Source organism: Planctomycetota bacterium, from assembly GCA_039182125.1.
GTDB lineage: Bacteria > Planctomycetota > Phycisphaerae > Tepidisphaerales > Tepidisphaeraceae > JBCDCH01.
In genome coordinates this window covers 1-57,671 of sequence record JBCDCH010000006.1, presented here as the reverse complement: position 1 = coordinate 57,671, position 57,671 = coordinate 1, and the positions used below count along the sequence as shown (strand labels likewise).

The following is a 57,671-nucleotide window of genomic DNA, read 5'->3' as shown; positions in this document are numbered from 1 at the left end:
ATCGACGAACTAAGCCCGACCTTCGACGCCGATGCCGAGGAGGATCAGCCCTACAACCTCGCCACCCGCGTCATCAAGGACGACCGCCCGTTCCACCCGCAACGGCTCTGGGACACGTGCCAACAACAGCTCGGCCAGCACATCTACCGCAGCAAGGGTTTCTTCTACCTGCCGACGCGTGACAACGTCTCGCTGCTCTGGAACCAGGCCGCCGGCGGGATCGACCTCGAACTGGTCGGCTACTGGCGGGCCGGCATCGTCGACAACCCCAAGAGCAACCTCGACGAAGCCGAACGCACCGCCCTCCGCGAACGCCTAGCGGCAGAGGAAGGCCGTTTCGGCGACCGCCGCTGCCACCTCACCATCATCGGCGACGCCGCCCAAGTCGACCGCTTCGCCGAAACACTGGCGGGGTGCTTCCTCACGGATGACGAGATCAAGCAATGGCAGGCCGGCGACGACTTCCCTGACCCGTGGCCAGCGAACTGCGTCGCAACTCCCGGCTGACTCTGTCACGGAACGGTCATGCCGTTCACGTCCCTGGACCACACCAAGTACGTTTTCTCCCTTCCTAGCGTCCTCGATCGATGAGGCTAAAGTCTCGCGAGGTCAACTAGCCCACCAGCCGAACTCAACGCGGTCAACGTCAATGCCTCACGCACTGGAAGAGAAATATGATCTCACCGCTCAGGAACTACTTGACGCGATCGATCGCAGGCTTCGCTTGAAGGTTGCACTCGAAGGCGCGGTTGCGGAAGTCCATTTTGAGCGAAAGCTTAAGGTGGCCAGCTCCGAGGGGTGGCTTTGTTCGTACGAGTCACATGACCAGGATGGAATGCACGATTTCACTTTTACCACGCTGGCCGAGACTGAACTCCGCGTTGAAGTGAAGACGATCCGAAACTCTGCATCGCCGCAGGTGGAGACCCAGAAAACACGGGCTGCTAAAGGAGATCCAAGCAGCCGTTACTACGATCATGACCACTTTGACGCTGTGGCAGTCTGTATCGGAAGAAGAACTGATGACTGGACGCAGTTTCGTTATGCCCTTACTCGCGATCTCGAACGTCACAAAGCCTACCCGGGTAAGCTAAAGGTCATGCACCCAATACCGATCGAGTCGCCAGAAGGTGGCGTTTGGTTTGCCCGATTGCAGGATTTGATAAATCATTATGAGTCGTGACCCACTTTACAAAACGTCAATGGGAGCACTGTACTGTGAGGACAGTCTTGACTTCATGCGATCGCTGAAGAGTGATTCAGTGGACCTTGTGGTAACAAGCCCTCCTTATGCGCTTCACTTCAAAAAGGAGTACGGAAACGCTAGTCAGGAAGAGTATGTGCAATGGATACTCCCATTTGCATACGAAATTAAAAGGGTGATCAAGCCAACCGGATCATTTGTTCTCAACATTGGCGGGGCTTGGGCGCCTGGAAAGCCGATCCGTAGTCTCTATCATTATCGCGTGCTGCTGGCACTAACCGATGATGTCGGATTCGATCTCGCGCAGGAGTTTTTCTGGTTCAATCCAGCGAAAATGCCGGCACCGGCCGAGTGGGTCAATGTCCGGCGGATTAGGGTGAAAGACAGCACGGAGTATCTATTTTGGCTTGTCAAAGACCCCATGGCAAATGCTGACAATCGTCGTGTGTTGCAGCCGTATAGCGACGACATGCGGCGGCTGATCAAGCGAGGGGTAAAGGAAACAACGCGGCCAAGTGGGCATGTGGTAAAAAAGTCGTTCGCATCTGATCGTGGCGGTTCGATTCCCCCGAATCTAATAAGTTGCGGAAATAATGAATCGAACAGTGCCTATATCAAGGGCATGAAGCGTGCGAACAAGAAAGTTCACCCAGCGAGATTTCCATCGGAGCTGCCGCGATTCTTCATCGAGTTCCTGACTGAGCCTGATGCGGTGGTGTTGGATCCATTTGCGGGCAGTAACACAACTGGGTTTGTGGCTGAAAGTCTCGGCCGGAAGTGGATAAGCGTAGAGGTCAGCAGCGAGTATGCCGAGGAAAGCATGCTACGGTTTGAACCTGAGAGTTGCGGTGAGGCGAAGGAATCTTCCTTGTATCCCGATTCTTTATTCTGACGGTGAATGTCGCGGATTGTTAGCTATCCAGCTTGTTGATTGATGGTGCAAATGTCGGGTTCTTCGCTTTCACCCGCCGCACCTTCGGCGGGCGCTTCCCCGCCTTCCGCTTCTCTTCCAACGTTGCCTTCCTTCGCAGGATGTGGTGGTAGTGCTGGGCGAAGCGGTGGGCTTCGTCTCTCAGGTACTGCAGCAGTTTGAGGCCGACGTTGTTTCTAGGCAGGCGGATCGGCTCGGACTTGGCCTGGACGTAGACGAGTTCTTCCTTCTTCGCGAGGCTCACGACCATCGGGGGTTTGACGTCGACGTCTTTGAAGACGTCCATGACGGCGTGGAGTTGGCCGAGGCCGCCGTCGATCATGATGAGGTCGGGGTAGAGTTCGTTGCCCGCGGCGGCTTCGCGGTAGCGGCGGCTCACGACTTCCTGCAGGCTCAGGTAGTCGTTGTTGCCCTGGCCGTGCTTGATCTTGTAGCGGCGGTAGCCGTCTTTGAACGGGACGCCGTCGATGAAGCAGACCTTGGAGCCGACCATCTCGCCGCCCTGGAGGTGGGCGATGTCGAAGCCTTCGACGACGCGGGGCAGCTGCTCCATGCCGAGGGCTTTCTGCAGGACGGGCAGGGCGTCCTTGGGGTTGGCGACGAACGCCTCGGGCTGCCAGAACTGTTCGGTGCCTTTCTCGGCTTTCTTGTCGAGGCCCTGCAGCGCCTTGATCTCATCCCGCAGTCGACCAGCCTTCTCGAAGTCCAGCGTCGCCGAGGCGTCGAGCATCTCGGTCTGCATGTCCTTCAGTAGCTTCTCCCGGTCGCCCTCGAGGAAGCGGAGCAGGCGTTGGATGTCGCGCTTGTACGGGTCCTTCTCGATCTTGTCCGCACACGGTGCGGTGCACTGGTTGATCGAGTGCAACAGGCACGGCCGGAAGAAGCGGCGCTTCTCGTCATCGGCCCGGATGTCGAGGTCGCAGGTGCGGTACTTGAACGCCTTCTGCAGTTGTCCGATCGCTTCGCGCAGGGCGTAGACCGACGTGTACGGGCCGAAGACACGGGCCTTGGGGTAGTCGGTCGGGATGCGGGTGATGTAGACGCCGGGGAAGTCGTCGTGGGTGGTGACGACGAGGTAGGGGAAGGTCTTGTCGTCGACGAGCCGGGCGTTGTACTTGGGCTGGATGTCCTTGATGAGGCGGTTCTCGGTGAGCAGCGCCTCGGCCTCGGACGCGGTGCCGAGCGTGTCGAAGTCGACGACCTCGTCGAGCAGGCCCTGCTTCTTGAACTCGAGCTTGGTCGCGGGTTGGAAGTAAGAGGAGACGCGCTCGCGCAGGGACGCCGCCTTGCCGACGTAGATCACCCGGCCCTTGGCGTCCTTCATGAGATACACCCCCGGCTCGCGCGGGAGCCGGCGGGCCTTCTCGTTCAACCCGGCGATGCGTTCGTCTCGGTCCATGGGCGAGGGTCCTTCCGTGGCCTGATGATACGGTTGCGAGGCGGTCGGCGTTCGTTACCGTGCGGCGATGATCCACACACGCCACTTGCTCATCGCAACCGCCTCCGCCGTCAGCCTCGCCGCCGGGGCGTATCTCGCCTCGACCAGCCCGGTCGCGTTTGCCCATGACCATGTTGACGCCGAGCCGCTCGTCACGCAGGACATCAGCCTTGATCAGGCCCAGGCGATCATCGCCGCAGCGATCGCCAAGGCCGAGGAGATCGACACGAAGATGGACATCGCTGTCGTCGACGCAGGCGGGAATCTCAAGGCGTTCGTCCGCATGGACGGCGCCTGGCTCGGCTCCATCGACATCGCCATCAAGAAAGCCAAGACCGCCCGCTACTTCGACATGCCCACCGGTGCCATCGGCGAGCTCAGCCAACCCGGCGGGCCGCTCTACAACATCGAACACTCCAACGGTGGCCTGATCACCTTCCCCGGCGGCGTCCCGATCACCAACGCCGACGGCGAGGTCATCGGCGCCATCGGCGTCAGCGGCAGCACCGTCGAGAACGACCACGAAGTCGCCGTCGCCGGTGCCGAGGCGATCTAGTGCTCACTTTCTAACCTTCGTCGACGTTCGATTGTCCAGCTCGACGAACCCCTGATGTACACCATGCAGTTACTTCGACCCACCGTTGTTGCTCTGGCGTTGATCACGCCGACGTTGCTCCTTGCACAGACCACCGCGCCCGGCTCCGCCGCGACGCCTTCGACCCAGCCGGCGACGGCGCGTGTGCCGCTGACCATGGCGGAGCTCGAGGCGAAGCCGGCGCTGGTTCCGCCGACGACCACGCTCGCCAACGGCATCCGCGTTGACGGCGGGCGTGAGTTCCCGGCGGGCACGAAGGTGAAGGTGCTCGAAATCGAAAACGGCCGGGTCGTCGCGGAGTTGCCCGGCGGTGTGCTCGTCGCGCTGCGGCCGGAGCAGACGACAATCCTCGCCGACGCCGAGAAGCTGGCCGGTTCGGTATCGCCCGAGGCGGCGGCGCTGACCTACGCCGAGCTCGCCCAGCGGCGCGAGCTTTGGCCGACGCAGGTCACGCTGCAGGTGCGGATCGAGCTGAGCAACGGCGTCGCGTTCGACCCCGGCACGACGCTGGATCTGTCCGACCTGACCGCGACGCACGCGTCGGTGCTGACGCCGGACCGGCAGGGCGTGTTCACGGTGACGGTGCAGGGCACCGACGTGATGAGCCGGGCCCTGCAAGCGCTCGCCGGTGAGACGCCGGTCGCCAATGGCGCACTCGCGGCGGAGCTGAGCGGCAAGCTGATCGACGCCAACGGCAATCCCGTCGAGCTGGGCGACGAGGTGCAGTACATCGGCGTGTACTTCGCCGCCGGCTGGTGCCCGGCCTGCGCCGAGTTCACCCCGCAGCTGGTCGACTTCTACGGCAACGCCCGCCAGCGCAGCGACAACTTCGAGATGATCCTCGTGCCACTGGATCGCTCGGAGCGCGACGCGATGAACTACATGCGGAAGGCGAACATGCCCTGGCCGAGCGTGCGGTTCGGGGCGGCAAACGATCTGCCGGTGGCACGGGCGACACGTGTGGCCGAGACGCCGCAGTTGGTGATCATGGACCGCGAAGGCCGGGTGATTCAGGACAGCCACGTCGACGGTCGGTACATCGGCCCGGTCGAGGCGGCCCGCACCCTCCAACGCCTCGCGCTGAGCGGGCGGTGAGCGGCGTTTGCCGTCACGCCCCACGGCGCTTGACAGACTCGTTATGCTGGTCCGCAACCACGGAACTCACCATGAATCAAACCATCAAAGCCGCGTTTCTTCTTCCCGTTCTTGCCGGTGTGGCCCTGATCGGCTGCGAGTCCGAGACGACCGTCACCGCCGACGCCACCGTCACCGAAGACCATGGTCACGATCACGGTCATGACGGGCACGACCACGGCGACCACGACCATGCCCACGACCACGGCGAGGAAGCCGACCTCGGCACCGCCATGGTCGGGGACATGGAAGTTGCCTTCGCTCAGGGCCACGGCAACGTCGCGGCCGGCAAGATGTGCCACCTCGTCGTCAAACTTCCCTACAACGACAATGGCGCAACCGTCGTCCGCGCCTGGATCGGCAACGAAGACTCCGGTGTCTCCCCCGTGCAAAAGGCCATCTACGCCCCCAGCCACGACGACTACGACATCCACGTCATGGCCCCGGACGAACTGCCGGAGGGCGCCATGTGGTGGATCGAAGTCGTCAAGCCCGACGGCACGCGCGTGAAGGGGTCGGTGGAGCCGAAGATGTGAGTCTGGCGGCGGTTTGCTATGATGCACCACGATGGCAAAGACACGCGGCATGATGGATGAGATCGTCACGGCCCTGCACGCCGAACCGTTCGAGCGGTTCGAGGTGCATTTGGTCGACAACCGTTCGTACATCGTCGATCACCCGGACTTCCTCTCACGCTCGCCGGACAACTCGATGATCTCAATCTGGACCGACGAAAGCGTGTCGGTGCGGATTCCGATCGAGCACGTCACGAGCGTGACCTCGCCGATCATCGGCAGCGGCCGACGGAAGAAGAAGCGAGCGGGGTGAGACATAGAGGCGTGTCCCCTCACCCGCCTCGCCTGCAACAAAAACTAATCGCTGAACCGATGCGTATGATTTTGCATGTCTGCATCACCGACTGACAAAGCAGCCGCAGCGGCAACGATAGTCCCGTTGATTCGGAATTCGGGCTACAAGCTGCTCAAAACCCTCGGTCAAGGAGCGTGCGGGACTACCGTCTTACTTGAAGATCCACATCTCCCGCTCAAATTTGTAGCGAAGCGATACACCCCGTATGCCGAAAGCGAGCGACAATCGCTATTCGAAAATTTCAAGCGTGAGATTGAGCTGCTTTACAGGCTGCACCACCCAAACGTCGTCCGGGTATTCAATCACTATTTGTACCCGGTGCAGCATTCAGGCATTATCTTGATGGAGCATATTGACGGGCTCGAGATTAGCGACTATGTCAAGGCTGAGCCAGCTTCTATAGCGGATCTTTTTAGGCAAGCCGTCGATGGGTTCACTTACCTTGAGTCACGCGGGGTGCTCCACCGTGACATTCGCGAGGCAAACTTGATGGTCACAGCAGAGGGAGTGCTAAAGATAATCGACCTTGGATTTGGAAAGGCTATCGAAAGCCAAAGCGACTTCAACAAGTCAATATCCCTCAACTGGTGGTGCGAGAAGCCGTATGACTTCACCGATTCAACATACGACTTCTGCACCGAAGCATATTTTGTCGGAATGCTGTTTGAAAAGCTTCTCTCCGATGCGGGGACGGATACATTTGAGTATTCAGAGACGCTCGACTCCATGAAGCAGAGGAGTCGGCACGGCCGCATCAAGAGTTTTGCCGAAGCGAAGCAGCGAATACAAGCTGCAACAATGTCCGACAGTGCGTTTAGCGACGAAGACAAGGCTGCATACCGGGCGTTTTCATCCGCTGCACGGAAGCACATCGCTTCGATCGAGGGTGGATGCAAGTACAACATGGACACTTCGGCAGTTGTGAAAAAAATTCGGCAAGCGTATCAAGCGGTGATGCTTGAGGAAGAAATCCCAAACTGTCAAGATGTTATGACTGCTCTCCTTAACGGACAGTTCAGATTCTTCCCTCAAGGCTTTCCGGTTAGGGCGCTCAAAGACTTTGTTGAGCTTGCTGGGCGATGTGATGACCATAAACGGCGGGTCTTGCTTTCAAACCTTTACAATGCGCTCGACACGGTGCAGCGAACTGAGCCTCAGCCGCCGCCGACTGATGATTCGGATATCCCGTTCTGACGATCGTTTAATCGAAGTGGCATGCTTCCGCAGCGTTTGCGATTACACCGTCGAAGATAATTTTCCTACCGCAGTTTCACCGTCGCCACCGCCATTGCCGCCAGCATCGCGGCGATGAGCCAGAATCTCACAACGACCTGCGTTTCGGTCCAGCCGAGTTTTTGGAAGTGGTGGTGGATGGGGGCCATGCGGAAGAGGCGTTGGCCTTCGCCGGTCTTCCAGCGGGTGAGCTTGAAGTAGTTCACTTGCAGGATAACGCTCAGCGCCTCGGCGACGAAGATGCCGCCGATGAGGATGAGCATGAGTTCCTGTCGGACGACGATGGCGAGGTAGCCGATGAGGCCGCCGAGGGCGAGGCTACCGGTGTCGCCCATGAACACCTGGGCCGGGCTGCAGTTGAACCAGAGAAAGCCCAGGCACGCCCCGATCATCGCCCCGGCCAGCACGGTCATCTGGCTCGCGGCGGGGATGTGGTGGAAGAGCAACGCCCCGGCCGTCTCGGCGTCGCCGACGATGAACGCCAGCACCAAAAACGCGAACGCCACGATCCCGCACGTCCCCGCGGCAAGTCCGTCGAGCCCGTCGGTCAGGTTCACCGCGTTGCTGGTCCCCACGATCACCAGCGTCGCGATCACGACGAACACCCAAGACGCCAACGGCAACGCGAAGTCCTTGAAAAACGGCACATACAGCGTCCGCACCTCGTCGATGTTCTTGCCGTACCGCCAGGTGAAAACCGCGAGCAGCACCGCGATGCCGACCTGCAGGAGCAGCTTTTCCTTGGACCGCAGCCCGTCGCGGGTGACCTTCCCCTCGGCGGCGCGGCGTTTGGCGGTGAGCTTGAGGTAGTCGTCGACGGCCCCGATGCCGCCGAGCCAGAGCAGGGCGATCAACGCCATTTGCACGTAGAAGTTTGACAGGTCCGCGAGCAGCAGCGTGGTGAGCGCGATGACGCCGACGATGAGCAGCCCGCCCATCGTCGGCGTGTCGCGCTTGGCGGCCATGAGCGTGTTGAGCGACTCGTTGTCGAACTCCGGGTTGTCGCCGATCTTCTTGGCCCGCAGCCAGCGGATCATCAACGGGCCGATGGCGAGCGAGAGGGCAAAGCAAAGGGCCGCCGCGACGGCCGCCTGGAACGTTGGGAAGAGGAAGACGCGCAGGAATCCAAAGCCGGCGTCGGTGAGGGCGTCGAGGTTGGCTTGGATCAGGAGGTAGAGCATGGAGAAAATGACGAATGACGAGTTCCCGAATGACGAATGAATGACGAAGACCGAAACCCGAAGGTTGGGTCATTCGTCATTCTGCATTCGGATTTCATTCGTCATTCGGGAACTCGTCATTCGGATTTCACCACCCGCTCCATCGCCATCCCGCGAGAACCCTTCACCAGCAGCGTGTCGCCGGGTTGTAAGAGTGTCGGCAACTCGGCCTTCGCGGCCGCAACGTCCGGGAAGGTGTGTACCTCGCAGTCCTCAACGGTCCCGGCGGCCTCGGCGGCGTGCTGGCACATCAGATTACCGACGAGGACGAGCACGTCGGCGGTCTTGGCCGCGAGTCGGCCGATGGCATAGTGGTGGCCGGGGCCGGTCTCGCCGAGCTCGAACATGTCGCCCAGTGCGACGACGCGTCGGCCGTCGTAAGGCAGGGCGGCAAGGGTGGCCAACGCAGCGCGGACGCTCGGCGGGTTGGCGTTGTATGCGTCGTTGAGGACTTTCACCACGCCGCCGTCAACGGGCATGCTCGTCGGCTGCAGCCGCATCTCCGGCCCGGTCGCTTTCGCCAGCCCGGCGGCGATCTCCTGATCACCCAGACCCAGCCGACGCGCGACGGCGACGGCGGCCAGCGCGTTAGTCGCGACGTGGGCGCCGAGCTGCGGGACGTGCAGCTTGGTGCGCGAGCCGTTGAGATTGAACCGCGTGCCGTCCCAGCCGACCTCGACATCGGTGGCGAACAAGTCGGCCTGCTCGACGTCGTTGCCTTCGTCGTCGTCTGGGCGGTGGTTGCCGAACGTGAGCGATCGGCCCTTCCACCAGCCGTCGACGGCCCGCTCGAGGTCCGGGTCGTCGCCGTTGATGACGAGCAGTCCGCGGGCCGCGTCCATGCCGACGACGACCTGCGCGTTCTCGTGGCGGACGCCGTCGAGGCTGCCGAGGTGTTCGAGGTGCTCCTCACCGGCGTTGGTGATGATCGCGAGGTCCGGCTTGGCCGTGCGCGAGAGGTGGGCGATCTCGCCGGGGTGGTTCGTGCCCATCTCCAGCACGAGGTACTGCCAGTGGCTCTCGGCGGCGAAGATCGTCAGCGGCACGCCGATGTCGTTGTTGAACGACTTGGGCGACATGCCCCCGGGCAGGCGTGCGCCGAGCGCGGCATGCACGAGGTGCTTCGTGCCCGTCTTCCCGACGCTGCCGGCGACGGCGATGATCTTCGTCGCCCGCATGCCATCGCGGACATGGCTCGCGAGCCGGCCCAGGGCCTTGCGGACGTCGGGGACTTCGATGATAAACTTCCCCGCCGGCGGCGTGATCTCCCGATCGACGATGGCGACGACCGCGCCCTTGTCGAACGCGTCGTTGACGTAGTCGTGGCCGTCGAAGTGGTCGCCGGGGATCGCGAAGAAGACGCTGTCGGGTTTGATGTCGCGGCTATCCGTGCAGACGCAACGAATCGGCGGCGCACTCGCCGGCAGCGGGGCGTCCACCTTGCCGAACACGGCCCCACGCAAATCTCGAAGCGGTATCGGTCTCATCCGTGATGTGCATGGTGGCGGCGAGAATGCAAAGGTCAATCGTTGAGGCAAAGCCCACGGCTTCAGCCGTGGGTCGGCAAGCGGGACCGATCGCAGACCCACGGCTAAAGCCGTGGGCTTTCGAGCGCGATGTGTGCTTCCTCGCGGTCGTCGAAGTGGGTCTTCTCGGTGCCGAGGATCTGGTAGTTCTCGTGGCCCTTGCCGGCGATGAGCACGATGTCGCCATCGGACGCATCGGCGATGGCTTGGCGGATTGCGACGCGGCGGTCGGGGTCGACGAGCGTCGGCTTGCGCTCCAGCCCGGCGACGATGTCCGCGAGGATCGCGTCGGGGTCTTCGGTCCGCGGGTTGTCGGAGGTGACGTACAGCGCGTCGGCGGTCCGCTCGGCGGCGGCGGCCATGCGTGGGCGTTTGGTCTTGTCCCGATCGCCACCGCAGCCGAAAACGATGCGGAGCTTCCTCGTGCAAAGCGGCCGCAAGGCACGCAGCACGTTGTCGAGCGCGTCGTCCGTGTGGGCGTAGTCGACGAAGACGTGGAAGGGCTTGTCGGTCGGCACCCGTTCGAGCCGACCGGGGGCGCCGGTAGCGGTGGCGAGGGCGTCGGCGATGTCGCGGGGTTCGAGATTCAGTACGACCTCCGCCAAAACAGCCGCTGCGAGGGCGTTCTCGACATTGTGCCGACCGATCAGGGGCATCCGTACCGCGAAAGCTTCGTCATAGGAATGCATGCGAAACGTCGTACCGCTTGCGGTCACGCTCACGTCGGTGGCTCGCCAAGTTGCGTCATTGCCACGAGGGCTGAACTCCGCGTGAAATCCAGTGAACCCGACCAGCATGCGATCTGAAAATGGATCGTCCACGTTCACCGCGGCAGCGGCTTGCTCACCGAGCATCTCAAATAGCAATGCCTTGGCATCGGCATAGTCGTCCATCGTGCCATGGTAGTCGAGGTGGTCGCCGGTGAGGTTGAGAAACGCCGCACCAACGATGTGACAACCGGTGAGACGTTTCTGTGACAGGGCATGAGACGACGCTTCGATGACGGCAGCTTGACAGCCGTTGTCTCGCATGGCGGCGAGATGTTTTGCCAGTTCCGGTGCACCGGGCGTGGTCATGTCGGCTTCGGTGACTTGTTCACCATCGTCGATCTCGATGGTGCCAATGAGGCCGCACTTCGTATCGTCTTGTCGAAGAATGTGCCGCAGAATGTAGGTTGTGGTTGTCTTGCCATTGGTGCCGGTGATCGCGAGGACGGCCAGAGACTTGCTCGGATCATCGTGCAGCGCGTGGGCGAGTTCGCCCAGCGTCTGTGCGGCGTCATCTACCACCACACTCGGCACGCTCAGCCCGCGGATCGGCGACTCGCTCACGACGCCTACGGCACCGCGCTCGATCGCGTCGGCCACGAACTTCGTGCCGTCGGTCACCGTCCCGCCGCGGGCGACGAAGAGCGTGCCCGGCGTGACCTTGCGCGAGTCGTCGGTGACGGCGGTATGTCGGGGGAGTCTTGACACGCTAATTGATCAAGTCGCCATGAAGTGTTACTCACCAGCGTCCGCGTCGAGTTGCTCCGGCACCGCGTCAGCGCACATGTTCGAAAGCGTGGCTCGGATCAACGCCGGATCAGTTGACGTTGTTACGGACTCGTGACAACGAAGAGCCACTGCGAGAAATCCGCCGTCGATCGGACGCAATACCAAATAGACATGCTGCCACTTGCTTCGCTTGTCCGTAACGGGAAGTGGCCCGGCGGTGGCGATTCCGTTGCCGTCGTCCATGTTCAGCCCGCCAGGGATGTTCAGTTTCAGGTCTTGGGACATCTTGATCGCGTCCTCGGGTTTGAGCACGTTGACGGTAAAGCGGCCACTGGTGTTGTACCTGGCATTCAGATCGAAGAGCAGTGGTCCGTCGTCGTCATGCAACGCGTGCGGCGGCAGTGGCATCCGAACCGCACGTGCCAAATCGGACTCCTCGGCTAGCGGCATTCGCTGCGACGGCCCCAGATCCCCCAGCGCGGGCCCGGGCGGTGAGGCGTCGGTGAAGCTAATCGCCTCGACGAAGGTTTTGAACGCGACGTCGTCTTCCGGACCCGGCGTGACACCATGCTCGGCTTCGTGAACGAAGCTATAGACGCGGCCGTTGATCCAGTGGGCCTCAGATCGGACTACCCCTTGCGGCGGGTTCGTCGGGTTTGGTGCCGCAAAGGCCACGCCGTGTTCCGTGTCCAATGCGGGCTCACCCGTGACGGCGACCGTCGTGAAATTGGGCCGGTTGCCCCGGAGCCTCAGCGGCAGCCACGGTCGCCGTGCATGGTCATCGACCAAGGCCGCCGTGGTCGGTGCATACGAGGGCGGCTGATTCCTTAGGTACACGTTGACCCGAAATCGCTGTCCCTCTCTTGTCCAGCCACCGGCGTCAATCACGATCTGGCGTTGCGAGACCCCGGTTCCCGCCAATGTCTGCCAACCGATCGGCGGATCCGGTAGTACCAACCCCAGCGGAGTGGCGGTTGCAGGTTCGGTCGCACCAAGCCAGAGTACAAGCCCGAGAAGCCAAGACATGTCGTAGGGTAGTCCGTTCACGCTGCGCGGGAGTATTCGACCAGCTGTTCTGGCAGCCGTTTGATCCCGCGGCGTTCCGCTTTCGCGACGGCGTACCGCAGGCTCGCGTCGACACGCTTCAATACGCGTGGCGTCGGTGTTACGCCGAGTTGCCGCATCGCGTGCAGTGACCACTGCCACGCGGCCCATTCTTCCTCGCAGCGCACCTTATATGTGTCGAATCCGATCGCGTGGTGCCCGACCTCGTGCAGGAACACGGCCAGGCTCATCGGCGACTTTGGGTAGGGGGCCTCGACCCAATTGATCACCGAGCCATCGGCGTACCACGCGCGCCAGGCGCAGCCGGACATGCGTTTGCGCCAGCGTTTAATCCGCAGGCCGAACTGCCGCTTCATGTCGAGGACGATCTGGTCGTACAAATCCTGCCGGCTCACTCGGAACGTATCGGACAGATCAATCGTCGAGCATTGGCACGACCGTCCGAACCGCCCGGCTGGCCTTGTCGCGTTCGGCTTCGCTGGGCAGCGGGTCGCGTTTCCAGCTGCGGTAGACGATCCAGCCGCGGAAGCCGGCGGTAAGGATGTACGCCTCACCTTGCCACGCGTCGTCCTGGCCGACGAGCCAGTGCCGGCCGGCGTCGTCGGTCCAGCGGGTGAGCAGCTGCGGCTTGCCGTTCTTGGATTTGTAGCCGGTGCGTGCTAGCCAGATGATCGTGTCGGCGCTCAGCGGCAATGGCATCGCGAGCTTGACCACGCCCATCCGGACGGTCTGGTCGGGACTGCGGAACTGGATGTGGGTCGCGATCGACCGGCGCTGTGTGGGGCGTTGGGTCCAGTCCCGCGGCGGGGCGATCCGGGCAGCGACTTCCTCGAGTAGCAGCGTGTCGTCGAGGTCGCTGCGTTCGACGCGCTGGGCGGTGGCGGTGAGTTGCTCCGCGTCGATCGAGCCTTGGCAGCCGACCAGTGAAATCGTCATCACCGCGAGTACGCCTCGGAAAAAGGTGTCAGGGACCTTTTTCATCCGGCGTTTTGTCGGTTGGTAGTTGATGCAGCGTTGAAAAAGATCCCTGACACCTTTTTCCGAGCCTTTTTCCGAGGTTCGGGATACGAGCCATCGGAGCATGAGCAGGACGCGCCGCACGCCGTATGATTGGCGGTGACCGATTCCGCGGAAAAGCCCAAACCCGCGCCGCCTTGGCGGAAGATTTTCATCGGCCTGCTTGTGGCGTACGCGCTGTGGGTTGGGGCGCTCGTCGCCTTGTCGGTGCTGACGTGAGTGCCTACCGTCGCTGCCCAAGGGCGATTTGACCCGCAGATTGCGGCCCGAGTCGGGGACGACCCCGACCAAACCAGCTAAAGCGCGGCGGACACCGACCCACCCGGTCGATGGCTCGCCGACGAAACAGGGTCGGTTTTTCGAGCGATTTCCCATGTCCGTCAACCAACTCCCCGCGCTCAACAACGAGCAAGTCAATCGGTACAAACGTCACCTGATCCTGCCCGAAGTCGGCATGGACGGGCAGAAGAAGCTGCTGGCGTCGAAGGTGCTTTGCATCGGTGCCGGCGGGCTCGGGTGCCCGATCAGTCTGTACCTCGCAGCGGCGGGCGTCGGCACCATCGGGCTGGCCGATGTCGACGTCGTGAGCCCATCGAACCTGCAGCGACAAATCCTCTTCGGCACCGACCAGGTCGGCCAGGACAAGGTTGCTGCGGCGTCGGATCGACTCGGCAAGCTCAACCCCGACGTCAACGTCGTCAAGCACAAGACCCTCGTCAGTGCCGACAACGTGATGGACCTCATCGCCGGTTACGACGTCATCATCGACGGCACCGACAACTTCCCGACGCGTTACTGCGTCAACGATGCGTGTGTGCTGGCGGGCAAGCCGAACGTGTACGGGTCGATCTTCCGATTCGAGGGCATGGTCACGGTGTTCGACCCGACGCGGGAGAACCCGCTGCGTCCGGGCGAGGCGGGGCCATGCTATCGGTGCCTGTACCCCGAGCCGCCGGACCCGGGCAGCGTGCCGAGTTGTGCCGAGGGCGGCGTGCTGGGCGTGTTGCCGGGGATCATCGGCACGCTGCAGGCGTCCGAAGTCATCAAGCTCATCACCGGCATCGGCACCCCGGCGATCGGCAAACTGCTTTCGTTCAGCGCGCTCGACTTGGAGTTCCGCACGTTCAAGATCCGTCGCGACCCGGATTGTCCGGTGTGTGGCGACGAGCCGACGATTAAGGAGCCGCAGGATTACGAGCAGTTCTGCGGCGTCCCCATCCTCGACCCGCAATCCGTTGCCGAAACCAAGAACGAAGTCCGCAAAGCCACAGGAGAAGAAGTGAGCAGCGACAACGAACTCGACGAGCAAGGCCTCCCGCACGGCTACGCGTTGGACACGCAGCGCGAGATCGCCCCGCGTGATTTGAAGGCCAAGCTCGACGCGGGCACGCCCGGCGAGGACTTCCTCTTCATCGACTGCCGCCTGCCGACCGAGGTCGCCATCACCACGATCGACGGCAGCGAACTCATCCCGCTCCAACAACTCGACGCCCGTTTCGATGACGAACTCGACGGCAAGCAGGACCGCGAGACGATCGTCTATTGCCGCAGCGGCCAGCGGAGCTTGCAGTTCGTCGACTTCCTCAAACGCCAGGGCTTCAAGAACGCCCGCAGCGTCGCCGGCGGGATTCTGTTGTGGAACAAAGACGTGAACCCCGGCGGCGTGCAGTACTGATGCGTTGACGGGATTGAGCCGCGGGTTGTCAGCCCGCGGCTCATATCATCCCTTGTGGCTGATCCGCAACAACTCGCCGCGGAGGTCAAGGCGTTGGCCCGCCGGGTCGGCTTCGACAAGTGCGGCATCGCAGACGCAACGCCGTCGGCACAGTCCGACACGTTGCGGCGCTGGCTCGACGCCGGCATGCACGGGGAGATGGAGTGGATCGCCAAACGCTTCGATGAACGCGAAGACGTGCGACGGTATCTGCAGGGTGCGCGGTCGGTCATCAGCGTCGCGCTGAGCTACCACGTCGAACTGCCGCCGGTGCCGGAAGGGCACGGACGCATCGCCCGCTATGCCTTGGGCGAGGACTACCACAAGCATCTCAAAAAGCGGCTCCACGTGGTCGCTGACGGGCTGCGCGGATTGGCCGATTGCGAGACCAAGGCGTGTGTTGACACGGCCCCGGTGCTCGAGCGCGAGTGGGCCGCCCGGGCCGGGATCGGTTGGCAGGGCAAAAACACCTGCACCATCGATCCGAAGCTCGGCAGCTACCTCCTGCTCGGCGAGATCATCACCACTGCAAAGCTCACGCCGGACGCCTCGGCCGTCGACCGCTGTGGCACCTGTACGCGCTGTCTCGACGCCTGCCCGACCGATGCGATCTACGAGCCGTACAAACTCGACGCGACCCGCTGCATCAGCTACCTGTCCATCGAGCATCGCGGCGAACTGCCCGACCCCACGCTCATCGACGATTGGCTCTTCGGCTGCGACATCTGCCAGGAGGTCTGCCCGTGGAACCGCAAGGCGCTGCTCAGCGACGACCCGGCGGTGCAGCCGAAATTGCCGCCGAGCTTCGATCCGGCGGAGGTTCTTGCATGGGATGAACCGACCTACCGGGACACCCTGCGTGGCACGGCCGTCAAGCGTGTGAAGCTGCCGATGTTCCGGCGTAATGCGGCAGCCGTCCTCGTGAACACGCGGCCGTGATTTTAGAAATTTGCTTGACGCTGTGCGCGGTCGTGTCACAATGCGGGAAGCCCGTTGGTTCTTACGGGTGACAGATAGCCCGGATGTTTGCGTTGGAGGGACTGCCCGTTCGGGCGGTGCGGCGTGACGTCGGCGGCTGTCGTAATGGAGGAAACCATGACCCAACCTTCCCGATTCGGGGCGGCGCTGGCGTTTGGTATGTTTGGCGCTGCCATTTTCCCCGCGACCGAAGCAATGGCGGCCGTACTCAACTTCACGCTCGCCGACGCGTTGGCCGAGGTGGATGTCACGCTCACCGACGTGCCGACGGGTGTTCAAGTGGATCTTACGGTGGATACAAGCACCACCGGCAACTTCGCGGACATCCGGGCGTTTTTTGTCGATCTCAGTGACGACACGCTGCTGGGGGGACTTGGCTTCGTCGGGGCGGACGTCACCGACCATGACTTCAGCGGCTCGGTGAGCAATCTCGGCAATGGTGCCAACGTCAATCCCGACAGCTATGAGGGAGGCATCGAAATCGGCACACCGGGCGCATCGCCCGACATGCACACCACGACGACCTTCGTGCTCACGCACCCTGGACTTGACGTGGTCGATTTGTTCGGCGAGCGCGTCGCCGTCCGGGCGACCAGCGTTGGTACGGATCCCACCGGAGACGGCAACAACGGCAGTGTCAAACTTACCGGTACCGCCATTCCCGAGCCGACGATCCTTGGCGGCCTGGCGTTACTCCCGCTCCTGCGGCGTCGGCGTTGAACGAGATCAGGAGTTGGACGAAGATGCAAAACAGTGAGGCCTCGGATCGAAAAATCCGAGGCCTCGTTTGATTGAAAAAGCTTCTTAGCTCACCGCGATCTTCCGGGGCTTGCTTTCCTCACGCTTGGTCAACGTGATGTGCAGCACGCCATCGTTGAGCTTGGCTTCGACCTTGCTTTCGTCGATGGTCGGCGGGAGCTGGAAGCTGCGGCTGAAGTAGGTGTGACGCCGCTCGTTGAGGAGCAGGTCGCCGACCTTGTTCTCGGCCTCGGCGTCGCGCTCGGCGGTGATCTCCAAGGTGCGGTCTTCGAGGGTGATGTTCACCTCATCCTTTTGGAAACCGGGCAGTTCCGCCTCGAAGTAGAGATGGTCGGCGTCCTCGCGAACGTCGACGGGGTACGGGGCGGAGCGGCGGCCGGTCGTGGTTTGCGGGGTGGCCCCGAAGAGGCGATTGAGCATGACGTCGAAGTCACGCTGCAGTTCGCTCATGGGGTCGTTGGTCTGGGGGCGACGAACGGTGGTGGGTAGTGCCATGGTGATATCTCCTGATGCGTGGACTATGGAAGTTCTGTGAAAAATGCCTTGCGGAATCCAACAGATTGCAACGAGTGTGCCAGCGAAAAACCTTGATTTTTGGGTCGCTATCGACATCGGCCGGCTGCCAGAATTACAGTGCTGCCGACGTGGCAGGCTTCTCGCTGCATGGCGTGATCGGTGCGACCGGCTCGGGCAAGAGCGGGCTGGCGCTGCGCATGGCCGAGGCGATGGGCGGGGAGATCCTGGCGGTCGATTCGATGACGGTGTACCACGGCATGGACATCGGTACGGCCAAGCCAACGCCGGCCGAGCGGGAGCGAGTGCCGCACCACGGGTTGGACCTGGTCGAGCCGAGCGAAGCGTTCACGGCCCGGCGGTTCGTGGAATACGCGGACAGGGTGGTCGAGGATTGCCGGCGGCGGGACGTGCCGCTGGTCGCGGTGGGCGGAACGCCGCTTTACTGGAAGAGCTGGCTGGAAGGCATCTTCGATGGCCCGAGCGCGGACGCGATGCTGCGGGCGGAGCTGGACGCCTTGCCGAACGAAGCGTTGATGGCCGAGCTGCAGCGCGTTGACCCGCCGACCGCTGAGCGATTGCACGTCAACGACCGCCGGCGTCTCACGCGGGCCGTCGAGGTTCACCGCCTGACCGGTACGCCCATCAGCGAGTTACAGGAACAATGGGCCACGCCGACGCGTCGGTTCGACATCGAACTCGTCGGCCTGCGTTGGGAGCGCTCGGTGCTCAACCGCCGCATCAACGCCCGCTGCAAGCAGATGATGGCCGACGGTTGGCTTGAGGAAGTGCGAGCCCTTGGTCCGCTCGGCCCGACCGCGTCCGAGGCCGTTGGCTACAAGCTGCTGACCGACCACCTCGCCGGCAAGCTCCCCCTCGACGACGCCGTCGAGCAGATCAAGATTCGCACCCGGCAGCTCGCGAAGCGTCAGATGACGTGGTTCCGCCGGTTTGAGGGTGTGGCATGGTGCGATGGCGTGAACGAAACAACCCACGCCTGAAGGCGTGGGCTTTCGTGGAGACTCGCTCTGATTGCTGGCTTACGCCTTCTCGACACTCACATACTGCTCGACGCTCTTGATGTCCTTGACGAACTGGGCGGTCGTCGGCAGGGTCGCGGTGGCGCCGACGGCGAGGTCGGGGTGGACCTTGCGGGCGTACTTGGTGTAAATCCGGCCGCCGCGACGCTTGGGCTTGTCCTTGAAGCCCCGGCTACGCAGGTCCAGCGGCTTGCGGAACTCATCGTCGCTCATGAACAGGCGTTCGATGGTCTTGCGGGCCGAGTCACGCTTGATCAGCGATTTGACGGTGACTTTGACTTTGCTGGTGGCGTCGGGGGTCAGGTCCATGGTGGGGCTCCAAAATGCGGGTCGGCATGTTAGGCGCGCCCGTGGCGACGGCAAGCGGGCTCACAGGGTCGGTTGCCGGTGCACGACAGGTTCCTGGGCGGGTCTGGGGTAGAGCGCACGGATTTGCATCGCCCGCATCAGGTCGGACCGACCCACGATGCCGACCATCCGTCCGCCACCGTCAATGACGATCAGCCGGCCGACCCCGTTTTCGCCCATGACCTCGAACGCTCGGAAGCAGTCCTGATCGGCCGGCAAGGTGACGACCTCGCGTCGCATCACCGTGCGTACCGGGGCGTTCGGATCGTATTCGTCCCCCAAATCCCGCAGCCCGATGGTGCCGACCAATTCGCCGGCATCGTCGACGACGGGAAAGCTCGAATGCCGACGCTGGAACATCGTCGAGACCAACGCGCCCAGCGAAGCCTCGGCCGGGACGGCGACGACGTCAGGCCGCATGATCGCCCGGATCGGTAAGCCGCGCAGTGCCTGCTCCGCGACCGACTGTCGCGTCTCCGCACTGACTGCGAGCCAGATAAACCCCGCGATGAGCAGGTACCACAACTGTCCGCCGAAGATCGCCAGTACGACCAGCCCCAGCGCCAGCGTCTTGCTCACGATGGCCGTAATCCGTGTCGCCTTCATGTGCGGTACGGCCAAGGCCAGCAGCGAACGCAACACCCGCCCGCCATCAAGCGGCAGGGCAGGGATGCAGTTGAAGATGGCAAGCACCAGGTTCACGAACGCCAACAGCGTGAACACCGCGTACGCCGCCGGCAGGGCGGTGACGGGCGTGACCCAGACCAGCACCGCGAAGACGGCCGCGACGGCGAAGCTGGTGAGCGGACCGACGATCGCGATGACGGCCTCGGCACCGCGTTGACGCGGCATGCGTTCCAGTGCCGCCACGCCGCCGAGTAGCCAGAGCGTGACGTGGCGTGTACGCACGCCATAGGCGCGAGCGGTGAGGACGTGTCCGAACTCATGGATGAGCACCGAGAGGAAAAGCCCGCCCGCCGCGACGGTGCCGATGAGTGCCGGCGTGATCCCGGTACCGATCCCCGTCGCGACCGGATCGATGCCGATCATGTCCGCGACGTCGAGGACATTGCGGGCCATGACGTAGATGAACCACGGCAGGATGATCAGGAACGACCAGTCGAACCCGACGGGAACGCCGAAGACCTTGAACGGCAGATTGATGGGCTTGCCGAGCACGGTCGAGTTTAGTGCAACGGGTGTGCCGCAATCGCGACCCGACGGGTCGCAGTCATTCGAAAGCTGGTCTCGATAGCTGCGGGCTGGTAGCCCGCCGTCTTCGCGTCACAAAGTGTTCGTTCCCGCTCACGTCGTTGTCTCGATGCTCTGGAGCAGGTCCCCAGGGTCGACTTCGGCGGTGTCGGTGCCGCTGTCGCCGAAGAGGATGTCGGCGAGGCTGTTCCTGGCGAAGAGAGAGTCGTCGCCTGAGCCGCCTTCGAGGCGGTCGATGCTGGGGCCGCCGGTGAGGAGGTCGTCGCCGCGGCCACCGCGGATGAAGTCGTCGCCGGCGTTGCCCTCGAGACGGTCGTCGCCGCCCATGCCGTCGATGTAGTCGTTGCCTCCGCGGCCGTAGATGCGATCGTCGCCGCCGAAGCCGCGAAGCTGGTCGTTGCCGCCGCCGACGATCAAATCGGAGTGCGTGCCGCCGTGGCGTAGGGAGCAACGCTTTCTCGATCGGCTCGCATGACAGATGCACCCAAACAGGCACTTGTGCGGAAGGATCAGGGCGATACGTTGTTGCGAACTCAAACCTAAAGGGGACTCATGTTTGAATTACTTGAGCAACGCCGGCTCCTTAGCGGTACCGTCGTCACCATCACTACACCGGATCACGCTGTCACCGAAGGCGAGATCATCACCTTCGAAGTCCAACGCACAGGCGATCTGTCCGAAGCGCTGACGCTCGATGTGACACTTAGCGGCACCGCGACGCCGGGAGTTGACACGATGATCCCGGATGGATCGCTGATCTTCGCACCAGGCGAGGACACGGCGACTTACTCGCTTGCGGCTGTTCCTGACGTTAACGCTGAGGTGACCGAGAATCTCGTGGCTCGGGTGGACACGTTGGTTGAAACGGACATCTTGATTGACCGAGGCAACATTGATGTATCTATCGACAACGTCCCAGCGGCCTCGCCATTGGGCGGTCATGATGCGGGGTTGGGTGAACCAGAGGAACAAGAAAATCTTCCATTCGCTATTCCAGTTTTCCCGAGTTGGAATATGTTCGATAACGACGATCTCGATCGCTTTGCTGGCAGGAGTTTAGTGGCAGGTGTTGAACAGGATCTTCTTTTACCCGTACAACAAAATGACGGCATTTACTGGGTGTCGATTCCGGCCGGATCCAATATCAGGGTGAATTTCGTACAAGATGCTGGTGGTGCCGTTACCCCGTTTATCGTGGGAGCCAGACCGCCGGGAATGGGTGTGATCACTATTTTCGGCCCCGACGACCCCATTCAGCCTCCTCGTGATGAATGATGCTGCGATCCATTACGAGCCGATGCGATTGGCTCGACTGGCTAGGCACAGGCGCGTACTCAAGTACGCCTGTGCCTCGTTTGTTGCTTTAACGGCGTTGTTGGTTGGCTTGAATATTACGTCAATCGTCCAACGACTTGACCAGCTTTGGGCCGTGCGTTCACTTGAATCTCAAGCCGTCGATAGTGTTCGCATGGAAAAGCTGCCAAACGGAAACTGGCAGATGCTTTCGCCTGAATTGGCGATATCTGACGAAAAGCACAGGGAACACATTGCCAAGTTCGTGCCCGGTTTCCCAAGGCATGAAGACATTGTCGTTTTTCGGGGTCAGCGAGGACGCGATGATGTGATTTATATCGTGTTCCTGGATGCAATAACTTATCACGTCGTGACCGTTGAAAGCTCCTCGATTCGGCTGTTGACATCCGGTGATGTGGCAAGCAATGTTCGGCCTTCCTTTGCTTCCCCGCTGTACGTTCCGCATTTGGGACTTGAGCCGGGCCATTCAAAAGAGGAGCTACTTGAAATGTTTGCCGCTCATTCAAAAATCAGCAAGGTCACGATGTCGCCGTCGGACGGACGCTTGAAGCTGATCAAGGGCGAATAGTTTGTGTAGGCGATCTCTAATGCACCATATTGCATGCGCACCGGACCTGATTTCCCCTATCCAGTGAGTGACGATTATAGCATCTTGGGTGATGGGGCACGGTGATTACTTTCCGTGCACTTCTTGTACTGTCGAAGCCAGTTGCCGTGTTTATCGACTTATGAAGTTAAGTCGAGCGCCTCGGCGAGTAGATCTTTCTCCTCGCGTTCGTGTAGCTTGGCGGAGCCGACGGCGGGGCTGGCGGCGGCTCCGCGGCCGGCGTACTCGATCGCGTCGTCGGGGAAAAGCGCTTGAAGCCGCGGGCGGATAAAGCTCCAAGCCCCACGGTTGGCCGGCTCCTCCTGCACCCAACTCATACTTGTCCGCTTGCGGTAAAGCCCGACGATGTCGGCGAGCTGGTCGGCCGGTAGCGGGTAGAGCTGCTCGGCGCGGACGACGGCGATGTCGTCCCGTTCGGCGGCGGCGCGGGCTTTCTCCAGCGCGTGGTAGATGCGACCGCTGCAAAGAAGCACGCGGGTGACGCCGTCGCGCTTCTTGGCTTCGGTGTCTTCGAAACGCGGGTCGTCGATGATCATCTTGAACCCGCCGTTGGTCAGGTCGTCGAGCGTCGAACGTGCCGCCGGCAGTCGCAACAATGACTTGGGCGACATGACGATCAACGGCTTGCGGAACGAACGAACGACCTGCCGACGCAACGCGTGGAAGTGCTGGGCCGCGGTCGACGGATTGACGACCTGCATGTTCTGCTCGGCGCACAACGAGAGCCAACGTTCGAGGTACGCGTTGGAGTGCTCGGGGCCCATGCCTTCGTAGCCGTGCGGCAGAAGCAGGACCAGACCGTTCATGTACTGCCACTTGCTCTCGGCGGCGACGAGGATCTGGTCGATGATCGTCTGTGCCCCGTTGACGAAGTCGCCAAACTGTGCTTCCCAAATGACCAAGTTGCGCGGGTCGGCCGACGCGTAGCCCCACTCGAAGCCGAGGCATGCGAGTTCCGAGAGCATCGTGTTGCGGATCTCGAAGTCGCCACGATCGACGTCGGGCAGGGCGGCCATCGAGCAGAGCGGGATGAAATTCTCGCCCGTGTTGACGTCGTGGAGAACGGCGTGGCGGTGGCTGAAGGTGCCGCGTTCGACGTCCTGACCGGTGAAGCGGACGCTCGTGCCTTCAAGCAGCAGTGACCCCAGCGCGAGCATCTCCGCACAGCCGAAGTCGATCTTCTCGCCGGTCTCGACCGCAGCGCGGCGGGCGGCGATGACGGTCTTCTCGACCTTGTCGTGCGGCGTGAATCCGTCGGGCAACTGGTATGCGCGGTCGATGACTTCTCGTAGGACCTGGGCGCTCACGGCCGTGTTCGGGTTCCAGCCTTCGGGGAAGCGGGGTGCCGGGCCGAGCCCTTTCCACGCGCCGCTGAAGCTCGGCACCTTCTCGCGAACCTTGGTTTCCTTCGATTGCTCACGCGCTTTGTCCAGGCGATCAAGCACCGACTGCTTCATTTGCTCGGCATCTTCTTCGGTGATCGTGCCTTCGTCGATGAGCGTCTGCTGGTAGAGCGTGCGGACCGACGGGTGGTTGTCGATCAGCTCGTACATCTCCGGCTGAGTGAAACGTGGCTCGTCGGCTTCGTTGTGGCCGTGCCGGCGGTAGCAGTAGACGTCGATGATCACGTCCTGCTTGAACAGCTGCCGGAACTCCACGGCGAGCTGCGCGACGAAGCAGACGGCCTCGGGATCATCGCCGTTGACGTGGAACACCGGCGCGCCGATGGTCTTGGCCACGTCGGTCGCATAGGGCGTGAACCGCGACTGAGCCGGTGGGGTGGTGAAGCCGATCTGGTTGTTGGCGATGATGTGGATGGTGCCGCCGGTCTCGAAGCCGGGCAGTTCCGAAAGCGCGAGCGTCTCGGCGACCGAGCCTTGGCCGCAGAACGCCGCGTCGCCGTGGATGCAGACCGGAACGATCTTGGTGCGATCGCCGCCGGCGTCCCATTCCTGCTTGCAGCGGATGATGCCCTGCTGGATCGGATTGATCAGTTCGAGGTGCGACGGGTTGGGCAGGAGGGAGACCTTGATCGGCTCGACGCTGCCGTCGTCCATCGTGATCTCGCGAGTGTTGGCGTAGCCGAGGTGGTACTTCACGTCACCGTCGACGCCCTGGGGCAGTTCATTGGTGCCGGCAAACTCCGAGAGCATGACCTCGTACGGCTTGTTCAGCACATGGGCGAGTACGTTGAGCCGACCACGGTGGGCCATCGCGCAGACCATCGCCTTGGCCCCGTGGCGGCGCGAGTCGTCGGCGACGATGTTCATCAACGGTACCAGCGCTTCTGCACCTTCGATCGAGAAGCGCTTGGCACCTTTGAACGTCCGAGCCAAGTAGTGTTCGAACTCCTCGGCGGCGATGAGTTCAAAGAGGATCTGCTTCTTCTGTGCGTCATTGAAATCAGGCTGCGAAAGGACCGGCTCGATGCGGTTGGTCAGCCAATCGCGTTGGGCCTTGTCGACCATGCCGGTGAGTTCGATGCCGATGTTGCCGCAGTAGGTCGCGCGGAGTTTTTCGACGAGATCGCCGAAGGTGCCGTCGCAGTGACCGGCGAAGGTGCCGTTGCCGACGTTGCGGGACAAGTCCGCTTCGGTGGCACCGAAGTTTTCGAGGGCGAGGTACGGGTTCGGATCACGCGGCAGGCCGAGCGGGTCGATGTTGGCCGAGAAGTGACCGAACTCGCGGTAGGTGTGGACCAGGTCGTAAACGCCCAGCGTCAGCGGCAGGGCATCGTCCCCCTTGCGTTCGGAGGGCAGTTGGCCGAAGCCACGCATGGCACGGGTGATCAGTTGCGGTTCGAGCGGGGTGTCGGCGGCGTTGGCGTCGAGCTTGGGCAGTGAGCCGCTGTCGCCGCCGGCGAGATCGAAGCCCGCGAAGAACGCTTGCCAGTCGGAGCCGACCGAGCCGGGGTCTTCCTTGTACTGGTCGTAAAGCGTGTCGAGGTAGTCGGCCGCACCGGCACCCGTGAGGGCGGCGGCGGCGGAGCCGACCGAACCGTTGTCAGTGTGGAAAGAAGTCGAGGAGACGTCGGAGGGGTCGGCCGTTTGAGTGGCCTGACCGTTCGAGGTTCCGCCGGCATTCGCGTGAGTCGCGCTGCTGTGTTCCATCGGTGGCGTGCGGTCTGCAAAACGGACCGCTTGATTGCAGTCACGATGGTAGCCGACCCTCTTTGACGCGGTGGATCACACGCGCCGAAAATCAAGACAATTTATCCCATAAGGATTATCGCCGGACGCGTGCCAAGCGCGGTTGCGGCCGGTGGTGTTTTCGCAGCCAACCGACGCCGACCAGCAGCGTCACCGTGGCAAGTCCGCCCCACGCACCGGCCGGCAGCGGCACCACCGGGCGGGGCGCCTCGGCGTCGGCCGAGAGGTCCACGTACGACACCGCGTCCGCCGCCGCACGTTGGTAAGCGCTGGGCAATTGCAGCCCCGTCGACGCATCGGGCAACGCGAGGACGCTCACGTTTTGGCGGGCTTCGATCTTCGCCATCGCAAGCGCGGCTTCGGCACGCGGTTGCTGAAGTTGCATCGGCACCGATACCGGCGTCGCCCCGACCGTCAACGCCGGTGCGGCGATCCGATACGGCGAGTCGCTCGGGGCCTGATCGACGATCACGGCGGGCGGGGAGGTGCTCACCGGCCCAGCGAAGATGGCCGGCGTGACGCCAAGGCCGACCAACAGAATCAAAAACATCAGTGCAATGCACGATCCTAGCGGAGCGAACCTCGCGGCCCTCCGGCTGTGTCGCGGCGAATGACTGTGCTGCATCATCATGTGCCGGGGCTTCGTGCCCCGCTCCCTAAGTTTCCCCAAGCTTGCCCCGATCGGCCCGGAGCGATTTTCTTCCCTGCACTCCGCAGACATGACGCCGCCGTATCATCGCATATTTCACCGTTCGTGGAACGGAAAAAGACGCGCCCGCGACAGGGCAATCGCGGGCGCGGGTGCAGTTTGGCAAGTTGTGGCCAAAGTAGGGCCGTTACGGCCGGCCCATCTTGACCATTCACGCACCTGGCTACTCACGCAGGGCGCGTAGTTCGTCGAGTTCGCGGCGCAGGTGCGCGGCGAGTTCCGACCGTTGCGTCCGTTGGGCGAGAGCGGCATCTGCACGGCTTAGCAGCCGGCGGGCGTTGATTCGGTCGCCGTTGTTGAACTTGAGAGCGGCCAGTCCGAGTAGGGCGTCGAGGTTCTGCGGGTCGGCCCGCAAGGCAGCATTGAACCGCTCCTCGGCCAGGGGCATGTCGCCCAGCGCTGCTGCGATTCGGGCGGCCGTGTCGAGAAACGCCGGGTTGTCGCCGTTGCTCGCCAGCGCGGCGTCGGCCAGCGATTGAGCCTCGAGCAGCCGGGCCGTGCCCTCGCCGGGAGTTTGCAGCAGCAGGAACGCGAGATTGTTGAGCACCGGCGCGTGTTCGGGCCGGCGAGTCAATGCCTCGCGGTAGAGTGCCTCGGCCGCCTGCTGGTCGCCGTAGCGATCGTGCAAGTCCGCGAGGCTATAGAGTGTGTCGACGTCACGCGTGCCGAGCGCTTCGAGCCGGCTCACCGCGTCACGGAACAGCTCGGCGTCGGGGTAGCGTGCCGCGAGGTGCCACCACGCGAACGCAACCGCGCGGCGGTCCGCCTCACGCTCGGCGACGCTCAGGTCGTCGGGCAACTCGGCCGCTTCGAGATCGAGCAGCCAGCGCCGTGCGTCGTTGCGTTGAGGCACTGCGATGGCTGCGAAGTTCAGCGCGACCTGCCGCCAGTTCATGTCCCGCGCCGCGATGGGGTCGATCAACTCGCGGGCTTCGCGCATCCGGCCGGCGGTCGAGAGCGCTTCGGCCGCGATGGCGATGGTCCGCCCGAAACGCATCGGTTCGGCCTGCGCCCGATCGAAGTACGGCCGCAGTAAATCCACCGCGTTCGACGGCTCGCCTTCACGGAGCATCGCCTCGGCGATGAGCGTGTCGGGGACGACCCGGTCCTCGAGCGTCCGGTCGCGCCAGACCTCGCCGGCCCGACGGGCGGCGGAAAACCGGTTGGCCCGCATCGCCGTGGTCGCCGCGAGTTCCGCGGCACGGGCGTCGTTGGGCAACGTGTCGAACACCTTCAACGCCCGATCCGCGGCCCGATCGAACGAGCCCAAGCCAAGATGCAACCGGATGACCCATTGCTGCAGCGGGAGCAAACGCGGATAGCGGTCGGCCACTTCGTCGAGTTTGGCCAGCGTTTCCGCCGTGACTTCGTTGTCGAAGTCCCGCGCGTCACGCAGCAGCGTGAGTGCTTCGGTCCAGGCAGCGCCTTCGTCACTGTCGCCCATTTCCCGTTCGACCACGGCGAGCAATGCGGCCAAATCGTCGGGTTGGGAGCGGGTTTGCTCGAGCAGCGCCGCTTCACGGGAGAGCCGGGCGAGCGTCGGGTCGGTTTCGACAAACGGCTCGGCGGCCCGGCGTGCGTTGGCGTACGCCTGCTCCGACATGTACAACGCGGCCGACTGGCGGGCGACGCGTAGTTTTTCGGCATCGGTCGTCGCTTGCTGCTCGGCGGCGGTGAGCAGCGCACGGGCGATGTCGGGGCTGCCGAAGCGGGCCTCGAACGCGGCCGTGCCGAGCGACCTCTCGAGTTCGGCGATGTGCGGTTCGTTGAGGCGTTCGAGCAAGCCGCGACCGGCCGCGAGGTCACTTGCACCCGCGTTGATCGCGGCGGCGACGATCGCGTTGGCCGGCGGACGGGGGTTGTCGAGCAGCGTCAGCAGTACCTGGTCCGCCTCCGCATCGGCCCCGCGGCGCCGTAGCAGTTCCGCGAGCACCAGCCGGCCGTTGGCGTCGAGCCGGCCGAGTTGCTCGGCCACCCGCAGCACTTCGATCGCGCGGTCGGGCTGGCCCAACTCGGCGAGGTGTCCGGCCAGCACTAGGCGCTGCTGGGAGTCGAGTGCCGCCTCGTCGGCGACCCGCTCGGCGATCAGCCGGGCGTTGTCCAGTTGGTTCTGGCCGCGGAGCATGCGGACCAGTTCGAGGCCGGCTCCCGCGGCGTTGGCCGGGTCGAGGTCGTAGGCCGCGCGGTAGTAGTCGATCGCGCTGGCGGGCTTGCCGGTTTGTTCGAGCGCGCGGGCCAGCAACACGCGAGGCGCGATCAGGTACGGCATGTCGCCGGCGAGGTCACGCAACAGCCCGGCGGCTTCCATCGCGTCGGTGTTCTCGCCGGATTCGAGCAGGAATCGCGCCCGTTCGAGCCGCCATTGGTGTGCCGCCTGGCCGGTGAGTTCGCGGAGCCGATCGATGCTCGCGTCGACCAACGCGCGATCTTCCCGAACGGATGCGGCCGAGAGCACGGTGCGTTGCACCTCGGCGTCGTCGGCGAATCGTTCGGCCACCGATTTCCAACGCGTCGCCGCGTCGGGGTCGCCGTCGGCTTCGAGGTAAGCGCTGAGTGCGAGGTGGGCTTGCGGATCGTTCGGGTTGTTGGCGACGAGTTCGTCGAGCGCGTGGCGGCCTGCCTGTGCATCACCGAGCGCGCGGGATCGCAGGGCACGTTCGAGCACGATCCGCGGATCGTCGGAGGCCGCGAGCAACGCGTCACCCATGCCGAAGCCACCGATGGCGTCGACGCGGGCCAGACGCAGGCGTTGGTCGGAGGTGAGCGGCTCGCCGGCATCGACCTTGGCCAAGAGAAGGTCGCGGGCCTTTTCCCCTTGGCCGTTGCGGACGAGCAGTTCGAGGTACGTCGGAAGCGTCTCGGGCTCGCCGGGGTTGTTTTGCTGGATCGCTTCGACGAGTTCGAACAGGCGTTGGCCGGCCTCGGGTTGGGGGGCTTTACGCCAGATCGCTTCGCGGACCGCGGCGATCTGCACCCAGGCGGGCGTGTCGTCATGGGCGCGGGCCAGTCCGTCGCGGGCGGCTCTCATCGCTTCACGCAGCCGACCGGTCGCCGTGAGTTCGCGGCTGATCGCTAGGAACGGCTCGTCCCATGACGGCAGGCGCTCGCTGGCCTCCTCGTAAAACCGCACGGCGAGTTCTCCTTCGCCGAGTTCGGCGTAGGCATCGCCGGTCCACGCCAGGATCGGCACGTTGCCCGGGGCGCGCTGGCGGGCGCGGTCGTAGATCGTGATCTTCTCGTGCGGCGGGACCGTGTCGTCATACCGGGCGGTGATGGCTTCATGCCAACTGCGGGCAGCACCCTCGGTGCGGAGGCTCAACGCTTCGAGTTCCGCCGACGCGGTGCTGCCGGTATTAAGGTTGGCAAGTGCGCGTAGCGCGAGCAGCGTCGTGTCGGTCTGCGGATCGTCGAGGTCGAGGTCGGCCAGCAGGCGGAGGTTTTCGTCGTGGCGGTCGTGTTGCCAGAACCGTTCGGCAAGCTGAGCCTTGAGCTTCGGGTCATCGGTGGTCTCGGCGGCCCGTTCGAGCAGGGCCTGCGACTCGTTGAAGAGCCGCAGCGCGTCGAACATGCCGGCGGTGAGGCGGACCAGGTCGCTGTCGGTCGTCGGTGACGCGGCGGCGCGGCGGAGCCAGTTCATCGCCTCGTCGTTGTCCTTGGCGTAGTTGTGGGCCACGGCGAGGACGAGCATGTACCGCGGATTGTCTGGGTCGTTTTCGTAGAGCTCGTTGGCCCAGGTCAGCACCTCGGCCGCGCCCATCTCCGCGGCGTCCATGAGCCGGGCGGTGGCGATGTAGCCGTTGACGTCGTCGGGGACGACCTCGTTGTAACGGCGTGCGGTTTTCAAAGCGGCCGGCGTATCGCCGTTGGCCGCTTGATTGTCGCGCAAGGCCTTGAGTGCCTCGGGATCGTTAGGGTTGGTTTCGAGGAGCCTGCGGGCGATGTCGACGGCATCGCCGTGGAGGCCGACTCGACCGTTGGCTTCGATCAAGGCGCGCTGGACGTCGACGTCGTCTGGCCGCAGCTCGGCCATTTCATTGAGCCGAACGCGGACCGAGCGGAGTTGGCCGCTGCCCGAGGGCTCGGTGCGGAGCTGGCTGATGGCGTAGGCGTAGGCCGCTTCGAAGTCGTCCACGCCGGAGTCGCCCACGACCGGGTGTAGCAGGTCGATCGCCTCGCGGTAGTCGCCGGCGTCGAATCGGGCCATCCCGTCGGTGCGGTGTTGGGCGAGTCGGTCGGCTTCCTTCTGCTGGTTCTGGTAGTACCACAGCGCACCGCCGGCCACGAGCAAGGCGAGTACGACCAGCAGCGCGATGCCGCGACGAATGGTTTTGGGTCTTAGGGCCATGGGAAGTGTGAGGGGAAGTTTGAAGTATCGGAAGAATCCGGGCTTCGGGGCACTTCAACCTTCCACATTCACACTTCAAACTTCAGTTGCGGCTGCTCTTGCGCACGATCTGCATGACGGTGCGCCAAATGATCTTGATGTCCAGCCAGAACGAGACGTTTTCGACGTACTCGATGTCGTAGCGGATCCATTCCTGGAAGTCGGTGCCGGCGCGGCGGGTGCGGCGGGTTTGCCAGAGGCCGGTGATGCCGGGGCGGACGGACAGGCGTGCCTCGCGCCAGGCGGGTGCGAACTGGTTTTCCTTGTGCGGGGACGGACGCGGGCCGACGATCGACATGTCGCCCAGCAGCACGTTCCAGAACTGCGGGAACTCGTCGAGGTTGTACTTGCGGATGAACTTGCCGACCTTGGTGAGGCGCGGGTCGTTCTCCATGAAGAACTGAGGCCCGTCGGCTTCGTTGACCTGCTCGGCGATGAGCTTTTTCTTGATCTCCTCGGCGTCCTTGCGCATGGAGCGGAACTTCCAGCACTTGAACTCCCGACCGCCGACGGTCTCGCGGACGTGGCCGAAGAACCACGGCCGGCCGTCCTCGAGGTAGATCGCGAGCATGATCAGCGGCCAAAGCGGCGCGCTCAGCAACAACGCGGTGAGCGTGAAGCCGATGTCGAAGGTGCGTTTGCAGAACCGCTGCGTCGGCGACAGGCCGGCACGGGGCGGCTCTTCAGGCTCCGGCGGCGGTTCGGACGGTTCGATCTGCAGCCACTGGATCTCCTCGTGCGCGACATCGCAGATCGGATCGTCCCAGAGCACTCCGGGACCGACGACCGTGTCATTGCCGGTGAGCTTTCGGCCCGCGCCGACCCAGACCGGTCCGACGATGCGGGCGTTCTCGTGGATCGTCGCGTCGCGGTCGGCCCAGACTTGCGAACGGCCGGGCTTCTGGGCGTCACCGACGAGGCGGGCGCGGGTCACCGTGCTGTTGGGGTTGTGCCAGCACGACACCATTTCCTGCAGAAACAGCGCGACCTCCTCGTCGGAGATTCGGTCGTAGATCGTGCCTTCGGTGGAGAGGGCGGCGCGTTCGTGGCGGGGGATGAAACGCCGCAGCCGACGCCAGCCCTGGAGCGGGTTTTGGGAGCGTTGCCAGAGCTGAGCGATCTCACGCTCTGTGCTGAGCACCACGCGGGCCAGTCGACTTTTGCCGTCGTAATCGCGGTTGAACCCGAGGAAGGTATCCCGTTCGTCGGCCAACACCCGTTCGCGGTAAACCTTCTCACGCGTGTCGGCGATCCGCACGAACAGCACCTGTGGCTCGACCCACGAGAGCACGTCCATCGCCTTGTCCAGCTTGAACATCGGCAGCGACCGTGCGTCGGTCAACAGGTACAACTCGGCATGCCTGACGATCTGCGACGGCTCGCCTTGCCGGACGACCTGCACGCCGTACTGCGCCCAGTATCGCGCATGAAGCTGGAGCGGATCGAGGCCCCAGATCGTGCGTGGATTGGTTGGCGAGGCGGTGACCATGTGGCCTTGGTTAGTTTGTCTGTCCGGTCAACGCCCCGGCGACGCCGCCGGTGATCCGGCCGTTGGCTGGGGTGGATCGGGCGACGGATTTCATGCTCATGCCGTTGATGGACTTCTCGAAGTCGTCGTTCTGGGCGCGGTTGAACACGACGCCGGCAACCTTCGCGCCGATCGAGTTCAAGTGGGCCAGGGCACGGTCGACGAACTGGCGATCCTGTCCGCGGCTGACCGCGAGGATGACGCCGTCGACGGCCGCGGCGACGGGGGTCGCCTCGATGCTGCCGAGGATCGGGCCGGTGTCGACCAGCACGATGTCGTAGTCATGTTTCGCCTTGGCGATGAGCCTGCGCATGGCTTGGGGGCTGATGCCGCCAGCGTGTCCGCCTTCGGCCGCACCGACCGGCAACAACGCCAGGTCCGCCACGTCCGTCGGGTGAACGAACTGGTCGTAACTTTCGACATCCCGCAACGAATCGAGAAGGCCCTGCGGTGAATCCTCGCCGCGGATGCCGAGGCGATCGGAAAGGCCCTGGCCGACGAGGTCGGTGTCGATCATGAGCGTGCGGCTGCCGGAGGCGGCGAACGACAGGCCCATCGCGAGGGTGAGCGACGTCTTGCCGTCGCCGGAAGTCGCGCTGGTCATGCAGTAGCTCAGCGGGTCGTCGGTGCGGGCACCGAGTTGGAGCATCGTGCGGATCTGGTGGACGCAGTGGGCGGCGATGGACGCCTGCTCCGGGTCGGAGAGCCTGTCCGGCAGGTTCGGCAGAATGCCCAGTAGCGTGAGGCCCGACATTTGCTCGGCCGCGGCGTCGTCGGAGTAGCGGTAACGGGTGTCGAGCAGGCCCATGAGCAGGACGATGCCGATCGGCACCGAGGCACCGCCGACGGCACCGACCAGGGCCATGCGTGAGCGTTTGTCGGCGTCGACGCTGGCGGGTCCGACGCCCGAGGCGCGGAAGTTTTGGCCTTGCAGGGCGCGGTTGGACTGGAGTTCGTTCATGCGGGCGGTGAGCCGCTCGCCCTCGCGGTCCAGGCCGTCGCGTTGGCGTTCGAGGCGTTCGACCTCGGCCGATGCGGTGACGAGTTTCTGTTGTTCCGTCTGGAACTCGGCCCGCATCTCTTCCTTGAGCCGAAGCTGGGTTTCGAGGGCGTCGAGCATGTTGCGATCGACCATGATGATCGCTTCCTCGGAGCCGAAGATGCCGCCGCCGGGGTTGGGCATCGCGGCGGTGTCGGTCCGCAGGGTCTCGGCATAGGCCTCGATGTCCTGATCGAGCTGGTCGAGGAACTGCTGAGCCTGCGTCACCTGCGGGTGCTTGGCCCCGAAACGCTGGCGGGTGTTGGCCATCTGGCGGTCGGCGGCACGGCGCTCGGCGAGAAGCGTGCGGAGCGTTTCGTCGTTCTTGGCCAGATCCTGAGTCGTCGCGGTGGACTCCCGGCTCAGCGCGTCATCGGCGAGCCGGGTGGCGACGCGGAGGTTGCGGATGTCCGTGTTAAGCTTGTCGAGCTCGTTGTTGAGCTGAGTCTCGCGGATGTCGAGGTTGGTCGTGCCGAACTCGTTGGTGAGCCGGTCGATCTGACGCTGTAGACCCGAACGTGCGTTGAGATTGGTGTTGATCGCGCTGTTGGTGGCGACGATCGTGTTCTCGGTGTCGTTGATCCCGGTGCGTTCCCAGTTGTCGGCGGCGGCCGCGAGCATGGCCTCGACGCCGGCGCGGGCGAGTTTGGGGTCTTCGTGGTTGTAGGTGAAGTAGATGTTGTAGCTGTTCTGGTCGTAGTTCACCGAGAGGTTGCGGATGAACCCGTCGACGAGGCGTTCGTTGTGATCCTTGTCGCCATCGAGCTTCGCGCCGCCGTCGTCACGCCACGGGGCGGAGCTCATGGCGTCCTTGACGGTATCGGGGCCGTTGAGCTCGGCGGCCTTGGTCTTCATGAAGCTCTGGTAGAGCGGGATCACACGGTCGGCCGAGTCGATGTCCTTGATGACCGGGTCGATCGTGATGGAGCCGGTGGCCTTGTACTCCGGTGCGCTGGAGAACCAGCCCCAGACCCCGCCGGCCAGGGCTCCGAGCATGCCCAGCCCGAGTGCGACGCCATACCGGCCACGCAGGACGCGGTGGATTTTCTTGAGCGGAGGCCCGCCGCCGGCGTTCTGAGACTGCATCGGCATGCCGAGCGCGCCGCCGGTTTGCGGGCCGACGGGCGCGAGCGCCCCCGACCCGACGCCGTGACCGACGTTCCGGCCGACGCCGTTCGACCAAATGTCGTCGGGCTGACCGGTGCGGCCGTTGGTGGGGCTGCTTGGCACGATGGACTGACTCATCACCATTCTCCGTCCGGCGGTTGGGCCGGTCCTGTCTTCGATTTGCGCCCAGATGCAAGCGGGCAAGTTGGGTCGGATCGCAACGTCTGCCATCCGAGACGGCCCCGGGGGCCGCTGCGTTACACCGGCGACGCGTAAATCCTGCCGCCGCCTTCCTTATCGGCGTCCGGTCCCATTTCGGCCAGAGCGCCCAAACCCACGCGACCGATGTGGTTATCGGCCCGTGCCGGCCAGGACCGTCCCGTCCGGCTCCGGCACCAGCCGGGCGACCTCGGGATGGGCCAGGCCCTTTTCCAAGACATCGACCACCGGCAAGGCCGGCTCAAGCAGCGTCGCAAACGCCGCGTCACGTTCTTCCCGCAAGCCCGGTCGATCGAGCGACAGCAAGCCCTGGAAGACCAACTGGAACTGAGCCGCGCCGTAATACCTTTGCCGATAGTCGTCGGCGGCGTTGATGAGGCCGTCCATGTCACGCACGATCCCGCCGTTGGCTCCGCTGTCGGTGCCGGGCACGACCATGAAGTTGTAGACGATCAGGTACTGGGTCCGTCCGTCGCGATTGCGGGAGAAGCGGTATTCCTTGCCGGGGATTATGCGGTCACCCACGACCCAGTCGCGCTCGATGACCTCGTCTTCGTCCCAGCCGACGGCCGGGTAGCAGTTGGCCGGGAAGTGGCCGACCATGTCCTTGGATCGTTTGCACTGAACAATGACGAGCGACGCGACGCGGTCCGGGCTGCCGAAGTACTCCGCATTGTAGTCGAGGTAGCGGATGTTCCGCAGCGCGTTGGGCTGGAGCAGCTTGACGGCCGACGGGGGGAGTTCGTCGGCCCGATCCTCGCCGCCCCAGCTGCCGATCGAGAGCGGAAGGTCGTTGATCATGTCGGCCGCGACGGTGTGGAACGGCTCGTAGCTGGTGTTGTCCGCGTAGACCACGTTCTGGTACGCGATGCCGCCGAGCAGGGCGATCGTCGCGAACGGGGCAGCCAGTGGCAGTGCGAATCGTCGTCGGAAGTTCATGGGAGGTACGAGGGGCGATCAATACGAGCGTGACGCGAGCCGGAACCGTTCAACGGGCGCGCCGGTCCAACGGAGCACGACGAGAATGCCGTAAAGGATCAACGCGGTCAGTGGCAGGAGCATCCAGCCGGCGATCGAGTGGAACTGGTCGGGGACGACATGCTGGTTGCCGTATTCGCCGTAAAGCCAGATCGTCGGCACCGTCCGCAGCACGTTGCACAGCAGCACGACGGCCGGGCAAAGCAGCAGGATCGCGATCCGCACGCCGTTACGCAGCGGCATCCCGAAGCAGAACGCGAAGCCGATCAGCATGAGCATCGGGACGTTCCGCATGCCGTTGCACGCTTCGGCGACCATGACCGGCTCGCCGTTGATGATGACGGTGTTGCCCGAGAGCTCGCTGGACTGGCCGAGCAGGCCGAGGATGACGTGGGAAATGTTCGCGGTCCAGTTCTGCAACGGGATGGCGATCTCTTGTCGGATCTGGCCGGGCAGCGGGATGACGAACAGCAGCACGATGACGGCCGGCAGGAAGCGGAGCAGGGCGTTCTTGCCGAGCGCTGCCGTGGCCGCGCCGACCGGGACCATGACCGCACCGAGGTGGAACATCGCCTGCGTGGAGTTGTTGAAGCCCCACCAATGGACGAACCAGCCGACCGCGACGATCGCCGGCCCGAGCAGGAACCCGCCCGCCCGGCAATAGCGGAACCGCTGCCGACGCACATACACGAGAAAGGCCGCGATCAGCGGGACAAAGTAGATGTGCGAGTACTCGTCGAAGTCGCCGTAAGCATAATCGACGAAGATCTCGGCCCACGCGGGGAACGTTGCGATGATGCCCACCAGCGCCAATGTGGCGGCCAGCAGCAGGTGCTTGCCCGCGAGTCGGCCTTGCGGCGCGTAGGCGAAGTCGATCGACTCCGACGGTGCTTCGTGCTCGATCGGCGCAGCGGCCCCCGCTGTTTTGGGGCTGGGGTGGATCGAGGTTGGCGCGTCGAGTGTGGTCACGAAATGCGGGGCGCTTTAGTCAGTGTGTCGGTCGGTTGCGACGTTGGCCTTTCCGGCAGTTTAACAGCAATCGCCCGGGACATGGGTTCCGTTCATGTTCCCCGGCAGCCGGCGATGTCGTCGATGAAATGCCCGTTGTCCGGGATCTCGCCATTGGCGCAGACGACGCTGCGGACCAGGCTCGCACGTCGACCGACTCGGGCACCGCGCAGCACGACCGCGTCGTGCAGGTATGCGTCCTCGGCGACCTCCGCGCCGCTCTCGACCACCGAGAAACGCCGCCGGTGTCCTTCGCCCATGGCGTCTTCGAGCGGGTCGACCTCGCCGCGGCGGGCGTTCTCCGGGGCGTGGAACAGCCGCAGGGCGGTGATGTAATCATCGGCCGATCGAATCGGCAAAGCCGTCGGACGCCGGCACTTGAGCACGCGGACACTGAAACCCGCCTTCGAGATGACCGGCAAACCTTGTTCCTTGAGATCGAAGTAACCCACGTCCGGTAAGCACCGAAGGGTGGCCACACGGATGAGCATGAGTCCGCTGGGCGTGCCGTCCTCGTGGCCGACGATGGCAACGTCGGCGTGCTTACCCGCCAGCGCCCGGGCCAGTGCGGCCAGTGGGTCGAGGAGCAACTGGGCGGCGTTGGCGACCAGAATGTACTCGTCGTCGGCGTACTCGGCGGCGAGATCCTTGAGCACGCCGCCGGTACCGCGGTAGTCGCCGCGATCGTGGCCCGGCTCGATCAGTTCGGCCAGCTCCGTGTTGGTCGATTGCGGCATCGTCGCGCCCCGGTTGACCGCCACCGCGACCGGTAGCTTCGGCAGGCCCACGTGTCCGGCGACGTTGACCGCCTGCGTGAGCCAATGATCCAGCAGCGTCACCTCTTCCGAAAGGGGAAGTTCGAGCAACGGCCGACGGATGCCACGCGAGAAGGCGTCATCGCGGAGTTTGCCACTGAGCAGGACGAGGCTGCGAAGGCCGCGCAGGGCTTCGACGGCGTCGACGCCGTGGACGGCCGCGGGCTGGGGGCGGTTGGCCTGGTCGAGGCGTTGGGCGAGCCGGTCCGAGACGCTGCCGCCGACACCGCGGGTGGTTCGTCCCGGACCGGCTTCGCTGTGTTTCGTCGGAGCCGGGCCAGGGATGGTCGGTGCGGCGGGATTGGCCGAGTATCGACGGGGACGGGGGAAATGGCCACCGGTTTCAGCCGCCTTGGTCGTACCAAGCCTGCGGTGCACACGGTTGGACACCGCGTCCCGCATCAGCACGGTCGCGAAGGGCAGCCCGTGAACGATGTACCGCTTGAACAGTCGGCGTGGCTCCTGAACCAGCCGGTGCGTCCACTCGAGCCCGACCTTCTGCAGCAGGCTCGGTGCACGCGAGACGTGGCCGCAGAGAAAACTGAACGACACGCCAACACCCAACCACCATGTGTCGGGCAGGTTGTGATGGATGCGGTCGACGAGATTTTCCTGCTTGGGCGAGCCGAGACCGACGAAAACGATGTCGGGCTGAGCTTCCACGAGGGCTTCGACGAGCAGGCCCATCTGCTCCGGAGAATGCTCAAAGCCGAAGTCCGGGCAGTACGTGCCCGCGATTTTCAGCCCCGGGTAGCACTTCTGGAGAATCTTCGCCGCACCGTCGGCGGTGCCTGGCTCGCCACCGAGGAGGAACACCGATCTCCCGGCGCGGGCCGCGCCTTCGCTGAGCGTGCTGATCAGGTCGCTACCGGCGACCCGTTCCGGTAACGGCGTGCCCTGCAATCGGCTGGCCCAAATCAACGGCATGCCGTCGGCGACGACCAAATCGGCCTCGCTAACCAACGCGCCGAACGCCAAGTCCCGGGTCATGCGTCGAAGGTGATCGAGGTTGGGCGTGATGACCGAGCCGCCCTTGCCGGCATCGAGGCTGCGCAGAATGTGATCAACCGTCTGCCGTTGCGTGACCGCGTGGAATTCGACGCCACGCAGGGCGATGGTCGGCGGACTTGGCGGGGCCGTGGCGACGGGGCTGACCCGGGCGACACTCGGCTGCCGGGCCGACGCGGCGGACGGCATGGCCGGCGACGGGTTCACCGAGCCGATGCCGGGGACGTGCCCGACCTTGCGACCGTCCGGCGCGATGGGGGGTTGTGGCGCAGCGGTGGCGGTGGCCTGCTTCGTCTCGTCGATTTGTCCGGCCAGTTCCGGCATAAAGCGAACCGATGCTTGCGAACTCGCGAGCGCCTAAGTCCCGGCGACGTCCGCATCTATCCCCATACCGAGGCACCCGAACGGCGGGCACGACGTCGGCTTGGTCATCGGCGTGCGTGTCGGCACACCGTCTGATTTCGTTATCGACCGGCGGGGGGTCGAGTGAAGGGCGGAAATTGAGTGATTTTCTTGGAAACCGAACCGCAGAAAGCCGCAGCGTCCCACGCCGCTGGATCGGCGTCGTCGCAACGAGCGTCCGGAGACACGAGCGTCTCCCAAACATACCCGCCTGGCTAGACGTGGCGACCATGTCCGGACGAATACCGGCGTGGTTTTCCGGTGATTCGGGGCGACTACGCCGCTCATGCAGGCTGGCGAAAATGGGGGGATTCTGTCCGGTTGGTGCGATCGGGCTGTTCCGCGCGGCATATCACCGGTTGCCGGCGTGAAGGGGTGACGCGGCAAACCACGGATCAGCGGGTTGGGATGCGCGATGGGTCTTTCGAGCATCAGGTCAAGCGTCCGGGGTTCGGACGCACCTTGGGGTGGGGGCATTTTCTCGACGGGCCGACCGGTCAGGGGAAGGCACGTCGCGTTGGCACGGTCAGGCCGGGTGAGGGCAGGTCCGATAATCAATGTCGCCGCCGAACTGAAAACAACCAAGTTCGGCTGCGATGGGTTTCGAAGCGTTCGTCGACACCGGGCGATGTCGGTTGGGTGGGTGGCCACAGTATGCCAGACGGCACCACCGCTGCCAAGGTTTCTTCTTTCCGAGTTTACGTCCGAGAATGTGCGGGCTGATTGGCCGGCCACAACCCTCAGCTCGGTGGTAGGGCCTCGGCCGGACCGCCGTCGAGGCTGCGGACGCGTTTGGCGACCACCTCACCGCCGACGCCGCGTTGCCGCTGGACGCCCCGGGTCGTTGCGATGACGCCGGTCCGGGCCATTTCCGCGATGCCCATCGGCTCGACGAGATCGAGAAAAGCCTGGAGTTTCTCCTCGGTGCCGGCAATTTCCACGAGCATGCTGTCGGGGGCGACGTCCACGACGCGTGCCCGGAAGCTTTCGGCCAAATCCATGAGCTCACGCCGACCCTTCGCGTCGACGTTGACGCGGACCAGGGCCAGGTCACGCTCGACGAAGTCCGTCGTGTTCAAATCCCGCACGCTCTGCACGGGCACAAGCTTGGCCAGCTGCTTGTGAATCTGTTCGACGACGTTGGAGTCGCCCACGACGACGAGGGTCATCCGCGAGATGTCGGGGTTTTCGGTCCGGCCTACCACGAGCGAGTCGATGTTGAAGCCGCGGGCGGCGAACATGCCGGCGACGTTGGCGAGCACGCCGGGCTCGTTGATGACAAGGGCGGTCAGGACGTGGCGGTTCGAAGTGAGCATCGTTTCGCGCACTGTAGCCGGCCCGCCGGTAGCCGACCAACCGGTACCCGCCTAGTGTGTCGGCCCGGCAGACCTGACGCCGGTCGAACCATTATGGCAGACGAAACCAGCATCCCCGAAGCCTCGACCCAAGAAGGCCGTCCCCAGCGTCCCCGCATCGCCCAGGAAGGCGCGAACGGCAAGATGTACGTGGATTACAAGCAGTCCGAGACGCTCCGTCGCATCATCAGCACCAACGGCAAAATGGGCGGCCGTCGTCGTACCGGTGCCAACGCGATGGAGCAACGCATGATCGCCACCGCCGTCAAGCGTGCACGCTTCATGGCGTTGTTGCCCTACACGAGTCACGCGAACATCGCGTAGGTTCGGCCAACATTTGAGTTTGCCAGTGCGAAGTGGTGAGATGTCTCGCCGCTTCGCACTCTGCGTTGCGCGTGTTCGACCGTGATCCAAACCACGCCCAACCCCGCGCCCGATCCGGTGCCATCCCAGGCCGATGAGTTTCGTCCGGGGCCGGGCGAACTCAGGCGGAAGGTCTACAACGTGATCTTCGGTCACGCGACGGCTGCGGGGCTGACCTTCGACATCGCCTTGTTGGTGTTCATCCTCGGCAGCGTCGTCGCCGCGTCGCTCGAGACGGTGGAGTTGGTCAATCAGCGGCACGGCGAATTGCTTCGTGCGATCGAGTGGGGGTTCACGATCATATTTTCCGTGGAGTACGCGCTTCGGCTCTGGTGCTTGCGGCGACCGCTGCGGTACGCGCGGAGTTTCTTCGGAATCGTCGACCTGCTCGCGATCGTGCCAACTTACGTCACGTTGTTCACGACCGCCGGACTTCAGTCGCTGCTCGTCGTTCGCGCGTTGCGGCTACTGCGCGTCTTCCGCATCCTCAAGCTCACGCACCTCATGACCGAGGGCCACGCCCTGCGAGCGGCGTTGTGGGACGCGCGGGACAAGATCCTCGTGTTTCTGCTGACGGTTACGGTGATCGTCACGATCGTCGGTGCTCTGATGTACCTCGTCGAAGGCCCCGAGCACGGCTTCACCAGCATCCCCGAGAGCGTGTACTGGGCCGTGGTCACGATGACGACCGTCGGCTACGGCGACATCACGCCCCAGACGCCGATGGGCAAAGCACTGTCGGCCGTGCTGATCGTGCTCGGTTATGCGTTGATCGTCGTGCCCAGCGGTTTCGTGTCGGCGAGTTTCATCAGCAATCAGGCCAAGGACAACCGCACCTGCCCACTGTGCAAGGTCGCCGGCCACGACCCCGACGCCGAGTTCTGCCGTGCCTGCGGCAACGCGCTCACCCGCTCGGTTCCAAGTCCACGGCCACCGAGTTGATGCAGTAGCGCAGTCCCGTGTCGGTCGGGCCATCGTTGAAGACGTGGCCGAGGTGGGCGTCGCATTTGGCGCAGCGGACTTCGATGCGTGGGCGGCCGGGCAGGCTCGTGTCTTCGACCTCCTTGATCTTCCCCTGCTCCTTCACGTCGTCGAAGCTGGGCCAGCCGCAGCCGCTGTGGAACTTGGCCGCGGCGTCGAAGAGCACCTCGCCGCAGACGATGCAGCGGTACACGCCGGGCGTTTTGTCATCGGTGTACGCACCGGTGAACGGCCGTTCGGTGCCGGCGTTCTGCGTGACCTGCACGGCGAGCTCCGACATGTCGCGGCCTTTGTAGTCCTTCATGTTCCTATTGTTGGCACGGATGAGCACGCCCGCACTGATCCTTCTCTCCGGTGGCTTGGACTCGGCGACCTGCCTCGCCATCGCCGCCGACAATGGGCACGCGCCGCTGCACACGATCGCTTTCGACTACGGCCAGCGGCATCGTCATGAACTGCGAGCCGCCGAGCAGATCGCGGAGAAATACGGTGCGAAACATCGCGTCGTGCGGCTCGACCTGCGTCAGTTCGGCGGTAGCGCCCTCACCGCCGACATCGACGTGCCCAAGCACGACCGCGCGGCCGACATCGGTACGGACATCCCCGTCACTTACGTCCCGGCCCGCAACACACTCTTTCTCAGCTACGCCCTGGCCGAGTGTGAGGTCTCCGGTATCAACGACATCTACATCGGCGTCAACGCACTCGATTACTCGGGCTACCCCGACTGCCGCTCGGAGTTCATCGACGCCTTCCAGCAGGCCGCACGCCTGGGCACCAAGCTCACGGCCTTGAGTATCCACACGCCGCTCATCCACTGGACCAAGGCCCAGATCATCTGCGAAGGCGTCAACCTCGGCGTTGATTACGCCCAGACTCATAGCTGCTACGACCCGGTCGATGGGCTGGCATGCGGCCGGTGCGATAGTTGTCTGCTGCGGGCCAAGGGGTTTGCCGACGCCGGCGTGCCGGATCCAACCCGGTATGTGCAACGTTGATCGCGTTGGTCGATGGTGGGGGTATGAAGTGCTTGCTCTTCATACCGCTGGTCCTCGCGTGCATCTGGGACAACGACACGCTCAAGGAGGAACAGCGCGGGCTGCCGGAGGTCGCTGCGTTGATCGAAGGGCGCTTTGAAAAGCACAGCGACTTTTACTACGAACAACGACTGACGACGCCACGCGAGACGCTGGACGACCTCGACAATCACGCGGTGGCGTTGGAGAAGCTCGGGCGGATCGATGAGGCGATCGCGTTGCTCGAGCCCGTCACCGCCGAGCATCCCAGCCGCTACACCACCCACGCCAACCTCGGCACGTTCTTCATCCACCGCTGGCTGCGTGACAAGAACGTATCCGACCTTGATCGCGGCATCGAACTGATCGAGCGTGCGATCGAGATCAACCCCGACGCCCACTTCGGGCGGGAGAAGTACCAGCTCCAACTCGCCCAGCATGTTCGCGCTGCGGTGGGGGGCGATGAGTTTGCGGCTGGGACGAGCTTTGTGACGCCACTCGTGTTGGGCGAGCGCTTGGATAATCTCCGGCACCCTTTTGGTGATGATGCGAATCGCGAACCCGGCGATCCGACGCTCGTCGAATCGGTGCACGAGTCGATGAACATGTACGTTCGAGTAAGTTCCAACTGGCAAGGCAACGCCTCGCCCGATCCGGAGATCGAAGCCGCGATCGAAGGCGTTGCCGGGATGATCCGATTCGGGACTGGGACGTCGCCGCACTTGTACGAGGCACTCGGCGACCTGCTGGCTAAACGCGGCGATCGTCGGCTCGCCGCCCATGCGTACCTTCGGGCGATCGAGTTCGGTCATCCTGATCAATCCAGGATCAACGAGGCGATCGACAGGGTCACTGGTGTGATCCAGCAGCACATGCGCGAAGAGATTGCACGGCAAGCCGTCCTGGATCGGCAAGCCGCGGACGCGTGGGTTGCGGCGTTTCAGGCGTTCGAGGATCAGCTTTTGCGTGATGGCGTGCCGTTGACCGATGCGGCCTACGCGCCGTTCTACGCCGAGTACGGCAATCCACGCACGCCGCCGCCCAAGACCTACGACGAATACATCAGCCGAGCGTGGCTGCGGGCCGGCGTGATCGGGTTTCTTCTGTTCCTCGGCGGCTTCGTCGTGATCTTCACCGTGCGGCGGTTGTTGCGCGTTGCGTAAACTCGCTTCGCATGATCCTCGGCATCGAGTCCACCTGCGACGAAACGGGCGCGGCGCTTGTCCACGACGGACGCGTGCTGAGCAATGTCGTTGCTTCGAGTGCGGCGCTGCATGCGGCGTATGGCGGGGTGGTGCCGGAGATTGCGAGCCGGGCGTGTGTGGAGTCGATCGGGCCGGTGGTGAAGGAGGCGCTCGGCGATCACGCGTGGGAGCAGGTCGACGCGGTCGCGGTGGCGCATCGGCCGGGGTTGATCGGGTCGCTGCTGGTCGGCGTGTCGGCGGCGCAGGCGTTGGCGTGGTCGCTCGGCAAGCCGCTCATCGGCGTCGATCATGTGCGGGCGCACCTGCACAGCGTCACACTCGACGTTGGCAATGTGCAACTGCCTGCTGTAGGCCTCGTCGCGTCGGGTGGCCACACCTCGCTCTACCACGTTCGTGACTGGCACGACATCACCCGCCTTGGCGGCACCATCGACGACGCCGTCGGCGAGGCGTACGACAAGGTCGCGGCCATCCTCGAACTCGGCTATCCCGGCGGCCCGCTCATCGACAGGCTCGCAACGAACGGCGACCCGGCGGCGGTGAAGTTCCCGCGCAGCATGCTCGGACGAGATTCGCTCGACTTCTCGTTCAGTGGGCTCAAGACGGCGGTGCTGTATCACGTCCGCGGAGCCAAGGGGCGCGAGCGGACGGTGGCGGATTTGGATGAGCGAACGATCGCCGACACGGCCGCGAGTTTTCAGCAGGCGGTCATCGACACGTTGCTCAAGAAACTCGAGCGTGCGATGGAGCAAACCGGCGCGCAGTCCGTCATTCTCGGCGGGGGAGTGAGCGCTAATCGCGGACTGCGTGCCGCGCTGCCGAGCCTCGGCGTGCCCGTCGCGATGCCAAAGCCCGCGTACTGCACCGACAACGCAGCGATGATCGCGGGGTTGGGGGAAGCGATGTTGGCGGCGGGGGATATTGCGGACCTTGATCTCGCCGCTGTTCCGAACTGATGCGTGGGCGACTTCATCGCACCGCTACACTCGCCCATGCAACTGCCGCCGCGTGGGAACGGACACAAAGGCACCTTCGGCAAACTTCTCGTCGTCGGCGGGTCGGACACGATGCTCGGTGCACCGATGCTCGCGGCGTTGGCGGCGTATCGGTCGGGGTGCGGGTATGTGCTTGCGGCGTTGCCCAAAGTGATGCTGCCTGCGGCGTTGAGCGTGGTGCCGGAGGTGGTGGGCGTCGTGCAGGACAACGCGGTCGCTGCGGCCGAGGGGGCTGATGCGTTGGTGCTCGGGCCCGGGCTTGGCCAGCGCTTCGATGTCGGGCAGTTGCTGGAAGTGGACAAGCCGACGGTGTTGGACGCCGACGGACTTACGTCGTGGAGCAAGCGTGAGAACTGGTGGGCGTCGTTGCCGCCCAAGTGCGTCCTGACTCCGCACCCCGGCGAGGCGAAGTCGATCAGCGGCGGCCCGGTGCCGAGCTACGACGCGGGACGCAAACAGTGGGCGCTCGGCCACGCGCTCAAGTGGCACACGACGGTGCTGCTCAAGGGCGAGCGGACGGTGATCGCCAGTGCCAACGGTCGTGTGGCGGTCAATGACACCGGCGACAGCACCCTCGCCAAAGCCGGCAGCGGCGACGTCCTCAGCGGCGTCATCGGCACGCTCCTCGCTCAGGGTGTTGAGCCGTTCGATGCGGCGGTGCTCGGTGCGAAAGCGCACGGCCGTGCGGGTGAGCTGGCGGGGCAAAAACGGACGACCCGCGGCGCACTCGCACGGGACGTGTGCGATCAGTTGCCGTTCGCGTTGCAAGAGTTGGAGAGCCAGCTAACGCCCTCGGCTTTGGCCGTGGGTCCGTGAAATCACTCGCCGACCCACGCCTGAAGGCGTGGGCTTTTGGTTAGTTGGGAATAGGCGTGTCGTCGGGTGTCATCTCCGACGCCGGTTGCTCGGTCACGTCGTCGATGAGTTCCTCGATCTCGGCTTGCGTGTCTTCGACCAGTTCCTCGGCGGCCCCGAACTCTCCGGTAACGGCTTCGATGTCGCCTGGGGCAGCCGCGGCGTTCTCCTCGGTTATCACCGGCTGTTCGTCGCGCAGTTCCTGCACCACGAAGTAGCCCATCCCCGCAACGAACAGGAGTGCGAGGAAGCTCAGGAACAGCGCCATGCCCAGCAGGAAGCTGAACCACTTGCTCTGCTTGCGCATCTGCTCTTCGAGGTGGTCGGTCTTCTTATCGAGATGACTGCGGAGTTGTTCGAGGACTTCGTTGCTGCGGGCCGAGGAATCGGAGACCGCTCGCATCGCGTCGCCGAGGCCGTGCATGGTTTGTCCAACGCCGCTAAGGTTTTCGGCCATCTGGGCGTCGGCTTCGCGCATCGCTTCGACGCGTTCCTGCAGTGTGTCGAGCCCTTTGCGTTGGGCTTCGCCGGTCTGGCCGATGGTGTCGAGGATGGCCCCGAGCTTCTCCTGGTGTTCGGTCTGGTTGCCGATCTGGTCTTTGATGGCCAGGAGGGTTTCGCCGTGGATCTTGTTCGCTTCTGCGGCCTGCTCGACGCTGGCGGGCAGGTGCTTGAGCGTGTCGATGAGCTCGGACTGCTTCTCGGTGGACTTCTCCATGGAGACCTGAATGCCTTGCATCAGGTCGGTGAGCTGGTCGAAGCCGCGCGTGAGCGAGTGGATGGCCTGGTCGCGCTTGGCGAAGGGGTTGAGCACGCCGCCGCGGAGGTCGGGGGCGTTGGGGTCCTGCTTCTTTTTGCCGAAGATGCGTGCGATCAGGCCGGGCTTGTCAGGGTCGCCGGAGTTGGTGTAGACGGTCGCCTCGGGCCGGGGATTGAAGTCCTCGTCGGCCGGCTTGGGGTCGAAGACATCGAGTCCGTCGTTGGTGCTGTCGTTGCGTTGCTCGGCCATGCTGCTGTTTCGGTATTGGTGCGTTCGTCGGATTGCGGGAGTCGTTGGCCGAATCTAGCATCGCCGGGTCATGCGGCCAAGTTGGTTAATTGCTCTGGTATTGATGCTGCTCGCCGCCGGTTGCGAGGAGTCGAGCACCGCGCGGTCCAACACTGGCATCGCATCGCTCTCACCAGCGCTGACGAGCATCGTGCTCGGCCTCGGCGGGGCGGAGGAGATGGTGGCGGTGAGCAACTACGACACCGACCCGCTCGTCGGCGACCTGCCACGGGTGGGCGATTTTATCAACGTCGACTGGGAAGAGCTCGCCAAGCTGCGTCCCGCGACGCTGCTGATGCAACAGCGAAACGACGACCTCGACGGCCGGGCCAAGCGGCTGCGGATTGTGCCGGTGTCGTTGCCGATCGACACGCTCGCAGACATTGAGGCGGCGGTGTCTGAGATCGCTGGCTTGGAGGCCATGCAGTCCACCGGTCACGCGGCCAACGCGGCTCACGATTGGCGGCAGCGGCTACGCACGAGCACTCCCGGCGACACGCGCACGCTCCTCGTCTGCGGTGATCGTTCGCTGTGCGCGGCAGGCGGTACATACCTCGATGAACTACTCACGTTTGCCGGTGGGGTAAATGTGCTGGAAGGTGAAGGTTACCTCGAACCCGACGATGAGCGTGTCGCGGCGTTGGCCCCGGAGGTGATTCTCGTGCTGCTGCCCGAAGGCGATGCGATATCGGTGCGGACGCGCTGGGAACGCTTCGGGCTCGTCGAGATCATCGAACGTCCCGATGCGCTGGTGCCGGGTTGGAACGTCGTCGAGATAGGCGAGGAAATGCGCGAGCGGCTTTCGGAAGTAGCCCCGTCGCCACGCGACGAGAGGGCCGAATGAGCGCCGGTCGGCTCATCGCAATCACGTTCGTGTCACTCGTTGCATGGGCGGTGACGGCGCTGCTCGCGCTGTGCGTTGGCTCCACCGGGAGCGTTGCCTTTCCGTCCGGCTTCGCGCTGGAACATCGGCTCGATGTCGTGTTGCTCGCGTCACTGGTCGGGGCGGCGCTCGCGACGGCGGGGGTCGGGTATCAGGCGGTGCTGCGGAACCCCCTGGCTGAGCCGTACTTGTTGGGCACCGCCGGCGGTGCGGCGTTGGCGGCGTACGCGGTGCGGCTCGCGGGTTTGCCGGTGCTCACCGAGACCGTCGCCGCGTTCGGCGGGGCGTTGCTCGCGGTCGTGGTGGTACTCGGCGTTGCCGGTCGCCGTGGGGCCGTCCGGCAGACGGCGGTCATTCTCGTCGGCGTGATCGTCGCGTCGATCTGCGGGGCGGCCTTTGCATTGCTCTACGCGCTCAACCGTGACAGCGATCCGTTCGCGGTATTGATCGGCGACGTGCGGAGCAACCTGCCGGCCGGACCGAAGTGGGTCGCGCTGATGCTGCTCGTCGTCGGCTACGCGCTGACGGCCGCGCTGGCCGGCAAACTCAACGCCGCGACGCTCGGTGACGACGAGGCGGCAGCGCTGGGCGTGCGGGTCGGTCGTCTGCGGGTGATCGTGTTGCTGGCCGCGTCGTTGACTGTCGCCGGCGCGGTGGCGCTGGCGGGGCCGATCGGGTTCGTGGGACTGGTCGGTCCGCACATCGCGCGGCTGTTGGTCGGCGCGGACGTACGCCGGCTGCTGCCGGTCGCGACGGCCGGTGGGGCGGTGCTGATGGTCGGGGCCGAAGCGTTGTCGCGCGTGCTTAGCCGACCCGAGGCGCTCAACACCGGCGTGCCGGTCGGCGTGTGGACCGCGCTACTCGGTGGGCCGTTGTTCATCACGCTGCTGCGGCGAAGTGAGGTGCGCAATGAGCGATGAGCGGCTGCGAGTGCACGAACTTGCCGCGTCGTTCGGGGACACGACCGTGTTTCGTGACGTGTCGTTCACGCTCGATACCGGCCAGGTACTCACGCTCATCGGCCCCAACGGCTGCGGGAAGTCGACGCTGCTGCGTTGCCTGCTCGGCCAACTGTCACACGGAGGCGAGGCGGGGTGGCAAGTGCCGATGAGCCGCGTGGCGTACCTGCCGCAGGTGCCGAGTTTCGCGGAAGGGCAGACCGTGGCGGAGGCGATCGAACTGGGCCGGGTGCCGCACCTGGGTTGGTTCGGCGTGACGGGGCCACGCGATCGCGCGGCCGTCGCGTCGGCGGCGGAGCGCGTGGGCGTCACCGACCTGCTCTCACGCCGGATGGAAACGCTCAGCGGCGGCCAACGTCGGCTGGTGTTCATCGCGCGGGCGTTGGCGCAGGAGCCGGCCGTGATCCTGCTCGACGAGCCCGACGCCCACCTGGACTACGCGAAGCTCGCGGAGTTGCACGGCCTGTTGCGAGGCTTGTCGGCCGACGGTTTGAGCATCGTCGTGGCGAGCCACGACCTGAACTTTGCGGCGGCGGTGGCGGATCGGGTGCTGATGCTCGGCGAACCGCCCGCGTTCGGCGACACGGCGCTGCTCACTGATGATCGGCTGCGAGCGCTGTTCGGCGTGGACCTTCGTGTTGATAACGGTGGTGTGCGGCAACGGTTCGGGACCGGGTAGCACACGACACCACGCGTCGCCAATCGGCGTGTGGTGTCGTGTGATTCCGAATGGCGTTCGGCTCAGGCGCGGCGACGAAGGACGAGTCCCAGACCCGCCATGCCGAGCAGTCCGAGCGATGCCGGCTCGGGGATCTCGGTCACGTTGATGTCCAGCGTGAACGTTTGCACGCCAAGGCCGACCGTGTCCGGGCCGAGCAGCAGGTCGAAGCTGCCGGTCCATGTCCCGCCCGGTCCGGCGGTGAAGTCCGGAAGCACGGCGAGGATGTCCACGCCCTCGGCCAGCGGAGCGCCCGACGCGTCGAACGCGCTGAACGACGCGCTGTTGACGACAACGGGGTTGCCGAACTCCAGCGGGCTGCCACCGGCGTTGGCACCGAGGAACACGCCGCCCACGGTGGCCGGCTCACCCTCGACGTCGAAGCCATCGGGGAAGAGTTCACCGTTCGAGGATGAAAGGCTGATCGCCAGGTCGATCGTGCCAGCGGCGGCGGGGGTTTCGGTTTCGATGACCGAAATCTCGGCCGAAGCAACGTCGGTCCCGATCGTCTGGCTGACGCCGTCGAACAACGCCTCTTCGAAGTCAACGGTCGCGGCCGCGCCACCGGCCGACGAGAGCGCAGGCGTGATGGCGTAGATGTCGCCGGTCGGGGCGGCTGTCGCGGCGGATGTACAGATCAACGTGGCCGCGGACGCGGCAACCAGTGCTTTGTGCATGTTGTCTCCCGGGGATCAGCCCGTGGGGGAACCGTCAGTTTTGGCTGATGCGGTTGTGCGGAACGCCCGCGATGACCCGGTGGCATAACGCCCGTCGGTCGACAACCCTCGTTTGCTCCAGCCACCATGAATGTAGAACAAATTTTCGGCCCGGGGTAGTGAAATCTGAACGGCCCGGCGGATGAGAAATCCGCCGGGCCGTTCAAGTGGACTTGCCGTCAAAACCGTTACGCGTCGCCGGATCACGCCCCGGCGGGTTCGGTGCCCATGAAGCCTTCGAGCTTTCGGGCGCGGACGGGGTGTTGGAGTTTGCGGATGGCCTTGGCTTCAACTTGACGGACGCGCTCGCGGGTGACTTTGAATATGCGGCCGACTTCTTCGAGGGTGTAGGTGTAGCCGTCGCCGATGCCGTAGCGGAGCTTGATGATCTCGCGTTCGCGGTAGGTGAGGGTCTTGAGCACCTGCTCGATCTTGTCCTTGAGCATTTCCTGCGTCGCGGAATCGACGGGGGAGGACGCGCGTTCGTCTTCGATGAAGTCGCCGAAGTAGCTGTCCTCGGACTCGCCGACGGGGCGGTCGAGGGAGATTGGGTGGCGGCTGATCTTCATGACGCGACGTGTCTCGGCGAGGGACATGTCGGCCTTCTGGCTGATCTCCTCGACGGTCGGCTCACGGCCGAGCTCCTGCATGAGCAGCTTGGAGATGTTCCGCAGGCGAGACATCGTTTCGATCATGTGCACCGGGATGCGGATGGTGCGGGCATGGTCGGCGATCGCGCGGGTGATGGCTTGGCGGATCCACCACGTCGCGTAGGTGGAGAACTTGAAGCCGCGTCGGTACTCGTACTTGTCGACGGCCCGCATCAGGCCGGTGTTGCCTTCCTGGATGATGTCGAGGAAGGAGAGTCCGCGGTTGCGGTACTTCTTGGCGATGGAGACGACCAGACGCAGGTTACCGCCCGAGAGCTTGCGCTTGGCTTCCTCGTAGCGGTTGAAGATCTGGCGGATGTGCGTGACGCGGCTGTGTAGTGCCGCGGCGTCTTCGAGCACCAGGTCTTCCAAACCTTCGAGTTCCTGCTTGCAGACTTCGAGGTCTTCGCCGGGGTCCTCGACGGTTTCGAGGTGGGCGATGCGTTCTTCGAGTTCGAGCATCTTGGCCGAGATACTCGAAAGCTTGTGCATCAGCGGCGCGATGCGGCTGGTGCGGAGCGAGAGTTCCTCGACAAGCTTCACGCAGCGGCGACGCCGGCGCCGCATGGACAGCTCGATTTCCGCGGCCCGCTTGTCGGTGGTGCCGTCGCGCAGCTCGTCCCACTCGGTCTGGTTGCGGGTGAGCATCTTCCGCGCGGTGTCGAGGTTGCGCGGAATGCGGGCGGCGATGGTCTGCTTGTCCGCCTGGTCGTCGGCGGTGGAGATTTTCATCGTCCGGTCGAACGGCAGGTCGCCGTCGGCCACCTGCTGGAGCGTTTCGATCGCCGCGGTCAGGCAGTAGTCGCTGCGGAGCACGAGATGTCGGAAGACCTTGCGAGTGATCTCGATCTTCTTGGCCAGCTCGATTTCCTGCTCACGCGTGAGCAAGGGGATCTCGCCCATCTGCGTGAGGTACATGCGAACCGGGTCGTCGATCCGTTTGGCACCGGCCTCGGCCAATTCCTTGGCGAGCTCGGCCAGGTCGGCGTTGTCGATGACTTCCTCAACGACCGCTTCCTTGCCGAGGATCTTGTCGGCGTAGTTTTCGTCGTTGGAGCGGTCGTCGGAGGGTACCTTGGTGTTGGGGTCGATCGTGTTGGAGGTGCCACCGATGCTGGGCATCTCCGGGGCCTTTACGCCGGCACAGGTCTTGGCCCACTTGAGCTTGGCCCGGGCGGTCTTGCAATGCTGTTCGCGGTCGAAGGATTCCTCGAACCGCTTGACGTCACGCAGGTCCAGCAGCGGGACGTCCATCTCGTCGATCGCCATCATCAGCAGGTCGATCTTCTCCGGGCTGACCATCTCGTCGGGCAGCTTGGTGTTGATCTCCTCGAGCGTGAGGTAGCCGCGCTCGGCACCGAGTTCGAGCAGCAGCCCGACGCGGCGGTCAGCTTCAGAAGGATCACCGGAACCGATGAGCAGGATCTCGCCGGTGTCGGTCGTGGCGTTGGTGATGTCGGCGACGGCCTGCTCGGCGGGGAGGATGGCCCGCTTGGCCCGGCGGACGACCAGTGCGACCGCGTTGGTGAGGCCGGCCATGTTCATGCCGGCCAGCGTCGGGGTCATGCCCGCCTCGTTTTCGGGCAGCGGCTCCTCGGCGTCGATCGCGTCGGCGTAAATGTGCGATTTGGTGTAGCCGGTGGTGACCTGTTCGGCGTGGCGACCGTTGCGACCCTGGAGGCCGGCGTTAGGAGTGCGCGTTCCGCTCTTGGATTTCGAGGCGGCTTTTCGTTTTCCGTTGGTGGGTGCGCGTTTAGCCATGGTGAAAATACTGGTGCGATTATTGCCCGCGTTTTGGGCCAGGGGCGGGCATTGGGTCGTTTCGCCGTGTGCGAGCGGGTGGGTCGTGGTATGGGCCGTTGGTGTGGGGTCCGGGATCAACGATGCCTCACGTCCGGGCGGAGGCAAACGGTTCGGGATTTCATCCGGGTTTTGCAGGCCGATCCGTGGCGTGGCGGGTCGCTAAGACCGGCCTCGAACGTCGGTGTCCGCACAAACGGTCTAACCCGACGGGCATCTTCGCTCCGTACCCAACATTCGGGTCGCCGGTCGTCACTGAATCCGCCGCAGATCCTCACGGCTTGCCTGTTCGGCCAATGCACGCAAAGCCTCGGCTTCATCAATCTTTGCGCTCATTTCCGCGTCCGTCGACCCGCTGCCCGAACCCACGCGGCGAAACTGACCGGTGAGCTTCGCCCGCTCGGATCGGTCACGCTGTTCCTTGAAGAACGCCGCCGCCTCGTTGAGCGTTACCTTCGGGTCCAACCCGTCGCGGTCACGCCGCTCGGCCTCGGCGATCAGTCGGAACGCCGTCGGTCGAAGCTCGTCCGGCAGATCGTTGGCCCACTCGGTCGCTTCGGGCTCCCCCTCGTTGCCGAAGTGGTCCCAGAGCCGCACGGCAAGCTGGTTGAGGATCGGATCGGCGATGTCGGCCGGGCCGGCGTGTTGCTGGAGAGTTTCCCAGAACTGCGGATGGGCCAGCACCGTCCCGATCATGTTCGCGGCGGCGACGTCGGCAGCGTTCTGCCGGGGCATTTCCGACGGTCGGGCGACTTCCTGAAGGGCGGTCTTCTTTCGACGCAAAAACTCTTCACGGCTGAGCCATTCACGCTTGGCCGGCTTGGGGGCGGTGGCGGGATTGGCCTGCGGGGCGGGGGCGTCGATGCCGAGGCGGCGGTTCACGTCGGTCTGGCTCATGCCCAGGCGATTGGCGATGCGCACCAGCGCCGGTCCCCAGCGTTCGACCGGGACCGACTTGCCGCCGCGGGCTTTGCGGATCATGTCGAGGTACTCGGCGTTAGCCCGCTGTGAACCGGTGACCGACCCGTCCGCCGCGAGCCGCTTCTGCAACCGATCGAAGTGATAGTCGAGCGGGTCTTGGGCACGTTCGAGCAGAGCGGCGAAGCCGTCGGCGCCGTGCTCTTTGACGAACTCGTCCGGGTCCGTGCCCGGTGGGAGCGTCGCGATGCCGATCTCGACTTCCTCGGTCAGGAACAGTTCGATCGAGCGATCGGTCGCGCCCTGGCCGGCGGTGTCGGCGTCGAAGAGGAGCACGACGCGATCGGAGAACCGCCGCAGGATCTGCACATGTTCGGCGGTCAGCGCGGTCCCGAGAACCGAGACGACATTGCACGCGCCGTGCTGATGGCACATGACGACGTCGGTGTAGCCTTCGACGACGGCGACGATGCGTGACCGGTTGATGTGCGGCTTGGCCCGGTCGAGGCCGTAGATGGTCTTGCGCTTCTCGAAGAGACGCGTCTCGGGGCTGTTGAGGTACTTGGCCTTCGACGGATTACCCGGCAGCACGCGGCCCCCGAAGGCGATGGGCCGGCCCAACTCGTCGCGGATGGGGAACATCAAGCGGTTGCGGAAGCCGTCGTAGTAGCCGCTGCCGTGCTCGGACTTTTTGATCAGTCCGGCCTTCTCGAGCGTGTCGGCTTTGAAGGTCTTGAGTGCGTCACGCAGGCCATTCTCGGGGGCGAAGCCGAGGCCGAAGTCGCGAGCCATCTCGCCGGTGAAGCCGCGGGACTTGAGGTAGTCGATCGCGACCTTGCCGGCCTCGGTGCGCAGTTGCTGTTGGAAAAACTTCGACGCCGCGACACAGGCTTGCCGCACGGCGGCGGTTTCATCCTGGGCTCGCCCGTCGCCGTACTTGGGCAACTCGATGCCGTACTGCTCGGCGAGTTGGTGTAGTGCTTCCTTGAAGGGAAGGTTCTGCGTCTTCATCACGAAGTCGATCGCATTGCCCGACGCCTTGCAGCCGAAGCAGTGGAACATCTTCTTGTCCGGCACGACGTAGAACGACGGCGTCTTCTCGTCATGAAACGGACAAAGCCCGGTGTGATCCTTCCCCGCCCGCTTGAGTTTGACCGTGCGTCCAACGAGATCGATCAAATCGACCGCGTCGAGGACGAGGGTTTTGCCGTCAATGGCGGGGGCGGTAGACATACGTTGCGCTGAGATTTTAGGAAAACTCCACGTCTAAGGGAGCGCGGGCGTCCAACGGTCAACGCATTGCACGACATCGTTCTTCCAGTCGTGCCACCAACTCCTGCGCTTCTTCGCTGCGTTCGCCGACGCTGCTGGTCCAGGCGAGCGGTTCGTTGGCTTCCAGGGCCTTCTCGATGCGGCGGCAGGCGCTGATGACGGTGCTGTGGTTGCGCTTTCCCAGGCGGTTGGCGATCTCGGGGAAGCTGAGCTTGCTCGTCTTGCGGACCAGGTACATCGCGATCGAGCGGGCCAGCGAGATCGTGCGTTGCCGACGGCCGCTCATCAGGTCGCGGCGGTCCAGGCCGAAGTACTCGCAGGTCGCTTCGAGAATCGCCTCGGGCTGCAGCGGCTGATTGTGCTGGCGTTCGAGGTCGGTCAGGCACTGCCGGGCGAGTTCGACGTCGGCGGTCGCGCCGGTGAGTTGGACGTGGGCCTTGAGTCGGGTGATCGCGCCTTCGAGCTCGCGGATGTTCTGCGTGACGCGCGTGGCGACCCACTTGATGACCTCGTCGGTGAGTTCCATCTTGTGCCGCTTGGCGAGTACGCGGATGAGCTCCTCGCGCATGTTCTGGTTGGGCGGATCGACACGCACCGTCATGCCCGAGACGAAGCGGTTGATGAGCGACTCGCTGAACGCCTGGATGAGCTTGGGGTGGTTGTCGGACGCGAGGACGACCTGCTTACCGACGGCTTCGATGGCGTTGAACGTGTGAAGGAACTCTTCCTGCGTGGCCTTCTTGCCGCCGAGGAAATGCACGTCGTCGATGACGAGCAGATCCAGATCACGCATCTTGCGGCGGAAGGTGTCGAGCCGGTTGGACCGCAGGGCGGTGAGGAACTCGTTGGTGAACTCCTCGCCGGTGAGGTACGCCCACTTCTTCGCGGGGTGGAGCTTGGCAAAACGCTTGGAAATGCCTTGCAAAAGGTGCGTCTTGCCCAGGCCGACCGGGCCATGGATGAACAGCGGGTTGTACTGCCCGCCGGGGAACTCGCTCACGGCAAGCGCACAGTCATACGCCATCTTGTTCGCGCCACCGACGACGAACGCGTCGAGGTCATGGCGGAGGCGCGGCCGTTTGCTTTCCGCCGCCGCCGGCTGTGGCACCGACCGGCGTACCACCGCCGGCACCGCGCGGGCCGCGACCTCGCCCGGCTCGGTGCGTCCCACCGTGCTCGACGGCGAGCTCTGTTCGAACAGCCGCGGGTTGACGTTGAAGGTCACCGTGATCGCATGGCCCAGCGATTCGAGCGCGACGTCGTTGATCGTCTTGACGAAATGCTTGCCGATCCACTCGGCGATGAAGTCGTTGGCGACGACGATTTCGAGCATGTCCGGTCGCAGGCGCAGCCGGGTGTTCTTGTCGCTGAACCACACGGCAAACCGCTGCTCGCCGACGGCGGCGCGGATCGCGTCGATCAGGTCCGACTGCTGTGTCTCGATCGAACGCCGCGCGCTGACGGCCTCGTCGACCGCCGGCACCAGCGGCAACTCCTCGCTGCTCAGCGGCATCGGCAACGCCCCTTCGAGCGGCAGGTGCGGCATGCGGCGATCGTCGGCGATGCGTTTGGAAGACTGGCGGCGGGACGAGGATGAGGTGAAGGTGGTACGCGGCATCAGCGGGTCGTCGGCGAGACGATCAGGAGCGGTGGTGAAATCGGAAGCGTCGAGTTGGTTCGGCACGTTGGCGTCCTTCGCACGTGTTTCCGTCCGCGGCGGGGTCCGTCGCCGGGGGCGGGCCGGGTGGCCGAAGTTCGCAAACCAACAGCGCAGCCGACGCAGCATTCGCGCGGCTCAAACCGTTGACGTGAAAACCCCAAGCCTTCGACGAGGCGTTCCATTCGGAAACGCGGGCCGCGCCGGTGACTTCCTTCAAGTCAAACCGATGGCGCGCGGCACGTCGTCGAGCGGCGTCCTGCCTGAGAGCATCCTTGATCCTGCATCCTTGTCCGAACGGTCGGGCATACCGGCGACACCGCCGGAAGTCGAACTGCCTGACCACCGATCAACCCGTCGATCTTGCGGTGCCGATCCGTCCGGGTCGGCGCTGCCGCGTGGCGAACACTCCGTGTCCGCTTGGCCCTGAGCGTCTCATGTCATGACGCCTCGGCCCCGTGATCGTGACGACCCCGCGTTGTACTGCGGTGCCGGGTCGTCTGGTTGTCCGGCGTCCGCCCGTCGAACCTCTCGACTTCGGGCGGAGCGTCTCGGTCATCCGTGAAGCGGGGCGAAGATAGCGCGCGGGGTTGGCGCTTTGCAACCGTGAGGTGGAACGTTTTTCCGCGCCAGTTGCGGCGTTTCGCGCCTTGACAACACACGTGGCGCTGTGCGCGCCCCTTCACGCGATGCCAACGCCGTTTTGCCCGACACTTGCCGCCGATAACACTGGGACGCGACTTTTTATTGGCACCGGGTTTGGCTCAGGTTTGCACAACGCTATCGGAACCGACTGTGGAAAACTTGTGCGGTCGATGGCGCGACGGCGAAGGTTGTGTCACGAAATCGCGCGACTGGCGCGGCGATTCGTCGCTTCGGCCCTCACGCCACGCGCGGCAGCCACTGGCTCACGAACCAGCGCACCCAGCGGTCGGCGACGACCGCCGCGTGGCCGATCCGCTTGGCGTCGACCATCGCCTTGACGTAGCCGGGGTCGTCCATCAGGTCCGCCACGATCAGGTCGGTGCTGCGCAGCTGGTCCAGTTGCGCTGACAAGCGTGGATGCTTGTAGGCGAACTCGTCCCACCGCTGCCCGACCGCCTCGGCGACGCGGCGGCGTGTCTCGACTTCCAGCAGATAAACGTCGGTCTCATTCGTCGGCAGCATCGTTCGGCTCCGGGGTCAGGGGTTGAAAGCGAGCGGCGCGGCGTTGGAGGTCCAACAGCCACGCGAGTCGGTCGAGTGCCGCCAGGGCGGCGCGCGCGTTGCGGCGATCGGTGTCGGCGGCGGTGGCTTCTTCGAGTTGGCGTTTGTGCAAGGCGTCGAGGCCGATGGCGTAAGCCTGCCGGTGGGCGATGACCCAGTCGGCGTCCAACTCGGCGTCGCGGACGCTTGCATCACGGACGTCGGCGTCGAAGGCCGCGTCCAGCGCGGCCCGCCTCAGGTGCAGCTCCGCCCGAAGCCGAATCGACCGCTCGGCGTTGCTCTCAGCGAGCAGTTCGGTGCCACGCTTTGCTTGGTCCACGAGACCGACCTGGGCGTCGGTCCACGTGCCACACCCACCCGAGAGAACCACGATCACGCTCAGCCAAGTAGCCCGGTTGCCACGCAACCGGAGGCCGAGCCGCGACCGCGCCGTAGGTTGCGTGGCCACCGGGCTACTGGGCTTGTCGGAGTGGCTGTTCACTTGCCCGCCCTGTCGAGGGGGGGGTTGAGCTGC

The 57,671-nt window shown here is 64.3% G+C and carries 51 protein-coding genes (1 of these 51 running past the window's edge); 23 read left to right on the top strand and 28 right to left on the bottom strand.

The window, feature by feature from the left end:
• The 3 genes from AAGD32_02800 to AAGD32_02790 all read left to right on the top strand — a co-directional run.
• On the top strand, positions 1-507 hold the 3' end of the coding sequence (locus AAGD32_02800; protein ID MEM8873166.1) for a GTP-binding protein. The gene continues 687 nt to the left of window position 1, outside the view; the window shows 507 of its 1,194 coding nt (coding positions 688-1,194); its start codon lies beyond the left edge, outside the window; its stop codon occupies positions 505-507.
• 142 nt (positions 508-649) lie between these two features.
• Positions 650-1,183 (top strand): hypothetical protein, encoded by a 534-nt coding sequence (locus AAGD32_02795; protein MEM8873165.1) that lies wholly within the window; start codon positions 650-652, stop codon positions 1,181-1,183.
• Between the two features lie 55 nt (positions 1,184-1,238).
• Entirely contained in the window at positions 1,239-2,096 is an 858-nt protein-coding gene (locus tag AAGD32_02790) for a site-specific DNA-methyltransferase (protein ID MEM8873164.1), read from the top strand.
• A gap of 19 nt (positions 2,097-2,115) precedes the next feature.
• Here the strand turns inward: AAGD32_02790 and AAGD32_02785 are convergent, their stop codons facing one another.
• The gene (locus AAGD32_02785; protein MEM8873163.1) at positions 2,116-3,534 is read right to left on the bottom strand and encodes an excinuclease ABC subunit UvrC; all 1,419 of its coding nucleotides are present in this window, start codon (positions 3,532-3,534) and stop codon (positions 2,116-2,118) included.
• 202 nt (positions 3,535-3,736) lie between these two features.
• Between AAGD32_02785 and AAGD32_02780 the strand changes: the two genes are divergently transcribed.
• From AAGD32_02780 to AAGD32_02760, 5 genes are all read left to right on the top strand, one after another.
• On the top strand, positions 3,737-4,129 hold the full coding sequence (locus AAGD32_02780) for a heme-binding protein (GenBank protein ID MEM8873162.1): 393 nt from the start codon (positions 3,737-3,739) through the stop codon (positions 4,127-4,129).
• A 54-nt stretch (positions 4,130-4,183) separates the two neighbouring features.
• Complete coding sequence (locus AAGD32_02775; protein MEM8873161.1) at positions 4,184-5,263, top strand: thioredoxin-like domain-containing protein; 1,080 nt, start codon at positions 4,184-4,186, stop codon at positions 5,261-5,263.
• Between the two features lie 71 nt (positions 5,264-5,334).
• Positions 5,335-5,838: a hypothetical protein gene (locus tag AAGD32_02770; GenBank protein ID MEM8873160.1), complete on the top strand. Its 504-nt coding sequence runs from the start codon at positions 5,335-5,337 to the stop codon at positions 5,836-5,838.
• Positions 5,839-5,869: 31 nt separating this feature from the next.
• Positions 5,870-6,130: a hypothetical protein gene (locus tag AAGD32_02765; GenBank protein MEM8873159.1), complete on the top strand. Its 261-nt coding sequence runs from the start codon at positions 5,870-5,872 to the stop codon at positions 6,128-6,130.
• 75 nt (positions 6,131-6,205) lie between these two features.
• Positions 6,206-7,366, top strand: coding sequence for a protein kinase (locus tag AAGD32_02760; GenBank protein ID MEM8873158.1), 1,161 nt, complete (start codon positions 6,206-6,208; stop codon positions 7,364-7,366).
• Positions 7,367-7,431: 65 nt separating this feature from the next.
• On the opposite strand, the gene mraY is transcribed toward AAGD32_02760, so the two are convergent.
• From mraY to AAGD32_02730, 6 genes are all read right to left on the bottom strand, one after another.
• Positions 7,432-8,586, bottom strand: coding sequence for a phospho-N-acetylmuramoyl-pentapeptide-transferase (gene mraY, locus AAGD32_02755; GenBank protein ID MEM8873157.1), 1,155 nt, complete (start codon positions 8,584-8,586; stop codon positions 7,432-7,434).
• A gap of 116 nt (positions 8,587-8,702) precedes the next feature.
• Entirely contained in the window at positions 8,703-10,112 is a 1,410-nt protein-coding gene (gene murF, locus AAGD32_02750) for a UDP-N-acetylmuramoyl-tripeptide--D-alanyl-D-alanine ligase (GenBank protein MEM8873156.1), read from the bottom strand.
• Between the two features lie 104 nt (positions 10,113-10,216).
• Positions 10,217-11,626 carry a UDP-N-acetylmuramoyl-L-alanyl-D-glutamate--2,6-diaminopimelate ligase gene (locus tag AAGD32_02745; protein MEM8873155.1) on the bottom strand — a complete coding sequence of 470 codons (1,410 nt, stop codon included), beginning with the start codon at positions 11,624-11,626 and terminating at the stop codon, positions 10,217-10,219.
• Between the two features lie 27 nt (positions 11,627-11,653).
• On the bottom strand, positions 11,654-12,673 hold the full coding sequence (locus tag AAGD32_02740; GenBank protein MEM8873154.1) for a hypothetical protein: 1,020 nt from the start codon (positions 12,671-12,673) through the stop codon (positions 11,654-11,656).
• 17 nt (positions 12,674-12,690) lie between these two features.
• Complete coding sequence (locus AAGD32_02735) at positions 12,691-13,107, bottom strand: hypothetical protein (protein ID MEM8873153.1); 417 nt, start codon at positions 13,105-13,107, stop codon at positions 12,691-12,693.
• Positions 13,108-13,126: 19 nt separating this feature from the next.
• Positions 13,127-13,693, bottom strand: a complete 567-nt coding sequence (locus tag AAGD32_02730; GenBank protein ID MEM8873152.1) for a hypothetical protein — start codon at positions 13,691-13,693, stop codon at positions 13,127-13,129.
• Between the two features lie 409 nt (positions 13,694-14,102).
• On the opposite strand from AAGD32_02730, the gene moeB reads away from it, so the two are divergent.
• From moeB to AAGD32_02715, 3 genes are all read left to right on the top strand, one after another.
• Complete coding sequence (gene moeB / locus AAGD32_02725) at positions 14,103-15,404, top strand: molybdopterin-synthase adenylyltransferase MoeB (GenBank protein ID MEM8873151.1); 1,302 nt, start codon at positions 14,103-14,105, stop codon at positions 15,402-15,404.
• A gap of 54 nt (positions 15,405-15,458) precedes the next feature.
• Entirely contained in the window at positions 15,459-16,382 is a 924-nt protein-coding gene (queG, locus tag AAGD32_02720; GenBank protein MEM8873150.1) for a tRNA epoxyqueuosine(34) reductase QueG, read from the top strand.
• 156 nt (positions 16,383-16,538) lie between these two features.
• The gene (locus AAGD32_02715; protein MEM8873149.1) at positions 16,539-17,141 is read left to right on the top strand and encodes a hypothetical protein; all 603 of its coding nucleotides are present in this window, start codon (positions 16,539-16,541) and stop codon (positions 17,139-17,141) included.
• Positions 17,142-17,225: 84 nt separating this feature from the next.
• Here AAGD32_02715 and AAGD32_02710 read toward each other — a convergent pair whose 3' ends face one another.
• The gene (locus AAGD32_02710; protein ID MEM8873148.1) at positions 17,226-17,675 is read right to left on the bottom strand and encodes an Hsp20/alpha crystallin family protein; all 450 of its coding nucleotides are present in this window, start codon (positions 17,673-17,675) and stop codon (positions 17,226-17,228) included.
• A gap of 149 nt (positions 17,676-17,824) precedes the next feature.
• Here AAGD32_02710 and miaA point away from each other — a divergent pair, with 149 nt between their 5' ends.
• Entirely contained in the window at positions 17,825-18,694 is an 870-nt protein-coding gene (gene miaA / locus AAGD32_02705) for a tRNA (adenosine(37)-N6)-dimethylallyltransferase MiaA (protein ID MEM8873147.1), read from the top strand.
• Between the two features lie 39 nt (positions 18,695-18,733).
• Here the strand turns inward: miaA and AAGD32_02700 are convergent, their stop codons facing one another.
• The 3 genes from AAGD32_02700 to AAGD32_02690 all read right to left on the bottom strand — a co-directional run bounded on the left by AAGD32_02700 (position 18,734) and on the right by AAGD32_02690 (position 20,830).
• Positions 18,734-19,042, bottom strand: a complete 309-nt coding sequence (locus AAGD32_02700) for a hypothetical protein (GenBank protein MEM8873146.1) — start codon at positions 19,040-19,042, stop codon at positions 18,734-18,736.
• A gap of 60 nt (positions 19,043-19,102) precedes the next feature.
• Entirely contained in the window at positions 19,103-20,260 is a 1,158-nt protein-coding gene (locus tag AAGD32_02695) for a site-2 protease family protein (GenBank protein ID MEM8873145.1), read from the bottom strand.
• A gap of 126 nt (positions 20,261-20,386) precedes the next feature.
• The gene (locus AAGD32_02690; protein MEM8873144.1) at positions 20,387-20,830 is read right to left on the bottom strand and encodes a calcium-binding protein; all 444 of its coding nucleotides are present in this window, start codon (positions 20,828-20,830) and stop codon (positions 20,387-20,389) included.
• A 15-nt stretch (positions 20,831-20,845) separates the two neighbouring features.
• On the opposite strand from AAGD32_02690, the gene AAGD32_02685 reads away from it, so the two are divergent.
• Together AAGD32_02685 and AAGD32_02680 are read left to right on the top strand one after the other, a co-directional pair.
• Entirely contained in the window at positions 20,846-21,568 is a 723-nt protein-coding gene (locus AAGD32_02685) for a hypothetical protein (protein MEM8873143.1), read from the top strand.
• Positions 21,561-22,175 carry a hypothetical protein gene (locus AAGD32_02680; GenBank protein MEM8873142.1) on the top strand — a complete coding sequence of 205 codons (615 nt, stop codon included), beginning with the start codon at positions 21,561-21,563 and terminating at the stop codon, positions 22,173-22,175. The genes AAGD32_02685 and AAGD32_02680 overlap by 8 nt, the downstream gene beginning before the upstream one ends.
• 158 nt (positions 22,176-22,333) lie before the next feature.
• Here the strand turns inward: AAGD32_02680 and AAGD32_02675 are convergent, their stop codons facing one another.
• From AAGD32_02675 to ilvN, 9 genes are all read right to left on the bottom strand, one after another.
• Positions 22,334-25,324, bottom strand: coding sequence for a 2-oxoglutarate dehydrogenase E1 component (locus AAGD32_02675; protein MEM8873141.1), 2,991 nt, complete (start codon positions 25,322-25,324; stop codon positions 22,334-22,336).
• Between the two features lie 115 nt (positions 25,325-25,439).
• Positions 25,440-25,913, bottom strand: coding sequence for a hypothetical protein (locus AAGD32_02670; GenBank protein ID MEM8873140.1), 474 nt, complete (start codon positions 25,911-25,913; stop codon positions 25,440-25,442).
• A gap of 322 nt (positions 25,914-26,235) precedes the next feature.
• Entirely contained in the window at positions 26,236-30,417 is a 4,182-nt protein-coding gene (locus AAGD32_02665) for a hypothetical protein (protein ID MEM8873139.1), read from the bottom strand.
• A gap of 82 nt (positions 30,418-30,499) precedes the next feature.
• On the bottom strand, positions 30,500-31,945 hold the full coding sequence (locus AAGD32_02660; protein ID MEM8873138.1) for a sugar transferase: 1,446 nt from the start codon (positions 31,943-31,945) through the stop codon (positions 30,500-30,502).
• 10 nt (positions 31,946-31,955) lie between these two features.
• Positions 31,956-34,268, bottom strand: a complete 2,313-nt coding sequence (locus AAGD32_02655; GenBank protein MEM8873137.1) for an AAA family ATPase — start codon at positions 34,266-34,268, stop codon at positions 31,956-31,958.
• A 213-nt stretch (positions 34,269-34,481) separates the two neighbouring features.
• On the bottom strand, positions 34,482-35,288 hold the full coding sequence (locus tag AAGD32_02650) for a hypothetical protein (protein ID MEM8873136.1): 807 nt from the start codon (positions 35,286-35,288) through the stop codon (positions 34,482-34,484).
• A gap of 18 nt (positions 35,289-35,306) precedes the next feature.
• Complete coding sequence (locus AAGD32_02645) at positions 35,307-36,296, bottom strand: exosortase/archaeosortase family protein (GenBank protein MEM8873135.1); 990 nt, start codon at positions 36,294-36,296, stop codon at positions 35,307-35,309.
• A gap of 92 nt (positions 36,297-36,388) precedes the next feature.
• Complete coding sequence (locus tag AAGD32_02640) at positions 36,389-38,482, bottom strand: WecB/TagA/CpsF family glycosyltransferase (protein ID MEM8873134.1); 2,094 nt, start codon at positions 38,480-38,482, stop codon at positions 36,389-36,391.
• A gap of 818 nt (positions 38,483-39,300) precedes the next feature.
• A complete protein-coding gene (gene ilvN, locus AAGD32_02635) occupies positions 39,301-39,876 on the bottom strand; it encodes an acetolactate synthase small subunit (GenBank protein MEM8873133.1) in 576 nt (191 codons plus the stop codon).
• Positions 39,877-39,969: 93 nt separating this feature from the next.
• Here ilvN and rpsR point away from each other — a divergent pair, with 93 nt between their 5' ends.
• On the top strand, positions 39,970-40,239 hold the full coding sequence (gene rpsR, locus AAGD32_02630; GenBank protein ID MEM8873132.1) for a 30S ribosomal protein S18: 270 nt from the start codon (positions 39,970-39,972) through the stop codon (positions 40,237-40,239).
• Between the two features lie 81 nt (positions 40,240-40,320).
• Positions 40,321-41,220: an ion transporter gene (locus AAGD32_02625; protein ID MEM8873131.1), complete on the top strand. Its 900-nt coding sequence runs from the start codon at positions 40,321-40,323 to the stop codon at positions 41,218-41,220.
• On the opposite strand, the gene msrB is transcribed toward AAGD32_02625, so the two are convergent.
• The gene (msrB, locus tag AAGD32_02620) at positions 41,183-41,563 is read right to left on the bottom strand and encodes a peptide-methionine (R)-S-oxide reductase MsrB (protein ID MEM8873130.1); all 381 of its coding nucleotides are present in this window, start codon (positions 41,561-41,563) and stop codon (positions 41,183-41,185) included. The two genes, AAGD32_02625 and msrB, sit on opposite strands and share 38 nt — an antisense overlap.
• Between msrB and queC the strand changes: the two genes are divergently transcribed.
• From queC to AAGD32_02600, 4 genes are read left to right on the top strand one after another with little or no spacing between them, the layout of a single operon-like run.
• On the top strand, positions 41,562-42,257 hold the full coding sequence (gene queC / locus AAGD32_02615) for a 7-cyano-7-deazaguanine synthase QueC (protein MEM8873129.1): 696 nt from the start codon (positions 41,562-41,564) through the stop codon (positions 42,255-42,257). The two genes, msrB and queC, sit on opposite strands and share 2 nt — an antisense overlap.
• A gap of 23 nt (positions 42,258-42,280) precedes the next feature.
• Positions 42,281-43,438, top strand: a complete 1,158-nt coding sequence (locus AAGD32_02610) for a hypothetical protein (protein MEM8873128.1) — start codon at positions 42,281-42,283, stop codon at positions 43,436-43,438.
• Positions 43,439-43,449: 11 nt separating this feature from the next.
• Complete coding sequence (tsaD, locus tag AAGD32_02605; GenBank protein MEM8873127.1) at positions 43,450-44,436, top strand: tRNA (adenosine(37)-N6)-threonylcarbamoyltransferase complex transferase subunit TsaD; 987 nt, start codon at positions 43,450-43,452, stop codon at positions 44,434-44,436.
• 36 nt (positions 44,437-44,472) lie between these two features.
• Complete coding sequence (locus AAGD32_02600) at positions 44,473-45,291, top strand: NAD(P)H-hydrate dehydratase (GenBank protein ID MEM8873126.1); 819 nt, start codon at positions 44,473-44,475, stop codon at positions 45,289-45,291.
• Positions 45,292-45,331: 40 nt separating this feature from the next.
• Here AAGD32_02600 and AAGD32_02595 read toward each other — a convergent pair whose 3' ends face one another.
• Entirely contained in the window at positions 45,332-46,339 is a 1,008-nt protein-coding gene (locus AAGD32_02595) for a hypothetical protein (protein ID MEM8873125.1), read from the bottom strand.
• A gap of 103 nt (positions 46,340-46,442) precedes the next feature.
• On the opposite strand from AAGD32_02595, the gene AAGD32_02590 reads away from it, so the two are divergent.
• Genes AAGD32_02590 through AAGD32_02580 form a run of 3 tightly spaced genes read left to right on the top strand, consistent with a single transcriptional unit; the run spans position 46,443 to position 48,899 of the window.
• Positions 46,443-47,222, top strand: a complete 780-nt coding sequence (locus AAGD32_02590; GenBank protein MEM8873124.1) for an ABC transporter substrate-binding protein — start codon at positions 46,443-46,445, stop codon at positions 47,220-47,222.
• A 29-nt stretch (positions 47,223-47,251) separates the two neighbouring features.
• A complete protein-coding gene (locus AAGD32_02585; protein MEM8873123.1) occupies positions 47,252-48,181 on the top strand; it encodes an iron ABC transporter permease in 930 nt (309 codons plus the stop codon).
• Positions 48,171-48,899, top strand: coding sequence for an ABC transporter ATP-binding protein (locus AAGD32_02580; GenBank protein MEM8873122.1), 729 nt, complete (start codon positions 48,171-48,173; stop codon positions 48,897-48,899). The genes AAGD32_02585 and AAGD32_02580 overlap by 11 nt, the downstream gene beginning before the upstream one ends.
• A gap of 62 nt (positions 48,900-48,961) precedes the next feature.
• On the opposite strand, the gene AAGD32_02575 is transcribed toward AAGD32_02580, so the two are convergent.
• The 6 genes from AAGD32_02575 to AAGD32_02550 all read right to left on the bottom strand — a co-directional run.
• Positions 48,962-49,615, bottom strand: a complete 654-nt coding sequence (locus AAGD32_02575; protein ID MEM8873121.1) for a PEP-CTERM sorting domain-containing protein — start codon at positions 49,613-49,615, stop codon at positions 48,962-48,964.
• 242 nt (positions 49,616-49,857) lie between these two features.
• Entirely contained in the window at positions 49,858-51,720 is a 1,863-nt protein-coding gene (gene rpoD / locus AAGD32_02570) for an RNA polymerase sigma factor RpoD (protein MEM8873120.1), read from the bottom strand.
• A 636-nt stretch (positions 51,721-52,356) separates the two neighbouring features.
• Positions 52,357-54,255, bottom strand: a complete 1,899-nt coding sequence (gene dnaG, locus AAGD32_02565; protein MEM8873119.1) for a DNA primase — start codon at positions 54,253-54,255, stop codon at positions 52,357-52,359.
• 58 nt (positions 54,256-54,313) lie between these two features.
• Entirely contained in the window at positions 54,314-55,978 is a 1,665-nt protein-coding gene (gene dnaA / locus AAGD32_02560) for a chromosomal replication initiator protein DnaA (protein ID MEM8873118.1), read from the bottom strand.
• An 855-nt stretch (positions 55,979-56,833) separates the two neighbouring features.
• Entirely contained in the window at positions 56,834-57,118 is a 285-nt protein-coding gene (locus AAGD32_02555) for a hypothetical protein (protein MEM8873117.1), read from the bottom strand.
• Positions 57,102-57,671, bottom strand: a 570-nt coding sequence (locus AAGD32_02550; protein MEM8873116.1) for a hypothetical protein, incomplete at its 5' end; no start/stop codon positions are given. The genes AAGD32_02550 and AAGD32_02555, both read right to left, overlap by 17 nt.

Excerpts from the sequence above, each read along its gene's own strand:
- AAGD32_02795 (MEM8873165.1), top strand. The coding sequence starts at position 650 with ATGCCTCACGCACTGGAAGAGAAATATGATCTCACCGCTCAGGAACTA.
- AAGD32_02790 (MEM8873164.1), top strand. The coding sequence starts at position 1,239 with ATGCGATCGCTGAAGAGTGATTCAGTGGACCTTGTGGTAACAAGCCCT.
- AAGD32_02785 (MEM8873163.1), bottom strand. The coding sequence starts at position 3,534 with ATGGACCGAGACGAACGCATCGCCGGGTTGAACGAGAAGGCCCGCCGG.
- AAGD32_02775 (MEM8873161.1), top strand. The coding sequence starts at position 4,184 with ATGTACACCATGCAGTTACTTCGACCCACCGTTGTTGCTCTGGCGTTG.
- AAGD32_02770 (MEM8873160.1), top strand. The coding sequence starts at position 5,335 with ATGAATCAAACCATCAAAGCCGCGTTTCTTCTTCCCGTTCTTGCCGGT.
- AAGD32_02765 (MEM8873159.1), top strand. The coding sequence starts at position 5,870 with ATGGCAAAGACACGCGGCATGATGGATGAGATCGTCACGGCCCTGCAC.
- AAGD32_02760 (MEM8873158.1), top strand. The coding sequence starts at position 6,206 with ATGTCTGCATCACCGACTGACAAAGCAGCCGCAGCGGCAACGATAGTC.
- mraY (MEM8873157.1), bottom strand. The coding sequence starts at position 8,586 with ATGCTCTACCTCCTGATCCAAGCCAACCTCGACGCCCTCACCGACGCC.
- murF (MEM8873156.1), bottom strand. The coding sequence starts at position 10,112 with ATGAGACCGATACCGCTTCGAGATTTGCGTGGGGCCGTGTTCGGCAAG.
- AAGD32_02740 (MEM8873154.1), bottom strand. The coding sequence starts at position 12,673 with ATGTCTTGGCTTCTCGGGCTTGTACTCTGGCTTGGTGCGACCGAACCT.
- AAGD32_02730 (MEM8873152.1), bottom strand. The coding sequence starts at position 13,693 with ATGAAAAAGGTCCCTGACACCTTTTTCCGAGGCGTACTCGCGGTGATG.
- moeB (MEM8873151.1), top strand. The coding sequence starts at position 14,103 with ATGTCCGTCAACCAACTCCCCGCGCTCAACAACGAGCAAGTCAATCGG.
- AAGD32_02715 (MEM8873149.1), top strand. The coding sequence starts at position 16,539 with ATGACCCAACCTTCCCGATTCGGGGCGGCGCTGGCGTTTGGTATGTTT.
- AAGD32_02710 (MEM8873148.1), bottom strand. The coding sequence starts at position 17,675 with ATGGCACTACCCACCACCGTTCGTCGCCCCCAGACCAACGACCCCATG.
- AAGD32_02700 (MEM8873146.1), bottom strand. The coding sequence starts at position 19,042 with ATGGACCTGACCCCCGACGCCACCAGCAAAGTCAAAGTCACCGTCAAA.
- AAGD32_02685 (MEM8873143.1), top strand. The coding sequence starts at position 20,846 with ATGTTTGAATTACTTGAGCAACGCCGGCTCCTTAGCGGTACCGTCGTC.
- AAGD32_02680 (MEM8873142.1), top strand. The coding sequence starts at position 21,561 with ATGAATGATGCTGCGATCCATTACGAGCCGATGCGATTGGCTCGACTG.
- AAGD32_02675 (MEM8873141.1), bottom strand. The coding sequence starts at position 25,324 with ATGGAACACAGCAGCGCGACTCACGCGAATGCCGGCGGAACCTCGAAC.
- AAGD32_02670 (MEM8873140.1), bottom strand. The coding sequence starts at position 25,913 with ATGTTTTTGATTCTGTTGGTCGGCCTTGGCGTCACGCCGGCCATCTTC.
- AAGD32_02665 (MEM8873139.1), bottom strand. The coding sequence starts at position 30,417 with ATGGCCCTAAGACCCAAAACCATTCGTCGCGGCATCGCGCTGCTGGTC.
- AAGD32_02660 (MEM8873138.1), bottom strand. The coding sequence starts at position 31,945 with ATGGTCACCGCCTCGCCAACCAATCCACGCACGATCTGGGGCCTCGAT.
- AAGD32_02655 (MEM8873137.1), bottom strand. The coding sequence starts at position 34,268 with ATGAGTCAGTCCATCGTGCCAAGCAGCCCCACCAACGGCCGCACCGGT.
- AAGD32_02650 (MEM8873136.1), bottom strand. The coding sequence starts at position 35,288 with ATGAACTTCCGACGACGATTCGCACTGCCACTGGCTGCCCCGTTCGCG.
- AAGD32_02640 (MEM8873134.1), bottom strand. The coding sequence starts at position 38,482 with ATGCCGGAACTGGCCGGACAAATCGACGAGACGAAGCAGGCCACCGCC.
- ilvN (MEM8873133.1), bottom strand. The coding sequence starts at position 39,876 with ATGCTCACTTCGAACCGCCACGTCCTGACCGCCCTTGTCATCAACGAG.
- rpsR (MEM8873132.1), top strand. The coding sequence starts at position 39,970 with ATGGCAGACGAAACCAGCATCCCCGAAGCCTCGACCCAAGAAGGCCGT.
- queC (MEM8873129.1), top strand. The coding sequence starts at position 41,562 with ATGTTCCTATTGTTGGCACGGATGAGCACGCCCGCACTGATCCTTCTC.
- msrB (MEM8873130.1), bottom strand. The coding sequence starts at position 41,563 with ATGAAGGACTACAAAGGCCGCGACATGTCGGAGCTCGCCGTGCAGGTC.
- AAGD32_02610 (MEM8873128.1), top strand. The coding sequence starts at position 42,281 with ATGAAGTGCTTGCTCTTCATACCGCTGGTCCTCGCGTGCATCTGGGAC.
- tsaD (MEM8873127.1), top strand. The coding sequence starts at position 43,450 with ATGATCCTCGGCATCGAGTCCACCTGCGACGAAACGGGCGCGGCGCTT.
- AAGD32_02600 (MEM8873126.1), top strand. The coding sequence starts at position 44,473 with ATGCAACTGCCGCCGCGTGGGAACGGACACAAAGGCACCTTCGGCAAA.
- AAGD32_02595 (MEM8873125.1), bottom strand. The coding sequence starts at position 46,339 with ATGGCCGAGCAACGCAACGACAGCACCAACGACGGACTCGATGTCTTC.
- AAGD32_02590 (MEM8873124.1), top strand. The coding sequence starts at position 46,443 with ATGCTGCTCGCCGCCGGTTGCGAGGAGTCGAGCACCGCGCGGTCCAAC.
- AAGD32_02580 (MEM8873122.1), top strand. The coding sequence starts at position 48,171 with ATGAGCGATGAGCGGCTGCGAGTGCACGAACTTGCCGCGTCGTTCGGG.
- AAGD32_02575 (MEM8873121.1), bottom strand. The coding sequence starts at position 49,615 with ATGCACAAAGCACTGGTTGCCGCGTCCGCGGCCACGTTGATCTGTACA.
- dnaG (MEM8873119.1), bottom strand. The coding sequence starts at position 54,255 with ATGTCTACCGCCCCCGCCATTGACGGCAAAACCCTCGTCCTCGACGCG.
- AAGD32_02555 (MEM8873117.1), bottom strand. The coding sequence starts at position 57,118 with ATGCTGCCGACGAATGAGACCGACGTTTATCTGCTGGAAGTCGAGACA.